The organism is Stenotrophomonas sp. SPM, from assembly GCF_003105135.1.
GTDB lineage: Bacteria > Pseudomonadota > Gammaproteobacteria > Xanthomonadales > Xanthomonadaceae > Stenotrophomonas.
The window spans coordinates 55,707-113,377 of the sequence record NZ_QETL01000001.1 but is presented as its reverse complement, the minus strand read 5'-3'; the positions used below and the strand labels follow the sequence as shown (position 1 = coordinate 113,377).

Sequence of the window (57,671 nt, the reverse complement as noted above, 5' to 3'; positions counted from 1 at the left end):
TCCTGCTGATCATCCAGGGTAGTAACAGTGACTACTCTCCTGACGTCCTCGGTGGCAACCTGCTGTCACGCTGGTGCCATTCAGGCAGCTGCAAAGCGTGGCGTTTGAGCATGGCCTGGACGGCCGCGTGCGCATGACCTCTCTCAGCGTGCTCGCATTGGTCCAGAATCTCCCCAGCCAGCAATTCAAACTGCGGCCAGAACTGCGCCGGATGCCGCACCTGTACCAACCAGTGCACCAGCATCTCGCCCAGCGCATCAAGCTGCACCTGGATTTCGGGGCGGACGTTCATCCCGTGGCCGCCCCTAGATCAAGCGCAACACGGTAGTGATGGCCGTCATCCCGAAGCACGACGGTAAGGTCCGGCTGCAGCATTCCATCTACATGCAGCGTAGGCTGGCCGTGCGCAGTGCGGGTCACCACGAATTCGTAGAAGCTGCGGCCGAAGCGGTAGCTCAGTTCGAATGATGGCCAGTGATCGGGGAGGCAGGGCGCGAGCGATAGGCGATTGCCCTCGCGACGTATGCCGAGCAGGGATTCGACCAACAGGCGATACATCCAGCCGGCCGAACCGGTGTACCACGTCCAGCCGCCGCGCCCGAGGTGTGGAGATACGGCGTATACGTCCGCCGCCAACACATAGGGCTCGACGCGGTAGATCTGCACCGCCTCCGGATCCAGCGCGTGATTGAGCGGGTTGATCATGCCGGCCAGCTCCCAGGCACGCACCGTGTCTCCCTGCTGTGCGAATGCCATGGCCGCCCACACGGCCGCGTGGGTGTACTGGCCGCCATTCTCGCGCACGCCGGGTACGTATCCACGAATGTAGCCGGGGTCTTCCGTGGTCTGGTCGAAGGGCGGATCGAGCAGCTGGATCAACTGGGCGTCCTTTCGCACCAGATGCGTGTAAAGCGACTCCAGCGCTTGCGTGGCACGCTCAGGTGCAGCAACGCCTGACAGCACCGACCAGCTCTGTGAAATCGAGTCGATGCGGCACTCCTGGTTCTGGGACGAGCCCAACGGGGCGCCGTTGTCGAACCAGGCGCGGCGATACCATTGCCCATCCCAGGCATGCTGTTCGAGATTCTGGCGCAGGCTTTCGGCCTGCTGTTGGCACCACTGCGCCCGGGAGGCATCGCCACGCGCGTTGGCCACCCCGATGAAGCGGTGGAGCGTGTCATGCAGGAAGAACCCGAGCCACACACTTTCACCACGCTGCTGGTCGCCGACGCGGTTCATGCCATCGTTCCAGTCACCGCTCCCCATCAACGGCAGACCGCGCTCGCCAAGCAGCCGGCAACCGCGTTCAAGCGCCAGCACGCAGTGCGCGTACAGGGTGTCGCGCTGCGTCGAAGGTGTAGGCGTGTCGTAGTAGCCTTCCTCTTCCGCGGTCACTGCACGCCCCTCGATGAAGCCGACCACGTCCTCCAGCACACTCGCGTCGCCGGTGATCTCCAGGTAACGGCACGCGCCATGGGGTAGCCACAGATAATCGTCGGAGCAGCGGGTGCGCACGCCCCGACCTTGCGGCGGATGCCACCAGTGCATCACGTCGCCTTCGGTGAACTGGTGTGCAGCGCACAGCAGCAGGTGTTCGCGGGTCAGCTCCGGGCGAGTGTGCACGAGGGCGAGCGCGTCCTGCAGTTGGTCGCGGAAGCCGAACGCTCCGCCTGACTGATAGTAGCCACTGCGCGCCAGGTAGCGGCACCCCAGTGTCTGGTAGATCAGCCAGCCATTGGCCAGTGCGTCCAACGCCGGGTCCGGCGTACGCACCTGCACCGTGGCCAGCACATTGCGCCAGTGGATGCGCACCGCGTCCAGCGCGTCGATGGCCTCCTGGGCGCCCTGGCGGCTTCGTGCCAGCGCCAGCGCTTCCTCGCGGTCGCGGCCGGCACCAAGGCGGAACGTGGTTTCACTGCGGTCGCCTGGCGGCAGCTCCAGTGGCACCTGGATCGCCGCGCAGGGATCCAGGCCTGCACCCGTCCGCCCATCCAGCCGTTCTCGCCCCAGCGCCGCCGGTGCATGCAGGCTACCGTTGCGGCCGATGAACTCCAGGCGATCACAGGTCCAGCCGCAGCCGTCGGCATCGGTGTCGAAGAAAGCCATCCGGCCGCCGAAGTCGGTGCTATAGGCATTTCGCGCCAGCAGCGCCCCGGTCTGTGGATCGCGCTCGGTGACCACGTGCATGCGCGACTTCGCGCGCAGGTCACCCATCACCCACTCGACGTAGCCGATGGCGGACAGCCGCCGTGTCCTGCCCGACAGGTTTTGCAAGCGCATGACCGAGAACTTCAATGGCGCGGCGACGTCGACAAACACCCACAGCTCACTGGCGATGCCGTCCTCGACATGCTCGTAGACCGTGTAGCCGAATCCATGGCGCGTACGGTATGCCCCGGTGCCCCTGCGCGGCAGCGGCATTGGCGACCAGACATGACCGGTTTCCTCATCGCGCAGGTAAAACGCCTCGCCGCCCGTGTCCGAGACCGGGTCATTGAGACAGGGCGTCAAGCGGAATTCGTGCGCATTCTCGAACCACGTGTAGCCCGGCGCACTTTCGCTGACGACCGTGCCCAGGCGGGCGTTGGCGATCACGTTGGCCCATGGCGCCGGCGTCGGCGCGCCTTCGCGCACCACCACGACGTACTCGCGGCCGTCCTCGCTGAAACTGCCGGTGCCGTTGTCGAACTGGCCGGCGCCACGGCAGGGAAGGAACGGCCACGGATCATCCATCTCCTCGTCGTGCTCGGCGCCCGGGGGCAAGCCGGCGTCGGGGCCCGCGTCAGTGACGATGGGGAGCCCCGGCGCCGCGTCCGGCAACACGGCCAGCTCCTGCTGTACCGCCTGCGGCACCAGGGGCGGGATCCGTCGCTGAGGCAGCGATTGGCGGCCGACCTGCGCAGCGAGGGTGCCGTCTTCGTCGCTGATCACCGCCCGTGCCACCGCCTGCAACAGGACTCGGTCCTCGTGAGTCATGTTCTGCACCGGCCGTACGAAGATGCCGCCGGGGCGGTCCAGCAGGCCCGTTTCCGAACTGGCGGCCACCATCCCCAGAATCTGGTCCTGCAGTTCCTGCCGATAGCCGGCCTTGCTGTCGTTCCAGATGACCAGATCGGTATTGAGCCCCTTCTGGCGCCAATAGGCGTGCGCCTGCACCAGCTGCCTGACCAGTTCCACGTTGTCCGCATCGGTGACCTTGAGCAGCACGATGGGCAGGTCACCCGAGATGGCATGGCTCCATAGCCCGGATTGTCCGCGCTGGTTCTGCAGCAGAACCCCGGCACCCGCGCGCAGCAGTGGCCCGGCGTACAGCACGTGGGCGGCCAAGCGCTCGTACAGCGCCGCCTCGGCCTGGCTGGCGTTGATCTGCCGGCGCACCACTTGGCTGTGTGTCCATGCCAGGTCAAAGACGCGGTCGGCCAGGCGGCGGTCACGGTATTTGTCTACCAGCACCTCGCAACCGGGGCGGTCGGCGCCAACGCCATACACCATGTCGAGCTGCACCGTCTGCTCTGGCTCAAGCACCACGCGGACGCGGATGGCCACGATTGGATCGAGCACTGAGCCGTCGGTGCCGGACAGATCGGTGTCGGTGGTCAACGCCTGCGGTGCCCGTGGCGTATTGCCACGGCCCAGGAAGCGCGCACGGTCGGTTTCGTAGGAAATCGAGACGACTGCTGCGTCATGCACCGCTACCAGATGGAACATCCATGGCGGCACCTCGTCGTGCGAACGAGGACGGCGGGTGCATAACACGGCCTGCTTGGCCGCCAGGATCTCGCTCTGCACGAAGAGATTGCTGAAGGCCGGATGCGCATCGTCGGCCGCAGCGGGTGCCAGTACCACTTCGGCATAGGTGGTGACCTCCACGGTGCGCGGGCGACGGCTGCGATTTGTCAGGCGCAGGCGCCTGAGCTCGATGTCGTCCTCGGCGGAGATGGCAACCTGCAGGTGGCTCTCGCAGCCGCGGCGCGTACCACGGAATTCCGCCTTGGCGTCCGAGAAGATCGCCTCGTAATGGTCTACCGCCACGCAGGTGGGTTGGTACGCGGCGGACCAGAACTCGCCGCTGTCCACATCACGCAGATAGCAGAACGACCCCCAGGCGTCGGTGGTGCCATCCTCACGCCAGCGGGTGAGCGACAGGTCGCCATGGCGGCTGTAGCCACCGCCGGCGTGGGTCAGCATGCCGTGATAGCGGCCGTTGGACAGCAGCTGTACTTCCGGGCGGGGGCCGCCCGGATCCTGCAGCACACGCAGCGACGTCTCGTCCTCGGCCATGGCCGAGTGCTCGCCCAGCGCCTCCACCTCGTGCGGGTGGAATACGCCGATGCGCGGGATGCGCTCCTGCAGCAACAGCAGGGTGGCCTGGAACTCGACGTCGGCAAGGAACCGGCGCTGCATTGGCTGATCGCGCAGCAGGTAGTCCAGCGACAGCAGACCCATGCCCTGGTGGTGGGCCATGAACGAACGCAACAGTACGTGATCCTGCCCGGGCGGCACTCGCGCGGGCGTGTAGTCGATGGCCTCGTACATGCCAAAGCGTCCGGTAAAGCCCAATGCCTCCAGCTCCTGCAGGTTCTGGCAGGCTGCTTCCGGCGCCACCATCAGTGCCATCATGCTCGCATAGGGTGCGATGACCCGATCCTGGCCGAGGCCACGCTTGAGCCCCAGTCCCGGCACACCAAACGCCCGGTACTGGTAGTTCAGGCGGGCATCGACGGCGTTGTAGCCGGACTCGGACACCCCCCATGGCAGGTTCAGGGTACGACCGTAGACGATCTGCGCCTCGACCGCCTGCCGCGTGGTCTGGTCCAGCAGCGTGTCCGGATAGCTGGGCATCACCAGCTGGGGCATGAGGTACTCGAACATCGAGCCACTCCATGACAACAGCGTCGGCGTACCGTTGACCTCGGTGAGCATCCGCCCAAGCGCGAACCAGCTTTCCTGCGCCAGCTGGCCCTGGGCGATGGCGACGAAGGCGCACAGCCGCGCTTCGGAGGCCAGCAGGTCGTAGAAGCTGTTGTCGAGGCGATGGTCGTCGACGTTGTAGCCGATCGAGAGCAGGTTGCGGGTGCGGTAGAACAGGAACCCGTATTCCATCAGCGAGAACTGCCCGGCGCGGTGCGCCAGGCCCTGCAGCTCCTCAATGCGCGCGCGCGCGTCCGCACCCGCTGTACCGGGCAGGGCGGCCAGCTGGCGGAGGCTTGGCACCGGGGACTCATCGTCCATCGTGGCATCGGCAGGGAGTTCAGCGAGTGCCGCCTGGGCGGCGTGGCATTCGGCAGCGAACAGGCCCGGCCAATGCAGTTCGCCTTCCCGGGGCGACGGCGGTGCGGGCCACTGCGCCAGCAATAGGTCGGCCAGGCCCGCCAACTCCTGCAAGCGGGCACGAGTCTCCGCCGTTCCGGCAGGGCGATCGATACACGCAGACGCCAGACGCTGGCGAAGGTGGTTGAGCCCCTCGACCAGTGGTGCATCGTTGGGGCGATAACGCTGCCGTTCCTCTTCCAGTACACCGAGGGTATCGGCCAGGCCGTCGAACGTGTGCGGCGCCAGTACCGGCGCATCCACCAGTGCGAGCAGGCCCTGGCGCAGCGTCAGCAGATGGCCGGCCAGGTTGCCGCTGTCCACGGTGGAGACATAGCGCGGCGGCAGCGGCGCAAGGGTTCCGGTGTCGTACCAGTTGAGGAAGTGACCGCGATGGCGCGGCAGCTTGTCCAGCGTATCGAAGGTGAGGGCCGTACGTTCAGCAACCGCGCCCATCTGCAGGTAGCCGAAATCCCACGCCGACAGATTGGCCAGAAGGGACAGGCCGATGTTGGTTGGCGAGGTGCGGCGCGCCACCACCAGCGACGGGTGCTCCTGGATGTTGTCCGGTGGCAACCAATGATCCTGCTCACGCACCCAGGCCTGGAAGAAAGACCAGGTGCGCCGCGCCAGCCGGCCCAGAAACGCCCGCTGCGTAACGGACAGCTCCGCCACGATGGCCGCAGGGGGACGGCCCAACCAAGCCATCAACGCCGGCGCAAAGGTCCATGCCAACAGCAAGGGCAGGGCGGGCGGCAATGCCTGCGGGCGTACGCTGGCCACTGCGGCCAACAGAGCCAGTGACAGCAGTGAAGCCGGCGCCATCACCCTCCATTCCGCACCGCGGTCACTACCGAGATGGCGCTCGACTTCGCTGGAGGGGTTCCACTGCAGCAGGTGACGGCGCGTGACGGCCATGCGCCAGAGCGTGCGCATCACCGCATCACTGGCCAGCAACGCTTCGAAGGGCAGACATGCGACCTGGGTCGACGCGCGCAGCAACGACTGCAGCGTACCGCGCCCGACCTTGATGTAATGCGCCTCCAGTGGTGTGTCGTCCGGAACGCTCAGTGCATCGCGCAGCATTCCTACCACCGGCGGGGCGAACCACAGGGCCAGCACCCACGCCGTCCAGGCAGCAGGGTTTCCGGCATACAACCAGCCCAGCACCAGCAAGGCCAGGGCAGCGATCGGCACCAGGCTGCGGCGCAGGTTGTCCAGCAACTTGCCGCGGGACAGCAGGCTGAGCCGGTTGCGCTCCCGGCCCGGGCCCGGGCGCGGTGTCCACGGCATCAACCAGGGCAACAGCTGCCAGTCACCGCGGATCCAGCGCGCCCGGCGCTTGGCGTCGGCAGCGTAACGTTCGGGGTAGTCCTCGTACAGGCGCACGTCACTCACCAGACCTGCGCGCGCATAGCAGCCTTCAAGCAAGTCGTGGCTGAGGATGCGGTTCTCGGGCAGGCGGCCCTCGAGCGCTTGTTCGAAGGCGTCGACGTCATAGATGCCCTTGCCCACGAACGAGCCTTCGTCGAACAGGTCCTGGTAGACGTCGGAGACCATGCGCGTGTATGGATCGATGCCAGGCTCGCTGCCGAACATCCGGGCAAAACGCGAGGTTCGGCGCCGGCCCAGGCTGGTGCCGACGCTGGGCTGCAGGATGCCGTACCCTTCCACCACGCGTTGCAGCGTCGGGTCGAAGCGCGGGCGGTTGAGTGGGTGCGCCAAGGTGGCGACAAACGCGCGTGCCGCATCGCGCGGAAGTTGCGTGTCCGAATCCAACGTGATGACGTAACGGACACCGATCAACGCAGCCGCATCGCCGACGATGCGCATGAACGCGGCGGCATCGCCCTGCCGGAGCAGGGCATTGAGCGCTGCCAGCTTGCCGCGCTTGCGCTCGTATCCCATCCACACACCTTCACCAGGATTCCATTGCCTGGGGCGGTGCAGCAGGTAGAAGCGATCACCGCGCTCAGGCGCGTAGCGGCTGTTCAGCGCTTCGATCCGCGCCACGGCGTGCGCAAGCAGGGCGTCGTCCATCGCCACCGTGGCTGCCGCTGCGTCGAGAAAGTCCGTCAGCAGTACGAAGCGCAGCTGCGGATCTCGGTTGGCCAGGAAGCGGACCTCCAGCGCTTCGACCAGCACGTCGATTCCGTCCATGCTGGACAGCATCGAGGGGACCGCGACCACGGTGGCGCAGGCGGCAGGAATGCCCTCGCTGAAATCCAGCTTGGGCAGCGGCCTGGGTGCAACCAGCACCGTCGCGGCCCAGTTCACCAGCACGATGCCCAGTTCACTGAACACCAGCAGCGCGAGCAGCGCGGCCAGCCAGATGTGCACAGAACCAGCGCCGGTTGCCAGCAGGGCAGCGGTGGCCAGAACTGCCAGCACGGCGATCGGCAGCAGGTACAGCGCAAGCGGCACGCGGTGTGCCAGTTGCCGCGCCCTGCGGTGGCGCGGTGCTGCCTCCGCTACCGCTTCAACGGTGGCGCTGCGGCCTTCGCCAACCAGCCAGTAGCCCACGTGCGTCCGCGGCCCATCAGGCGGCGTAGCCGCCCGTGCCAGGTCCAGTGCGATGCGGGCAACGCGCTCCTCTGCCATTCTGCTACCGCGGGCGATCTTCTCCACCACGTGGCGATAGCTGTCGCGGGTGGCGAAATCCATCTGCGCGTACACGGCCATCGGGTCTTCCCGCAGGCGCTGCTCCACCACACTCATCTCTTCAACAAACGTGCGCCAATCCATGGTGGACAGAAAGCGCAGGCTGCCGATGCTGTTGCCGATGGATACCTGATCGGCCGCCTGCTGCTGCCCCTCGGCGGCGACCAGCTCGTCCACGCGCTGCCCGGCCGCTGCAGCCCACTGTTCCAACCATGCGACAGGCATGGCCCACGCACCGCCGCGCCCCTGCAGCGAGCGCGTCAGCTCGGCGATGAATGCGCCGGTCAACGGCGGCGCGGACCGTGCCAGGTCGGCAACCACGAGGACCACTTCGGTGGGGGTCTCGGAGGCAGCTTGATTCAGGTTGTCAGCCCATGTCGAAGCCAGGCGGCGGTCGGTTCCGTCGCGCATCACCCGCGCTGCCATGCGCCGCAGATTTTCCAGCAGAGCCAGGCGCAGCATGATGGGAACTGCCCACAGTTCGCCCAAGCTCAGTGGCGCGAGAGACTGGTATGAGGCAATGAACCGGCCCAGCGTGTCTGCGTCAATGCGCCCATCACCATGCGCAATGGCCTGCATCGACAGTTCATATACCCGCGGCAATCCAGCCGAGGGGCCGGAGGCAAGTGAAGGCAGCTGCCGGCTGTAGCCGCGCGGCAGATGCCGGCGCGCGGTCTGGATCTGTTCCTCGATCAGGTAGTAGTTGTCGAGCAGCCATTCCCCCGCCGGGGTCACCGGCCGCTGTTCGCGCACCACGCTGCTGAGTAGCGTGTTGGCGTCTACCAGCACGCGCTCATTGGCTTGCAGGCGACCGAGCAAGCGCTCCGGGCCGGGGTGCATCCGTACGCGATGCTGGCGTGCAAGCGCCCGGCCGTACACTTCCATCTGTTCAACGCTGTACAGCGCGGCGCGCAGTGGGCCCTCGGCGGGCTCGACGGCCGGCGCCGAGGCCTGGTGCTCACGCCATCGCCAACGCAAGCGACGACGCAGGCGCAGCCAGCTGCCAAATAGACGACGAAGGTGGGGCATGGGCTACCAGGGGAGGGGCGCGTCCTGCATAGTTGCATCGGATGTGCATCGCTGGCTGTGAAGGCCAGTCGCGTGCTGGAATCACCTGTGCTGTTCACGGTTACGAGCCTGCTCTCCTTTAAATGCGCGCAGATATCAGACGGGCCAGGAAGCTGATTAACTTCTCTAAATCAGTTGATATCCCAGGAAGGACGGATGGGGGCAGCCGGCCTACTTGAGGTGGGAGCCACCAGGCCTCGACACAGTGACGATTCGCTTGGGCGGCTAGACCCAAGTGTCCGCTTCTGGCCGCAAGCGGACATCGGGCGGAGACGGCGATGAGGAATACTTATCCAGGTCGCTTCAAAAATGGTCGACAGTACCCCGTCAAGACATTGGCTACTGCGGCATCTCCACCACCACTTTGCCCTTGGTCCGCCCGCTCTCCACATGGGCCAGCGCACCCCGGGTATCCTGGAAAGTGAAAATCCGGTCGATGACCGGGCGGATGGCACCGGACTCCACCAGCGAGGTGATCTCGCTGAGCTGACTCCCGTTGGCACGCATGAACAGGAACGTGTACGTTACGCGCTGCCGTTTGGCGCTGCTGCGGATGCCACGGCTGAGCAGGCGCAGCACCTGCTTCAGCGGCCAAGCAAGCCCGCGCGCCACGGCAAACGCGGGTGTGGGTGGTCCGGAGATGGAGATCAGATGTCCGCCCGGCTTGAGGATCTGCAGCGATCGGGTCAGCTCATGCTTGCCCAGGCTGTTGAGCACTACATCGTAGTCACGCAGTTCAGTCGCGAAATCCTGCTGTCTGTAATCGATGACGACATCAGCGCCCAATGCTTTTACCCACTCGACATTGGCCGTACTGGTGGTGGTGGCAACGAAGGCACCCAGATGTTTGGCCAGCTGGATCGCTACGGTACCGACGCCGCCGGAGCCGGCTTGGATGAAAGCCTTCTGACCCGGTTTGAGCTGGGCCGTTTCGACCAACGCCTGCCATGCGGTGAGCGCTACCAGTGGCAGTGAGGCCGCCTCCACCATGTTGAGGTTGCTGGGCTTGAGGGCAACTGAGGCGGCTTTGACCGCGATGAACTCGGCGAACGTCCCGACGCGTTCATCATCGGGACGCGCATACACCTCATCGCCCGGTTTGAAGTGGTGCACCCCTGCACCCACACTAACCACCGTGCCGGCCATGTCATTGCCAAGGATCTGCGGCAGGCGATAGGGCAGGATCAGTTTGAACTCGCCGGTGCGGATCTTGGTGTCCAGCGCATTGACGCTGGCCGCAGATACGCGGATGAGAACATCGTCATCCCGCAGCGAAGGCTCTGGGGCCTCGCCGATGCGGCCGGTTTCCTTTTTGCCGTAGCGGTCGATGAGGAAGGCTTTCATGCGCGGTGTGTCTCTGATGAGGGATGCCGTCGGGCTGCAGGGCAGGGATTGCGGGGACCTGTGAGCCCAAGACTCACTGGGCGGGGCGATAGCGTTCCGCCGCCTGCGCCTGCCGGATGTCCGAGAGCAGGCCTTGGCGCGAGGCGTCCAGCGTGTCCCAGCGTGAGGCCACATGCAGTGGTGGAATGGTGACGGACTCGCGGCGATCGAAACCGACCAGGGCGGCATCGACCAGCTCGCCGACATCCATCACTTCCGGCAACGTGTTGATATCGATACCGGCACGCTCCCAGATCTCGGTGCGCGTGGCGGCAGGCAACACGGCCTGCACGTAGACGCCCTTTGGCGTCAGCTCCAGGCTCAGCCCCTGCGAGAGGAACAGTACGAAGGCTTTGGACGCACCGTACACGGACATGCCGAGCTCCGGCGCCAGCCCAACCACCGATCCAATGTTGATGATCGCGCCTTCGCCAGCGTTTGCCAGGCGCGGTGCAATAGCGGCAGCCAGGCGGGTCAGGGCGAGGGTGTTCAGCGTGACCAACTGTTCGATGCTGTCGGCCGATTGCTCGGTGAAGCTGCCGGATTGGGCGATGCCAGCGTTGTTGACCAGGATGCCGACGCGGGCATCGTCGCGCAGTCTGGCTTCAACGGTAGCCAGGTCGCTGCGCTGGGTCAGGTCGGCCGGAAGTACGTCGACGGCAACGCCGGTGTCGTGGCGCAGGCGCTCGGCCAGTGCGTCCAGCCGCCCCCTGTCGCGCGCGACCAGTACCAGATCGTGGCCGCGGCGAGCAAAACGTTCGGCATAAACGGTACCGATGCCGCTGGAAGCGCCGGTGATGAGGACAGTAGGCAGGCTCATGATGTGTCTCTTGAAATGTGATGGGCGAACGGGGACGCGGCCCGGCGCTGGCCGCACGGTTACTGCGGGAGAGTTCCAGTCAGGGCGGGGTAGTCGGTGTAGCCTTCCGCGCCACCGCCATACAGCGTGGCCGGGTTCAAGGCGTTCAAAGGCGCGCCGGTCTTCAATCGTTCGACCAGATCCGGATTGCTGATGAAGGCACGGCCGAACGCGAACAGGTCGGCCTTGCCAGCGGCGAGATGCGCGTCGGCCAGTTCCAGGTCATAGCCGTTGTTGGCCAGGTAGGTGCCGCTGAAACGGTGGCGCAAGCCGTCGAAATCGAACGGGGCGACGTCGCGCGGGCCCCCGGTCGCGCCTTCGACCACATGCAGGTAGACGATGCCAAGCGCGCTGAGCTGATCGACGATGTAATCATACTGCGGCTGCGGGTCGCTGATGGTTGCGATGGCGTTGGCCGGAGAGACCGGCGAGATGCGCACACCGGTACGATCGGCACCGATCTCAGCAGCCACCGATGCAGCCACCTCCAGCAGCAGGCGCGCACGGTTTTCTATAGAACCGCCGTAGGCGTCGGTGCGCTGGTTGGCGCCGTCCTTGATGAATTGTTCGAGCAGGTAGCCGTTTGCACCGTGGATCTCGACACCGTCGAACCCGGCGGCAATCGCATTGGCGGCAGCCTGGCGGAAATCGTTGACGATTTCGGGTAGCTCCTCAATCTCCAGGGCGCGCGGTTCGGACACATCAACAAAGCCGTTGTGGACGAAGGTCTTTGTCTGCGCGCGGATCGCCGATGCGGACACGGGCGCGGCGTTGCCCGGCTGCAGGTCCACATGCGAGATGCGGCCCACGTGCCACAGCTGCACGAAGATGCGTCCGCCGCGTGCATGCACGGCTTCAGTGACCGTGCGCCAGCCATCGATCTGATCCTGCGTATAAAGGCCTGGGGTGTCTTGGTAGCCTTGGGCCTGCGCCGAAATCTGGGTGGCCTCGGTGATGATCAGGCCGGCCGAGGCGCGCTGTGCGTAGTAGGTGGCGGCCAGCGGACTGGGCACCAGGCCGGCAGCGGCACGGTTGCGCGTTAGTGGCGCCATCACGATACGGTTGGCCAAGGTAAGCGGGCCAAGGGGATAAGGCTGGAAGAGGGGCGAAGTCATCATGGTGGATGCAGGGTCGATCGTTGTGGGGTGACAAGGACGGGCCGGCAGTGTCGCCGCCTGCATGGCGGTACAATGATGATGACCGTAATCTTAGATGTCAATGGTTTGATGATGACAATCATCTATCCGTGATAAACTCTGCTTACAGCAAGGCAGAGCATCAAGAGACAACCCGTCATGAAGGTCACCAAGGCGCAGGCCCAGGCTAACCGGGCACACATCGTCGACACCGCATCCACGCTCTTCAGGGAGCGCGGCTACGACGGCGTGGGCGTGGCGGACCTGATGGCGGCTGCCGGGTTCACGCACGGCGGCTTCTATAAGAATTTCGCCTCAAAGGCCGACTTGATGATCGAGGCCGCGAGTCACAGCTTTTCCAAATCGGCCGAAACTGTTGCCGAAATGGATTACCGGACCTTCGTGGCCAGCTATCTATCGCGCGAGCATCGGGATGCGCCGGGTCGAGGCTGTACGATGGCAGCCCTATGCAGCGATGCCGCTCGCCAGCCAGAATCTCTCAAGGAAGTGTTTGCCGCAGGTATTGAAGCCCGACTAGCAATGGACGTGGACTCAAAGGATCAAGCGGATGCCACGACCGTGTCGCGTCGGCGAGCCCAGCGCATTGCGCTCATCGCACAGGCAGTGGGGGCAGTGGTGCTGTCGCGATCATGCCCGGATGAGTCCTCACTTGCGGACGAGATCCTCAGCGTGTGTCGGGAAGAAATCCTGTCAAATCTGGAGTGACCATGCGAGGCGGCCTTGACCTCGCTGCCACCGTGCGTGGGTGTCCCGACGGTGGATTAGCCTGACGGCGACCAGCCGCTGTTCCGGGACACCGCGTTCGGACATGCGCTTCGCTGCCCGTTCCGACATGCGGTAGCGTTCCCACCGTCAGGGTCTTCCAACGCCGTCTGCCGAGCTGGTGCGATTGCCCGCTTACGGCAGCGCAGAGCCAAAGCGCCTTGGCGCTGCTTGCATGGGTGGCACGGCGATGCGACGTCTAAGCAACGGCTGGGAACAGCTGCGTAACGCCAAAGGCGAATGGCTGCGCTGCCGATATCAGCGATCCGGGTGCAGGGGCAGGGCCCCTACGGTCAACGCCTTACCCGCGCGCACGGGGCTTCGGCCCCGGCTTTGTTCCTACTGCCATGGGTGGCTCGGCGTCAGGACCAGCCATCACTCTGGACAACCTTAGCTGGGGTCGGGCCATCAGTGTGGCCACATCGACTGCCTTCAAATCGCTTGCGCTGCACTGGTTTCGTTCCGGTGATCCAGCAGGCTTGCCGCGGAGCTGCTCCATCATCCGCCGCCATTCCTGCGCTTGGCAGACGGTGAGCGAAAGCCGGGCCAGATCCTCGGGCAGCAGCTCGCGGCCTTCGGGCGTAATCAGCCGTTTGCCCAGGAAAGTAAAACCGGTCCAAGGGCCGGTTAGTTCAGTGCGGTTGTACGGGTCAAATTCCATCACGCTGCCAGTTCGTCCTTGTCGGGGGAACGATCCCGGATGTTTGTCGTTGAATAGGCCTCAGCGCATAACATGTTGATTTACAAGGAGTGGTCGGTCAACTCCAGGTCCACTTCTGCATTGGGCGTTGCAGACAATGCCGATGTAAGAATGATCATTTCGGAAAATACTGGTGCACTAGAGTTCATCGCAGAAAGTATTGACTCGCCGAAAATCATTGCAGAATAAATTGAAGTGCAACTGAGCATTGCAGAAAATTCTAGCTCCCCAGTGTCACCCCTAGGCACCCTTCATCTGGGAAAATTTCTGGAGATGCATCCTGGCGGACGTGATGGGCCCTCACTTTGCGCTCGGATCCGGGATCCAGAGAAGCTTCACATCACTGCGGTGAATCCTGCTTCGTGTCACTGCGATAGGGCGCAGGGGAGGGGGCGGCCTGTTGCAGGCGGAGTACTCGACCTCGCTGAGAACCTTAAATGCGGCCCGCGCATATGCCCTGAATAGTATGCGGCTAAAGGCTCGGTAGTAAGCCGCCAAACGAGAACTGTCTCCGGAATGCATGGAGATAGCGCCAGCTATCTCCCGCAAGGTGGCTTGAGCGGATCGAGAAAGCACCCTTCCGTCGAAGAACAGCCTTCCCTGAACGGCATACGCGACCAGGAGGATGACGGAGACCCTAGAGAATGGGCGCGGCGATTCATCAGCTGCTGGCATTCCTAGCAGACGCCTCTCACGTTCAGAGAAGTCACCCGGGGGAAATTTCGATGCTATCGAGAAGGTGACTGCTTCTAGGGCAGCCTCCATTTCCTGTGGCAACTCCAGGAAGAACTCCGCTGTGTCCGCAATGGCCGGCGCCAAGTTCGCCAGAGCGTCTGACGATAAGCACTGCTCAAGGGTAGGCGGGTGCTTTACCTTCGAAGAGCGAAAGAGCACTCCTGATGGCCCGTGCGTCTCCGCGTTCCAGGAAGCCCCCCGTGGAATGAACAATCTAGAGCTCGCTTCAATCAATCGCGGATCATCCTCACAGCCAAAAACGTCCCGACGCGACCGGCTTGCGTTAGCCCAGGCAAGGTATCGCCGCACTTGAGATTGTCGTGCTCCAGATCGCCCGTCAGGATCGGACAAGAGTAGGGACGAGTGAACATGGTCGCGCCCACAGGTACAAACGAAGGGCGCAGCTTCAGATTGAAACGATCTCCAGAGGGGGGCGCTACAAGAAGGGCATTGAGCCACGGTGCGAATCCGGTGCCAAGGACACTGGTTGACCCAAGGCAACTGGAACATCATTGAGTGATAGCTGCTCTTGAGGCATTCCAAGCAGGCTGTTAGATAGGGCCTCCACTGCGCAGCCTCACCACTGAGCGCGTGCCACTTTCTTGGGTTCCAAAAATAGGCCAATGTCTCAGCGGCAGGCGCGCTTTTCACAATCGCAGCTTGGGCACTCTGTGAGTGGCAAAGCTGTCGACACCAATCATCCGAATACTTTGGCCTAACACCGAGCAAACCAAAGCTGTCACGGCAGTCTACGCAATTTAGTCGAAGTGTCTGAGCTAAGAAGCCCAAGGGTGAGATGCCTGACAGCTGGTCCGGTGAATGGTGAAGTATCGCGCTGAACGAATGTCCGTCAGACATCCTCATCCTCCTGCACGCCCTCAGGATCAGCCGCATTTCCCCGATCGGGGGTGAATTTCAGCTCTGCACACGCGCTGTCGTACTCAACAAGGTCCGAGTACCCGATTGCCAGTCTGATGTCATCGTCTGTCATTTCGGTGAAGCCAGGCTTGGTGATGATCTGCCTAGCGATGTACCGGGCCATCACGCTCACTGCCTGCAGCGGCCATTCATCAAACTCTCCCCGCCCTGCCGCCACTCGCTGCTGCACGCCGCAATCCCACAGCTTATCGCTGAATTCTGCAATCCTGAACGGCCCATCGTAGAGGTGAGGCGCCAGACTTCTGGGCAACGTTTCGCCAGCGCCCGGCCTCATTTCTGCGTCATCTTCAAACTGCTGGAGGAAGTCCTTGAGATCCGATCTCGATCGAATTCCATGGAACTGATGAAACTGTGTAAAGAAGCGCCCCCTGATCTGCGGAGGAGCATAAAGCTTATTGATCTCCTCTTGCTTGTTGGAGGTGTGCCTATCCTGGAACAAGAAAACTACGAAGATCGACTTCCCACGCTTTTCCAGTTCGTTATCAAGTGTTGCGAAGTGCTGCAATGCAGCTGTTTCAAGCAGATGCGCATCATCGACAACCAAAAGCAGCCGATCCGTGTCGGCGTTTTTCAACATCATCTCGATGGCGTTGATGACGCGATCAAGCCTGTTCTGTGCCGATTGCCGCGCAATCGGTCGTTGCCCCAGATCAGTTATTATCCAGTTCATAAACATAGATTCCGCATATCCGAATGAGCGCGCAATGGCGCAAACGGCCACGTAGGTGTATGCGCACCAATCCAGGCTTTTGCAGATATACCAAGAAAGGAAAGTCTTACCAAAGCGGGATTGCGAGTGAAATCCGATGCCGCGGTATCCCTTCTCAATTGCCACGACAATCCTATTGAGGGCATCTTCCATCGACGAGGTCTCGATAATTGGCTCGCCCTTTCTTGTGAAAACCGTCTGAAACGCCCCAAGTGCTCGGGTGGATCTTTTTTTTCGCCCGGCGGTCATTTCGCATGCTTCCTTCTGCCGATCCTCACCCTCCCAGCAAGCGGAATGTCGAGTTCCGACAAGATGGAGGGATGCGGTGCGCTCTGACTGGGCCTACTGGCGACAGTTTTCGGGATCACCCCCGAAGTCTCGGCGGCGTCAAGGCTCTTCTTATGTTGGAGCTGACTAGAAGCTGCCTCTTTGCTTTCACAGAAGCGCGCCCGTAACAAGGTCTTGTATGCAAGGACTGCGTCCTCGACACCCAATAGGTCGATATCACCTCGAACGGCCCTCTTGTGGATTAGCTTGCGCAAGGCCAGGCTATGGGCTGTTCTCCCCCAAGGACGCAGTGCCCGAAGCACCACGAAGAGATTTCCCTCCTTGGTGTACAGGTGCATTGTTCGGCCATCAGCGATGTCCACCTCAGCAGAGTAGTCAGTACCAACTAGATCCCATCTATTCTTCAACGCGATCGACCGATATCGTGCGTGTGCGAACTGGACATAGGGCTGCCGGCGATGTTTTTTACTTCCCTTGATCCGGGCACTAATGATCATCTTCGACATCGCAACTGCTCGCTCCTCAGCGTTGCGAGTCGCGAAGAGCCAGCCCCCAGATGCTGCGTAGCTCCGGAGAACGTCGTAAGGGTCGCGCCCTTGGTGGGATCCGTGGCTTTCGATGTTTGACTTGGCGATAACCACATCCATGAGATCTTCAAGTGCATCTCGCTGAAGTGGATAGTTGTCCGGATTGCCTCCATTGACATGCGTCTTCTGTGACTCCTCACCCTGGGGTCTAAATCCGCCAGGCAACCTGCGAATGGCCGTTTCTTCCCTCCGCCTGTTCCATGCCTCAAGAAGCCCTCGGGTTTCAGGGACCCCGCTTGCTCCGAAATGGATGACACCTCTTAACTCAGTCACCATGCGCTTGCGATTGATCTCCAGCCTGTGTGCCATGGCGTTGTCTAGACTTGTGATAGCCCCGGTAGCAACGAACCCAAGTACAGGCCAAGTCCCGATCCCGCTTCCCGCGAAATACTTCATGCTCGGGCTGACGAGCTCTCGAGGCTCCCAATGCCGAAGGCTGTTGGCGCAGGCTGTATTGAAGTCGGTGCCGTTGTAGTTCGATGCAAACGACAGTGACCAGCTGCAGCAGATCCGAAGCAATGCAAAGTACCCGACGATGAGCCAGACGCACCCGATCTTCTGGAGGAACGGGTTGCCATCGCCATCTTGGCCCTCTACGGAGAAAGGAGCGTCTAGCTTGTGGCCATCGTATTGAACCCAGTCGCCTTGCTGGAGGGCGAACACCTCCTGCAACTGACCAGCGGTAACAGCATCCTCCACCTCGAAGCCTTCGTCGACGAATGGTCCCCCGCGGCGCGAATCCTTGATAAATTCAACAATGCTGCGTCGTGCATAAGTCGGATCGTTCGCGGGATAACGATCGTGCGGAACCCTATCGCGAATAAGCGCCCTGACTTTTTCGAAGAAGTTGTCGAAGGCACTGCTAGGAAAATTCCTCTTCGGCAGCTGCCCTGAGTAACCCGTGAGCCGCTCTTCAAGCTCGGGAAGCAGCTTCAGCAGCTTCAGCAGTTTCTTGAATGCCCCTGGGCCAGCCAATTGGGGAAAATCGTCGGGAGATGCCGCGATGTGATTTCGGACCTTGTGTGGCAGGCAAGCGCGCCACCCCCAAGGATTTCCATCAGGCGCCAACATCTGTGCGTTTCTGATCGTTGATCCCAACGTCCCTGGATTCACGCCGTGGCGCGCTGCCGCGTCTGCGATGGAAACGCCTGCGGCGACGGCTTGAAGGGCTGCACAGCGGGCCATGTAGCTGCGATAGGCTTCCGGCGCAAGTTGGGATGGGGCAATTCGATCCCATGATGAGATCTGCTTCAGAGTTAGCATGCTCATGAGCCTGCAACCTCCAAGCGCACCTGCGTTCCTGCAGTAAGCCGTTCGCTAAACTTGATGCTCAGAACGCCCTGATGGATGAGCAGGCAGGTCGCACACCGGATGTCTCGCCAGTCGAACGTACCGCTCAGGCTAGACTCAATGCCGTGGAAGGAGCTCAGCGGATGGGCATTCATGTGGAGCAGCACAGCCTCAACAAACACATCCTCAGCATTTAGGTCGGCTGCTGATTGGACATAGGGAAGGAGTTCAAGCCGCGTCGCATTCGCGACCCGTGCGGTGACCAATGACTGCGGCTTCCGTATGGTTAAGACGATTCCAGCAGCCCGAGCTGCTTCCATCAACTTTGCGCACAGCGCCTCTTCGGTCCGGAGCGCATTGACGGTGGGCTTGGTCTGCCGTCGGAACGCGATGAAGCTCTCCGCGCCATCCCTCCTGACCAGCCAGAAGCAAAGTTCGATCTGACAACCGTCGATAGTGAGAGTGCGAGGTCGCTCCACGTAGCTTATGACCGACAGGTCAAACTCTAGCTCCAGGGCCAGGGCCAATCGGCACGGCTCGATAACAGTGACGGTTCGGCCACCGTTCTTCGGGGAGATGAAATGGTACGCGTCTAGCCTGATCTGCTCCCGATGCGTGAGGTCTCTGGCTGAATAGGGGGCGCGATAGTGCGCCTTCGCGCTGTCCGAGATTGCGCTAGCCATGATGCCCCCGATCTAGCCGGCAGCCAGGTCCTGCGAGCTCACGTGCATCCTCTTGAAATGTTTCCGATTTGGTAGACATTTTGCTACTCCAATCAGCTCTTTCCCGCACCCGAACTTTCAGAAAGAAAGGGGTGGACGAATAGGCGAAATGGGAGTAGTTTCGGAGGTGGGATTGAACCCCTAGAGCTACTCCACGCCCGGTTGCCGCCGGGCGTTTTCATTTCTGGCTTCTGCCGCTACATCTGCTCTTGGGGCGCCCGTAGTAGGCCGGCGCAATCACCTGATTTGACCGTGGTCGCGGCGGGCCATGGGTCACAGACAAGGGTTCAATTGGTGTTAGATGGGTAGTGCCTGGTCTGGGGCCAAGAACTGAGAGGCCAACCAGTGGGCCACATCTCGGGACAATGCGAACTTCCCGCGACGCCTCTCCAGGCTGAATACGCGAACTGGAACCGTTCCGCGGGCCTGCGCCTGTCGCAGGCCGTCCAAGGACATGTATCCCAAGGCGCGCCAGAGTTCGTCCTGACCAAGTAACGGGCCATAGCGATACAACAAGTCTCGGGCCAGAATCTCTTCAAGATCCTCTTTAGAGAACGACCGGCTAGCTGCTGGCGCGCCACTCACAACCCACCTCAACCTAGGTTCGTCAAGACAACAGTAGCTCAGGCTTGGTAGGAGGGGTTAGAGTAGAGGTGCAAGCCAACTTTACTCTAGTGCAACTGGGCCACTCATTGGAGACGCCCTGATGTCTGATGAGGGCTACGACACATACGACCTCAAGCGAAGGGCCACGCTTCTTGCCCGCGCTGAAGGCGATGATTCCGTCAAGTTCTTGGACCGACAAATCGCGGTTCTGCGGACAGGAGCGTGGTTTGAAGCACTTCGGCTGAAGGCCCGGAACAACGGGAACAGCTCGTCAGCATACGCAGTGGGGAAACACTGGGATCCCACTGCCTACATCCCTGGCAAGGCTGGCTATACGAGGAACATGTGGGCCAAGCGAGCTGCTGGTACTCATGTGCCATCGCGCCGTACATGCACCCAGATTGATGAGATAGCACCCGGCACAAGAGATTGGATTGAAGCTCCTTGCTGGAGGCTGCTCAACTGCAATCGAGCGTTGCATGCTGATGCCCTTGCGCTAAGAGAACTGCCGCCACCCATCTTCGACGCGATTTTTGGGTCGGAGCCTAGCGATCGCAAGCTCCTTAGGACTAAGGACTTGCAGGACATCTGCTTGGATGAGCTGGCTGCCTGCGTCAACGGCATTCAGGCACTCTGTGCAGCAGTCTGGGTGCTGCGTGACGCTCGCGAGAATGGCGACCAGTGCACGTGTCTGGAGGTGGGCGCTCACCTCCACAGAATCCTACTCATGACGGTGTCGTTTGGCGTTCCGTTTCTACTGAGATCCTCGCTCATCACCTTCTTTCATAGGCACATATTCCCTCTTGCTGGCTCATGTGATGTGGTCATCAACCCATCATTGATGGAATTGCAGGTCTCGGCGGATGATTTCTTGGTGCATCTGACACGCCTGGAAGACGAAGGGGTCGTTGGAGATCACCAGCCAGGGGATACCTCACAGTGGCGGATGATGTTGGACGGATCGCTGGGCGATGATCTGTGCCATGGACTCTCGCCCGGGTACGAGCTGAGAGCAGGCTCTACATCGGCTGACGCGGCAGAGTTCGTTTTCAGCCGCACAGCGCTGAAGGCATGGGGCAAGGAGACCCTTGATGGCGGTAGTCGCCAACCTGTTGTCCCCATATCAGTGAGGCGCCAGATTCAAAGCTCTGACCTCATTGATGCGATGACGCCTGCAGTCTCATAGCCCTACGGCGCTACGACAACCTACGTCAACATTGCGCTGCCGATTTTAGTCAGGGTAACCACAACCACTGCGCGCGCTCAGGGACGGGCTTGGATCGCGCGGGGGCTGAAGGGTAGGCATGTCCTGGTTGGAAATTTCATCGATCGAGGGGTTTAGCATTCCTCGACTTGTCTCCAGCAATGGCCAAGAAGTTAGTGCAAGTAGCATCAGGCCGAAACCAATTCCTATTCCCGTCACGATCCCGCCTGAGTCGGATCCGATGATGCGTCCCAACACGGCAAGCACCACGGAGGCCAACGCTAGTTTCCCAATGTACTTCCACCTGAGGCGAACCCCCTCCAAATCCATGGCTGATGCGTGTACTTTCTCACGGCCGCGCTCTCTGAGAAGACGACGTCTCTCCAATGGAAGTAGGTCGACGCAGTCAAAGGGTCCTTGCCATTCAGGATCCACATCTCGATAGAGATCTTTCGCCACTGAAGAAGCCTCCGGCCAGTTCGCGGGCCAACGAGAGGGCAGAGCAACGCCGTACTCTCTTAGCAGCCGTTCGCCAAGCTCACCCAGTAGAATGGGCTGGACCCATCGACGGTCTAGGACAGCCCATAGTTCGATGCGTCCTACGACGTGGACTCTGAAAAGTTCTATGCGCTCGGGACCAGGATACGCGTAGAGCGTCAGATGGGCTGGCACGTGCGTGTTTCCGCAGTCTCGCAGGAATTGAACACGATTCTTGCCCTCATGTGCCCAGTAGATGCCTAAAGCAGGCAAGCCCACATAGCTAGCCGCCTCCTCTTGCATTAGGTCACTGCGATTTGGATGGCTAAGCCACTCTCGCAGGCGATCGACGTCGTCGCGCCTAACGCTTTCTGTAGTCCAGCGCCAACTATTGCCCAAGAGCCGGCTTAGTGGCACCAATGCGGCCGCACTGGATTGGACTCGAGTTGCCTCATGCATCACGAACGGAACAACCGCACGAATCAAGGTTTCGCCGCAGATCGAGCCGGTGAGGTCAATGATCTGCAGGGGTACGGGCCCGCCTGGAGCGTCGTGCCGGCGGGCAAGATCAAGCCGCACTTGCCAGCTAACTACCGCAGCGGCGGCGGCGCGAAGGCCCTCACTGGCTGGCTCTGGCGCAAGAGGAAGGAGCGCCAGTGTCTGGCCCATTGCACAGTGAAGCGGGTCTCCGGAAGAAGGGCCTCGGCTAGGCTTGCTACTTGACATATTCGCTCATGGAATGAGGCATGGGATGAGGCTAATGGCTAAGCCCACGCGACACCATCAGGAAGAATCTGACAACACGAGGCAAGCAGGGAGTTAGAGTAAGCGTCAATTTGGCTCGAGCCGCTGGTGCTTGCGGCGATTACCTACCCATTGCTTCGCTCCTGAGACGCTCTCTTCGCGCCACCCGCGTCAAATCACGCGGACCTACTACTCGGATCGGACTGGGCAGAGGACAAGACACAGGCAAGACTGGAGAGACCGCGCATTAGTGGGTGAATCGAACGCTTACCGATGCGAGGTGAGCCTTCACTCCACGCCGAGTTGTGTGGCGGTTATGCCAACCATGCGAACAAGTGCAAAAGTATGATCGGAGGCAAGGCCGCCCCCGATCAATCACCCACCTTAACCAGCGAGGAGCGCCTGCCTGGTGATCTTTTTGCTGCTTAATTTATTCATTCGCTCACGTATCGCCGCAGCCCATGCCGCCAGCTGATCAAGATCGGCCTGCAGCTCATTCGGATTAGGGACGGGAAGCCGGCCCACAGCTGACGCCGCGTCGTGTTCAAACTTCGACGCTTTGCTCATTCCCGCTTCAATCTTTGCGTAGTCCTCGTCAGTCACTGTTACGTTCTTGAGCGCCTGCGTGTGTACGCCCTCACCGAACCGGACAACTGCGCCATTCAGTAGAACCTCTTCGATGCATCGCTCCCAAGCCAATCGAAGTTGGTGGTAGAAGCGAGAGGTCAATGCACGGTGCCCGTCTTCGTCTCCGTTCTTGAGAGTCCTCTCAACGGCCACTAGAAGCTCCCGAAGACGGCCTACGCGAGCATTTGTGCCGAGCACATCAAATGGCAGATCTTGCGAGGATGAGCCGTAGCCATCCTTGGTGCGCCTAATGTAGGTCTTGCTTAGAGCCGCACCGGCCTCTTTTGCCTTCTGCTCCAAGATCAGCAGGAAGTAGATGTCGTGGGTGAAGATCACCACTTGCCGAGTCAGCGACTCATGGGCCAACCGATGTGCCACCTCCCAGCGCCGACGATGATCCAATGACGACACTGGATCATCCAAGACCACCGCGCCACTCGATTTTCCAAGCTGAACCTCGGCCAAGAATGAAGCCAAAGCTATTGCGCGCTGCTCGCCTTCGCTCAGAATCGTGGACGGCGTTCCGCCACCCGGCAGCTGAAGAGCTAGCTTGAACTGAGTTTTACCGCCCGGTGACTCGGGCTTCATGACTACCTGCAGGGTCTGGACATTGAGACGCTCAAGCTCCCGGTTAAGTGCAGTGGCCAGCTCTTCGCTGGCTACCGTTCGGGAAAGCTCGGTAGACTTCCGAGAGATTGATCCAGCGGCCATGCTGTCGGCACAGCGCTGCAACTTCTCCCCGAGTGCATGCCTCGTCAACGCATCAAGGACTGCGGCCTTCACATCGACCAGTCGACGCACTGCATCGAGCTCGGCACGCTCACTCGTCATCGCGAGCTTCAGTGCCTCATCTGCAGTCGCTTCCAGTGCGGCTGCCTCTGCGTGGAGTGCCTCTACCTGAGCCGCAAGGTCGTGCGTAACGTCTGCCGGCAGTACTGGAACGTCCTCCCACGCAGTCCTTCCGGCGGCAGCGCTCATAACGGCAGATCGCCTGGCGGTGAGGGTCGCCTCAAGCTGAGTGCAAGCCTCGCCGATTCCCGCACTGGCAGCAGTCAACTCTTCGGCGAGCGGCTGGGTGTAGTGCAGATCAAGGTTGGCCTCCTGGAACTGCCTGTAGAGCACAGTAGCCGCGGCACGAGCATTGACCGCTGCCTTCTCCGCTGCGGCTTGAATGAAGCTGTCAAAACGCAGAAGTCGAGCTGATCCCTCCTGTCCTAGCTTGTTCTGGCAGAGCGGGCAAGCGTCCTCTGGGCGAAGGTTCGCCATATCAAGCGTCGCATCACCGTCCCGGACGAATGCTCGCGCTGCCTCGAAGAGAGCTTTCCACTGGTCATTTCCGGTACCAGGAAGCTGGTCCGGCACTGCGACGAACTGAGTCGCAGCCAGCTCAGCAGCAGCTTTGGCGGCATTGGATCGGGCCACCGCTTGTTCAAGTGCCACAACCTTCTCTGCACTTAGCTCCGCCATGATCGCGCGGATGCGCCGATGCAGCACATCAAATCGACCCGCCCGTTGACGGAGAGTGGTAGCCGTCTGCCTCGGGTCCGCTTCCGCCAAGGTTCTACTAAGCAATGCTAGCCGCTCAATCGCGGCTGCGTCGAAGTGGGCTAGATCTTCTACGTCCTTGGCCGTCGTGGTTCTTGGAATCCCGCGCAAGGCCTGAGCAACACGCGTTGCTCCAATGGACAGCGCGGCGTAGGCAGCGTCGCTTGGAGCATAGGCCGCCTTCTCCTGTAGTGCTCGCGACTTAAGTTGACCGCATGCCCCTACAAGTCCTTCCAAGATGTCCAGCCCGTAAGGGGCATAGGCAAAGTCACCTTGATTGTCAATGTACGCGCGAGCGCAATAAGAATCGAAGATCGACACATCGGCAAGTTCAGGGGGCGGCGCAATACCATCCTGCCATACCAATTCGGCGCCCTGACCGTCGATGGTGACATTGAACATTGCGGTAGCGGGGCCACTCTGGCCAGCAGGAACGTTCGCATTAGGTAGAATCGCCTCGCGACGGTCACGTGCTCGGCAGGCCTTCTTGAACACCCGAGAGAATCCAGATTTACCCGCGCCGTTCTCACCATAGATGACCGTAATACCCGTCTCCGAGATGGGCAGCTCTGCGCCCGGCTTAAGTGCATTGACGTTGTTCACGCTATGCAGGCCAGTGAGCACGATGCTGCGGGCAATGTTCGCTGGCGGAGCTAGGACTGCGTCATCGAGAACGTTGGGCACGCGCCCCTGCGGGTCAGGGATGCCGACTTCAGCTTTGGCTAGCGCATACAGATCATCCAGATCCGCAGCGCTTAGCGTGCGGTTGGCGTAGAGCCGTGCGATTGCATCCTGTTGCCAAGCAGGTAGTTGCTTGGACCAGGCATGGATTTGCTGCAAAATCGTCATTGGCGTCCCCCTGATTGAGCCAGTTGGCCGACCAAGGGTGGCAAAGTCGATTCATGGCCACCCCTTGGCCGTATTGAGTCCTTTTGAGAGCAGCGACGCGTGCGTGTGACAGGTACCCGAGGGCCCCCAAGGCCACGTTTTCACAACTGCGTCACACTTTCAAGAGGGGAAGGGCAGGGGAGTCCGCACCCAGTTGCCGCGCAAGCTCTGCTGATCGGGGTAGTTGCTACGTGCGACCCTCCGCGCTAAGACCGCGCTTACCCTTGCAATTCACTATGTGCCAATGATCGCCTCCGCAGCCGATATCTGCGTTGGCTCCTGCAGCTGTCTGACCAACTGCTCGCTTGAAGTGTCAGTAAGGTCCTTACGCCGAAGTCGCAGGCTTTCGATCAGCGCCCTATTGGCAAGCTCATGACCGTCGAGCAGCGTGTACCAGTTGAGGACATAACGTTTGGACTTCCCATCGTTGTGGTACAGCCCCGGCTCACCTGTGGCCCCCTTGTCGCGCAGCCGGTCAGCAATCTCAGTGTCGGCGTCAGAGATCTTTCGACCGACCAGGATCAGCTCAAACTTGATGTGATCACTGCTGAAGGCCGCGTGCTTCCTGAGAATCGCCGCATAGTCGTCTAGCTGACGCATATGCTTGATGTTCAACGAAACGCTTGGTCGCTTGATCTCGATTACAACGCAACGGTACATCGCCTTGCCGAAGCTATCGAAGTACGGCACCTTTCGGGCCAGGAACAGGTCGGGCTGTCGTGATGCACCGGCGAAAGTAGCATCGCCTTCGAGGTCGTCAGAATCAATGCCATCGATACCCGGAACCATGTCGCGGTGCTTCCGTACAATTTCAGTGAAAGTCGTCTCCTCAGCCCCCAGGATCTCGTACTGGGGGCCGAAGAGCCAAGTGTGATTCTCTATGATCTTCTGCAGATCGGGAGTCTCCCTAACCTTGGCATAGTGCTCCTGCATGAGCACCCTCAGCTCCTGGATGGCATTGATCCTTCGTTGCAGGACCTCAATTGTATTGACGATGTTTTCGAGTGTTGTTCGCTGCAGCTGAGCAGCAAGTGCACTGGATGCTTGCTGATCCAGGTCCAATACCCCGTTCAGGATTTCCCAGAGAGAATCGTTCTCATTGGACACTGCCAAGCGATCAAGGAGCCGGATGAGAACCTTGATCTGCTTCTTGTTGAGTGAGAACAGCGCTGGATCGGCAACATAGATGTTCTTAACGAGCTCTTTGGTGTTCTCAAGGCGCCAAGACGCCTCAGGAGGCTCCAGTCCCGCATAAGTGGGGAAATGACCATCCGCCTCAAACTGCGCAACCTTCTTCTCTGCCTCACTGCGCAGGAATTGCTCATAGATCGCCCGCGTAATTGCGGATACGTTCCTCTGCAGCTCCACCCAGATGCGCGAGGCCTGCGTATTGGCCTTGGGATTTAGAAGGTCGGCGGTATCGGCGTAGGAGTCTGCCCATGGTGAGGTCACATATACACTAAGATGGAAGTTCTTCTTGTTGTTCAGGCTGCTCAGCTGGCGATGAACTGTGCAGTCGGCGCTGTCGATTAGATAGACATACGACTTTTCATCGTTGGGCCTGTCGATCCAGCGAATGACGTCAACCTTAAAGGGAGCTCCTTCAAGCTCGAGCAGATGACTGTTCAACTCGTGCGCGGGGATGGGTACTACTTCGCCGTCAATGCGCAGCTGATTCCTAGTATGCAACGCCAGGTACCAACCAAAGGTCTGACTAAACGCCGCTAGCAGCTCTTCCCGAGCAGGTAGCTGGCTGTGCAGATGGCTAAGAACCACTGTGGTGCCGGAGACGCCGGTGACGTACTGCCCAACATCCTCTTCTGTGATCGAAAACTTTCGAATGTCGCTATCGTCAATGGAAATCAACGCATCCTTGCCGCGATGCCGGGTATGCCACTGAGCTCGGTGTGATAGACGGTGAAACGCGAGCCTGCCACGGCCATGCGACCCATGCTGGGCCACGTCGAGCTTCTTCGCCGAATCGTTGAAGAGGCCGAAATTGCCCTCCGGTGCGTCGAAGCGGATGCCTTCACCGTCGTCTTGCACCAATATCTCTGTGACACCGCCCAGCTCATTTCGAAGCTGGCGCACGGCGACCTCCGACGCACCTGCATCGAGTCCGTTCCACACCAGCTCGTAGACAGCCTGGATTGGGTCAGTAGACCTGAAATGCTTCTTGATGCCTTCGCCCGTGATTCGGGTTTCGCCAGTTATAGTGCCAATCGCCACGCTCGATCCTTGATGCCTGGAGGGGAGGTCGGTCCGCATGCAGAGCTCGCTGTCCATTGGACGCAGGGTGCGCGCTGGAGGTCTCAGAGACTGAGAATTTACCGCAGCCAAGCCTGCCTGTGAATGCGACTCAAGGCTGGAGGGTCCGAGCATCCCATCGCAGTCTCGCGACTTTAAAATGCCCCGGTCATGTAGGCCAATCTAGGTCGCTGTCTCCGCGTTGATGCTGGTACGTGGCACTGTCGCGGCGACGAAATACTGCGCCCTAGAGTCACTCCTTACCGCGGTCCGGGTCTTGGTGGACTTCTTCCCCATCAAGCATGCGGGCAGCGGGATTGCTCCCAACTGATCCTGCTTGGAAGTATCCGACAACACTAGCCACCGACCGGTGATCGGTCATAGCCATCAGCGCTGGCAGGGAGATGCCACGCCGGGCCCCCTCGGTGACGAAGCCTGAGCGAAGGCTATGGCCGCCAAAGTCCCCCTCCAAGCCGGCCATTCTGGCTCGCTTCTTCACGATCTTTGCCACGGTGGTTCCGGACAAGGGACCGCCGAGCTTGTTCGGCCAGACGCGGCGAAAGATCGCCCCGTCTCGAATTCCGGCTGACGCCAGCCAATCCTGCAGAGCGAAGGCGGCTTCACCCAGGATAGGCTTATCTGGACTCCCCCCGGCCACCGGCCCCGACTGCAGTGTCTTGCCCTTGTCCAGGTGATAGGCGAAGCCCCCCTCCGGGAGATGTCGCAGGTTCGCGATCGTTGCAGTGGCAACCTCACTGCGCCGGCGCCCACCACTGGCGAATGCGAAGTAGAGAAGGGCGCGATCACGCTTTCCGATCAACGAGGCATCGCAGGTGGCAGCCATGGCCCTGACGTCTGCCGCCAGCAGGGCGGTCTTCTTTGTCGGGCGCTCCCCGCGCTTGTGGGACGCACGCCGCCCCTTGGACAGCAAGGCCCTGACCGCTCGATCCTCACAGGGGTTGTCTTGGCGGGCCTGCTTGTGCGCGGCCGACAGGACCGCCACACGATGAACCAGGCTGGAGAAAGCCAGGGGCCCTGGCTTCTTTTTCAGGCCGGCCATTACCAGTGCCCGGTCTAGCTCAGGCGGAAGATCCCAGCGAAGGCCTGTGTCACCAGATCGCCCCATGTGGTCGACCACGAACTGAACCACGGCGGCGGGCGGGACGGGCAGGGTGATCGGCTGCCCATAACGGCCTTCGAACCATCCGGCCCAGTACCGCAGGGCGCTGGCATAGCTGCGGGTTGTGTTGGGGGCTTCCGCTTCCTGAAAAATGTCCCGCACGGCTTCTGCTGCCGACGCCGCAAGACGCTCAGGAACGAGATTCGGGACAATCCCATTGGGCACGATAGTGATATTATTCATATGTACTACGTAGTGCACACTATGATTGACAAGGCAAACGTTTGATAAATATGCCTTATCAGGCGTGACGTGCCAAACCCGACCTTCTACACAAGGACTTCCCAATGGCCAAGGGCATCAGCGAACTCGACGTGCACCAAGCTGCCGACGACATCATCGCAACTGGCGAACGTCCTACCGTCGAAAAAATCCGTGCCCACTTAGGTACGGGGTCTCCCAACACTGTCACGCGCTGGCTTGAGACTTGGTGGCAAACGGTAGGCCTCCGACTGCGCCAGCGCGCCGTTGAGGCCGCCGCACCTGGTGTACCGGAGCGGGTGGCAAACCTAAGTCAGCGGCTGTGGCAGGCAGCCCTGCAGGACGCTGGCGAACTGGCAGTGGCCCAGACCGACTCCGCGCGGCAGGCCTTGGATGAACGTGAGCGAGCCCTGGAGAGCGAGCGAGTAACAATGGTCCTGCAGATTGAGGCGAGCCACAGGCGTGAACTGGAAGCCCAAGCTCAGGCGCGGGCAGCGGGAGCTGCCGAGGAGCTTCTGACCGCTCAGGTGTCGCAGCTATCCACACAAGTTCAAGACCTGCTGCGACAGCGGGACGGTGCTTATCGGCGCAATGAGCGGCTGGAGCAGGAGCTTGACGCTACGCGCCGAAGCTTAGGCGAGTCTGCTACTGCTCACGACGAAGAGAGGAGGGCGCTCCAGACACACGTAAGGGCGGTGGAGGATCGTGCACACGCGGAGGTCGACCGACATCGGCTGTCGTTGCGCTCCGCCGAGCAAGGGTGGGAGCGGGAGCGCGTTGCGCTGAGCACTGCTCTGCGCGAGAGCGAGCAGCAGGCCGTCGCCGCGACCAGTCGGGAGCAACAGGCCGTCCGCCACGCGCAAGAAGCGATCGCGCGGGCTGATGGCCTCGAAGCACAGCTGACTTCGTTAAAGGAAACCACAAACCGCCTTACTGAAGCGCTCCGTCACACCACCCCCTCTACACCCGTGCTGGACCAAGAGGGCAAACAACGGCGAACATCCAAAAAACGACGCCACAACGCCTCACCTCCACCCCTTTCGGACAAAGCAGGCCGCTAAGCTCGCGACGAGGCCACTTCCGCACCTAAGCGACGATCAACGTCGTGCATGGGGTCGGGCGGCCGAAGACATCGTGCGTACGGGCTCACCCATGTCTATCTCATATTTGGCAGGTGAGGGGGGGGGGGGGCTGGTGCTGGCGCGCTGCTTCGTGCTTGATCTGCTCCCGCTTGGACGCCTGCTGGCGGACCTGTGCCGCGTAGGCCGCACCGATGGCCTCACCGGCCTGCTTAACCGCAGAGCGACACTGGCTGATGGCACCGACCAGCCGCGACAGGCGCGCCGCTGGGCACCGGTCCAGTGGCGGTCACCGCCAGCACCAGCCTGGCCATGGATGACGGGCATAGCGATCTGGCCGGGCTGATCGCCTGCGCCGATGCCGCACTGTACCGAGCAAAGGCCGAAGGCCGCGACCGGCGGGTGGCGGCTGCCCAAACGGCCTAGCGCGATTGCCCATCGCCGCCAGCGCCTGCTGGCGATGCGGCGTGCGTGGCTGGGTCGCCGCAACGCGCAGCGTCCTTGGAGTTGGCGATCAAGGTGGCAAACGGCGCTAGCAACGATTGCCATTCGGCCGGGGTGCGCTATCCTCCGTCCCTGCTGAATCCATAGCCGAGGCGGTTTGCGTTGGACATTCTGGATGCTGAAGAATTGTTTCATGTCTCCCTGAGTGCCATGCGCCAGGGGCGGGACGGTGAAGCGCTGGAAGCGCTGAAGCGATTGCTGGCTGTCGAGCCAGACCACGCAGATGCGCGCCATCTGCTGGCTGCGCTCTACGCCCAGTTGGGCATGATGGCGCGCGCCGAGGCATGCTGGTCCGCCCTGCTGGATCTGGCCCCGAGCCATGAGGCCGCACGCTTTCAGTTTGGCAAACTGCTGACGCTCAAGGGGGATGCCGATGCTGTGCAGCAGGTATTGCAACCCTTGATCACGCGTACTGACGATATCGGCTGCTACGCCCAAGCGATGGTCGCCGGCAGTACGGGCGATGACCTGCAGATGGAGCGATTGCTGGCTGAAGGCCTGTCGCGAGCCCAATCCAACCCCGCCCTGGCGGGTGATATGTCGCAGTGGCTGGAACATCTGCGACGATCGCGCGACGGCGGTCCGGTTGCTGCGCCGGCCCCCTCTCTGCCCGAAGTGGCTGAACCAGTCTCCGTGCGCCTGAGCCGCTACGGTCAGCACTGACGCCGATGAGCTTGGGACCGGTTGGATCCGCATCGGCGCTGATGTCCCTGCTCAGAGCGGAGCTGGGTGCCGGTGCACGAACAAGGAAGGGTGTTGACGCGGCCCCTGCAGGAGCAGAGGCAGCGCCGGCAGGCGCTGTGCACCCCTCCTTGCGGCAACAGCTGGTGGAGGCGATGCGTGCGGTCGACATCGACGACCCCAAGGCCGTGAGGTCTGCACGCAGACGCGTCATCAGGATGGTGCTGATCGCGCACTTTGGTGCTGATCTTCGCGAGCACAGTCACTGGGAGGCCATGCTCGACTCCATCGAAGCCACCCTGGAACAGGACGACCGCCACCTCGCCCAATTCAAGGCACTCCTGGCGCAACTGCAGCGCCAGTCCTGACCACTTCTGCCGGCTGATACGCCGGCCCTAAACTTTTCCGCTCACGCCGGGATTGCTTCCTGTGATGGCCCGAATTCCTTCCGGGCCCACATTGGAACGGCAGGGAAACGGTCATGGTCGCAGTGTTCACAGGGAATGGTCTGGGCTTGTTCAACGCAGGCCTGTCCGGCACAGGGACAGGATCGGCCCGCAATGGGCAGGGCACCGACCGCCAGTACGTGAACGTTGCCAACGGCAACCTTGTCTTCCAGTCCCAGGATGAGCAGTTGCTGTTCCGGGGAATCAGCATCGGCAATGTCCGGACCTACAACAGCATGGGTACGGTGGCCCAGTTCGGAGCGGACGGCTGGGTCACCGGCTTTGAGCGACGTGTTGAACTGCTGCAGGGTCAGGCGGGGCAGGTCGGCAGCATCATGCGCCGGCATACCGGTGATGGTGGTTACCAGGATTTCGTATATGCGGCACCAAATGTCTACCGTTCTACGGATGGCGACGGCGCGCACGACCAACTGAGCTGGGACGCCGGTACTTCCCGTTGGACCTACGTGGAGGGTTCCTCCAGAGCGACTGAAGTCTATGCCTCGCACAGCGACGCGCAGCAGCGCGGGCGCCTGCTCGGCTTCAGTGACGGCCATGCCAATGCCACCAGCTGGGTCGTTGACTACGATACGCAAGGCCGCATCACCGCGGTGCGCGATGCCGATTCGCTGGCCGCATTGCGCTTCAGCTACGATGCATCCGGCCGCCTGCAGAAGGCCGAAGTGCATGGCGAAGCAGCGGGCCAGGTAAGTGGTCGCGTGAGCTACGGTTACGACACGCTGGGCCGCCTGTCATGGTCTTTGGTGGATCTCACTCCCAGCAACGCAAGTGACCGCTCGCAATGGAACGAGGGCGGTGGCAACGATGGCCTGCTGTACCGCACGTCATACACTTACGATGGCAACAGTCTGCGCATCAAGCTGGTTCGCCAGAGTGACGGCACACTGTTGAGCTTCGGTTACGACGCGCAGGGGCGTGTCACCACGGCCACGGTGGGCGATGACAATGCCAATGACGCCGATGGGCGTGGCCAGACGGTTACCTATCGCTATGATGCGACGAACCGCCGAACAGATGTCAGTGACGCGACGGGATCTACCTGGAGTTACAGCTTTGACAGCGCGGGCCGACTGACACGGGCTGAGCTGCCTGCGCGGGCCGGCCAGCGCGATGCTACCCAATATACCTACGATGCCGATGGCAACGTCACCCGTGTGGCAACCAGCCGGGGCGGTGAAGCACTTGCGCAGACGGATTTCGCCTATGACAGCCAGGGCAATGTGCTCTGGCAATGGGAACGTGCGGGTGCCGACGGTAGCGCGCGTGCTGTGCAGCGGACCTACTCATCCAGCAACCAGATCACCAGTGAAACCCGTTACACCGGCCTGGATGCCGACGGCGCAGGGGCTAATGCCCAGCCTGCCGGGGGCGAGAGCACACTGTACGTCTATGACGCGCAGGACCGTCTCCGCTTCGTGGTCAGCCCCACAGGGGAAGTGAAAGAGTATCTCTACAACGCTGCCGGATCGGGGATAGGCCAACTGGCCAGTGAGCGCAGCTACGCCAATGCACGCTATGACGGCAGCATCACGCTTGCGGGCCTGACCGCATGGGCCACGGCCAACGCGGGTGCTGGCGGCAGCCGCGTTGACTACGCCTATGACCTATGGGGGCGCGCGTCGGGCAGAACCGAATTCGCCAGCTTGGATGCAGGTGGCAAGGGTGTGCTGGATGCCGCTGCGGTGGTGCGCAGCAGTACCTACGATGGACAGGGACGCCTGCTGAATACCCTGGCCGTTCGCGGGACGCAGAGTGCGCCGGTGCAGGAAACCACCACCTATACGTACGATGGTCTGGGGCGCCTGCTCTCCGAGGTCAGCCGAAGCGACAGCACGCTCCTGGCCAGCAGTGTCTGGAACTATCTGGACGCCGGCATGAGCGTGCGCGTAACCCAAGGCGGCGCCGGGAACGCCCAGCGGGTAACGACCGAAGTGCGCGATGCATATGGGCGCACCGTGAGCGTGAACAGCGCCAGCATCGACGGCAAGCTCAGTGTCACGCGGCGGAACTACTACGACAGCTACGGTCGTCTGCGCGCCAGCGAAGACGCATCAGGCGGCCGCCGCTATTACTTCTACGACAACCAGGGCCAATTGCAGGCCGAGGTGGGTCCGACCGGTGCTGCCGTGACCTACGAGCGGGACGCCTTTGGTCGCGTGGTTTCCACGACCGCTCACGCAAAGGCTCTGAATACAGGCAGTTGGGTGCAGGCAGGCGTGGTGCAGGTGACTGAGTGGTCGCAGTACCGCCCTGCTGTGGATAGCAATGACCGTACCGCGCGAGATGAATATGATGCTGCCGGATTGCGTGTGCGCAGCCTGGATGCTGCCGGCAACCAAGAAATATACCGCTATGATGGCGCCGGTCGCCTGTTGGAAGCCACCGGCACCAACGCTGCGGGGGATGCCGCCAGCACCCGATCCAAGCGCTATTTCTACGATGCCAGCGGTCGACAGATCGGCACCCTGGATGCGGGTGGGTACCTTTCCGAGCAGGTCTATGATGCCGCAGGCCGCATGGTGCGCAGCATTGCTTACGCTACTGCAGTGACGCCCGCGCTGCGCACGGCGGCGCAGTTGGCCGATCTGCGTCCGGCAGCACATGCTGATGATCAGGTGGCTCGCAACTTCTACGACGGCCTCAATCGTCTGGTGGGGGTGCTTGACGGAGAGGGCTATCTGACGGCGGTGGTCTATGACAGCGCCAACAATGCACGCGCAACCCGCACGTACCTGCAGCGTCTGACCGGGCTGACGGGCAACGAGACATTGCAGGCGCTGGTGACCAAGGCCTCGGCCGGAGGGATGCGCGAGAGCCGCACCAGTTTCGATGCGCTGGGCAGGGCCACCACTGAGGTCAATGCCGAAGGCACCGTTACGCGTCATGAGTACGACACGCTCGGCAATCTGGTCGCTACGCGCGTTGCTGCAGGTACCACCGAGATCCGCGAAGGCTATCTGCGCTATGACGCGCTGGGCAACCTGATTGGTGAACTGACCGGAAATGGTGCCACAAAGCCGCTGCCGGGCATGACCGAGGCACAGTTGGATGCAGTATTTGCCCAGTACGGCGTGCGACACACCTATGATGCGGTTGGTCGTCGCATTGAGAGCATCGACGCGCAGGGAAGCCGCACCTGGTACTTCTACGATGCGGCTGGGCGTGCGACCCACACCGTGCGCGGCGTCGCCGATGTGCAGGGTGTGGCCAACGCCGCAGGTGAGGTGACCGAGACACGCTACGATGCTTTCGGGCAGGTCATCGACACCATCGCGTATGCGGGACGGCTGACGATCCCCAATCCTGGCAATCGCAGCAGCGTTGCTGCTGCCATCAGCACGCTGCAGTATGTCGCTGCCACCGACGCTCGCGTGCAGATGAGCTATGACCAGCGAGGCCTGCTGACCGTACGGACAGATGGGCTGGGCAATCGCCGACGCTTTGAGTACAACGCTTTCGGCGAGCAGACCTATGATCGCCTTGAAATGGGCCCCGGCGTTGAGCAGGTCAGCTTCAGCAGCTACGACGCACGTGGTCTGCGCATATCGCAGGTCATTGGTGATGCGGCGCTGAAGACCCAACAGAGCTGGACCTACGATGCGTTCGGCCGGGTAATCAGCCGTACTGACGGTCGTGGGCAGGTGCAGCAGTGGTCGTATGACCGTCGCGGCCGGCAGGTTGCGACCTGGCAGACCGTGGATGGCGTGCAGCAGCGCCAGTCTGAAACCTACGATGCAGTTGATCGTGTTCTGTCCCGCACCAACGCCGAAGGTGCAGTGACAACCTGGACGTACGACGATGTCGCGCGGACAGTGGCAATGCGATCGCCGGAAGGCATCACCGTGCGCACCGCGTACAACCGTCATGGGCAGACGGTCAGTGTCACCGATGCTCTGGGTGCGATCACCCGCTATGAGTACGACGCCGATGGCCGACAGACGGCTGTGGTTGCCGCCGACGGCAGCCGCCAGACCCAGGCCTTTGATGTGCGCGGGCTGCTCACACGTACGCAGGATGCCAGCGGCCGCATAGTCGAGTACCGTTACGATGCCGTGGGTCGCCTGCTGCAGCGCACGGTGGATCCGCAGGGCCAGGCACTGACAACCCGTTACAGCTACGACGCCGCCGGTCGCCAGCTCAGCGTCGTGGACAACCGTGGCGTGGAGACCCGCAGCAGCTATGACGCAGCGGGCAACCTGGTCGAGACCCTCGTGGATCCCGCCGGACTTGCGCTGAAGACCACGTATGCCTGGGATGCAGCGGGGAACCAGCTTACTGTCACCAGTGCAGCCGGTACGGCCGCGGCCACCACCACTGACTATTCCTATGACACGCTGGGGCGCCGCATCAGCCAGACGGTCGACCCGGGTACCGGACGGCTGAATCTCAAGACCCAATATCGCTACGACAGCAACGGAAACGTAGTAGCCAGCATCGATCCGGCCGGCCGTACCACGCGAATGGTCTACGACGCCGACAACCGCGTGCAGTTCAGCGTGGACGCCGCCGGCGGCGTTACCCGTCGCTGGTACGATCGCGAAGGACGCGTTGTTGCAGAACGGCGCTATGCAACCGCCATTGCCCTTACCGGCTTGGGGGAGGCCGTAACTGCGGCGCAGATACAGGCAAAGCTGGCAGCTGATGACGCCCGCGACATCCAGCAGTACTTGGTCTATAACAAGGACGGCCAGCTACGGCTGAGCCTGGATGCTGCCGGTGCTGTGACCGGCATTGACCGAGACGCGGCTGGCCGGAGCGTCCGCCAGGTCCGCTACGCCAATGCCCTGGACTTGAGCTCCCGTCGTGCCGGACTGCTGGCGGGCAGCCTGGCGCCAGCAGATATCCTGGCAGGCCTGACGATCGACATAACCCGCGATGCCGTCAGTTGGCAGGTACGCGACAGCGTTGGTCAGGTACGCTATGAGGTGGCTGCCGATGGTAGCGTCAGCGAGCGCCGCTACGATGCGTCCGGTCAGCAGGTGGGCGTGATCTCGTACGCCACCCGTATTGATCTGACCGCGCAGCGGCGCGTCGATCTGGCTGCGGGCAAGCTGACCGTTGCCACGATGGCAGGCTTGCTGGCCAACACTGCGCAGAACCAGAACAGCTATGTAGTGCTTGATGCCGCAGGCCGCGTGCGCTTTGAAGTCCGTCGCGATGCAGAGGGTCGCGGCCGGGTGACCGAGTACGGTTACGAAGGCTCGATTCGAACGCTTACCACGGTCTATGGCAGCAGTGTGATCTTCGACGCCCAGCAGAGCTTGGAGTCGCTGGATGGACTGCTGGCCCCGCTGCGCAGTGCCGGCCAGTTCCGCAGCGAGCGTATCGTGGTGGACGCCGCCGGTCGGCAGCGTTTCAGCATCGATGCCAGCGGTGCGGTACGTGAAATACGTTACGACGCGCTGGGCCAAGCAGTGGCCACGGTCAGCTTCCTGCTCAAGCCGGACACCAGCAGTGTGCAGACCTTGGACACGCTGACGACTTGGGCGAACGCCCGGACAACCGCCCAGCGGCGCCTGGACAGCCGCGCTTACGATGCCGCTGGCCGCGTGAGCACGCACACCAACGCACTGGGACAGATAGAGCGTTTCACCTACAATGGCGCCGGTCAACTGACCCGGTTCACCAACACCGCGAGCCAGGTCTGGAACTACACCTACGACGCGGTCGGCAACCGGTTGAGCGAATCCTCACCGCAGGTGAGCGTATCCACCGTTGCCACCAACGGCCAGATCAGCACGGCCACCCGTGCAATCATCACGCGGTGGGTCTATGACGCGCTGGGTAATGTCGTCCGCCGCAGCGAGGATGCAGATGGCGGTGCCGCCCGCGTCACTGAGTACCAGTACGACAATCGCGGCAACCAGATCCGCACGACGCTGCCGGATGCCTGGGGCATCGATGAAGCAAGTGGCCTGTTGGTGGCCAGCGGTCAGCGCAACACGATTGAGGTCCGTTACGACACGTTGAACCGGGCCGTCGTGCAGAAGGACGTGCGCGGAAACTACACCTACAAGGTGTACGACGTACTGGGTCAGTTGGCCTACGATGTTGACCCGGAAGGCTACGTCACCAGCTACAGTTACGATGCATTCGGCAGCCAGACCAGTCTTCGCCGCTTTGCAACGGCACTGCAGTCCGGCGCGCTTGCCGGGTGGAGTGCCGGCACCGCACTGACCCAGGCGCAGTTGCGTGACGGTGGTGGACTGGTCGCGAATGCGGCCGACCGCCAATTGCTGACCAGCTACGACAGCCTGGGTCGCAAGACAGAAACCGTGTCTTCGCAGCGCGAGTACTACGGCCCGGATGGCGTTGCGCGCCAGGGAACGCCGACGGTCCGTTACCAGTATGACGGCTACGGCAACCTGCAGCGTCTTTCCGAGCTCATGTCGGGACAGGCCAACCAGGCCGACGCGCAATGGGCGCACACTTGGAGCTACTACGACGTCCTTGGCCGGACGGTCATGGTGGTCGATGCCGAGGGCTATGCCACCAGCACCGAATACACGGTGACCGGTGAAGTGGCGTCGCGCACCGAACACGCCCGAGGCATACCGCTGCAGAGCCTGAGCGAGCAGCAACCGCCGAAGCCCACCACCGGTGACGCCGTCACCGGCTTCGATCGTCGCACCCGCTTCACCTACGATGCATTGGGGCGGAAGCTCACTGAGACTGCCAGCCGCCAGTTCCAGCGTGCCGATGGCAGTGCTGGCCAGCGCGACATTCAGACCACCATCACCTACGATGCACTGGGCCGGGTAGCCAAGTCCGCGGACGAGAACGGTACGATCACCACCGCCTACGATGCGTTGGGGCGCGTGGTCTCCGTACGAGAGCCCGAACGCAAGGCGCTGCGCACCGACGCGGAGGCGCAGTTGCAGGCAAACGCTGCGTTGGATCTTTCCAGCGAAGCGCTGTATGCGCTGGTTTCGCCGTATACCACCTCGCTCTACGACGCCTTCGGCAACGCCGTGCAGACCCGTCGCTACGCCAATGGCTGGGTGAATGGGCAGGCGTCAGCCGTGGCCGATGATGGCCGAGACCAGGTCCAGACCCTGCAGTACGACCGTCAGGGCCGTCTGGTTCGATCAACGGATGCACTTGGCAACCAGCAGATCAACCGCTACGACGCGGCAGACAGAATCGTACGCACGCGGCAGACGCTCAGCGGAACCAGCGCTGAGCGCAACGCGGTGGTGGTGATGGAGTACACCTACGACCGCAGTGGGCGCCAGCTCTCCAGCACCGCACGAAGAACAGTGGCTGGCGTTGAAACGGTGGATTCGGGCGAAACGGTCCGCTACAACGGCTTCGGCGAAATTGTGGCCAAGTCCCATGCAGGTTTGGCGGGCGAGCTGCAGTACGCTTACAACGCAAGTGGCAACCTCATCCAGTCTAATGAGGGCGGGGCAGACCTGCGCCTGGGCTACAACCTGGCCGGATACCAGGTGCGGCAGACCCGCAGCAGTTGGAATGGAAGTGCCAACGCGACGGCCGTGACAGTCATCCAAACCGATCTCCTGGGTCGGGCACTGCGCACAGACCTGCCCAGCTTCAATGGCAACGCCTCTACTGCCTCATCACTGATGCGGCAGTTTGATCGCTGGGGTAATGTCATCCAGATCATCGATGGCCGCGGCTATCAGACGAACTACCAATACAACGGCTTTAACCAGATCACCCGCGATGAGCGTCCCCTGGTCGAGGTGGTGGCCGAGACGGGCGCCCGCAGCTGGGTTCGACCGGTCAATGAATGGTATTACGACGTCTTTGGGCGGCTGGTTGCTACGCGCGATGCAAATGGCAGCATGCGCACCAGCGATTACGACGCCGGTGGCCAGCTGGTGCGCTCGCGCGATGCGGTAGGTGCCAATACGCTGCTGGCTTACGACGCGTTGGGCAACCAGCGGCTGCAACAGAACGCGCTGGGCTACGTTACCTTCAAGAACTACGATCGCTTGGGCCAAGTGGCATCCATCGGTGACTACCTGCTGAACGATGCAGGTACTGCTCGTTATGCCACCACGCTGCAGCAGTATCGGCTGAACGAGAACGGCGACCGCCTAGCGGTGACCGACGCGCTGGGCTATACGGCGCTGTACGACTACGATACGCGTCATCTGGTGGTACGCAGCCAGACTGCCATGGGTGTCACGCAGCAGTTCGGCTATGACGCACTGGGCCGCAAAACTCGTGAAACAAACGCGCTGAGCGTGGCGGCCGGAACTGACCGCGATGGTCAGCAGGTGCAGCGCAATGCGTTGAGCTGGAGCTATGACGTCTTCGGTCGAAGCAGCGATCACAACGACCTGTCCACCCGCGACTTCAATTACGAATACGGCAGCAGTGGTCAGCTGCAGCGCGAGACTGGCAACGGGGGGGGCGTGGGCGATACGACCCGCAGTTACCAGTACTACGCCAACGGCCAGTTGAAGCGCGTCGAGGAAAGCACGGGCAGCTACGCCTACTACGAATACGACGCGTCCGGAAACCGCACCCTGGAGGAGTCCTACAGCCGCGATGGTGCGGGGGTGCTGGTGCACACCTTCACCCGCACCTGGTACGACAGCCACAATCGCGTGCAGCGCGTTGTACAGGACGATGCATCGGCTGGCGGCAATGCCCGCCGCCTGTTCGACATTCGCTATGACTACGACGCAGTGGGCAACCGCCGCCGAGTTCTGGTGCAGTCCAGCTACGGTGCCAACGCTGCCGCCATGCCGGTTACCAACACCGCGCCGACGGTGGCTAAAGCGGTCGCTGATCGCACGGTGCGCAAGGGCATCGTGTCCGAGTTCAACATTCTCTTCAGTGATGTCTTCCGCGATGCGGAGCAGGACGCGCTGACGCTGGACATCACCCAAGCCAACGGACAGCCCCTGCCGTCCTGGCTGGGTGCACGCTATGACGCGGCTACCGGCGAGATCATCTTCAGTGCTACCCCCGCTGCCGGCAGCGCCGATACCGATATTTCGGTAAAGCTGATTGCACGCGAGACCGCAAATGCCGCCAATTCGGTGGCGACGGTGTTCACCGTGCGCAGCCGCACCAATACCACGCCTCGCCTGCTGGACAACGGAGTGGGCCAGCTCAATGCCAAGACGGGCCGTGCCTGGGCCGCCGAGTTGCCGGCCACAATGTACTTCATTGATGACGATGTGGGCGATGTGCTCTCGCTGAGCGTGGACAGCGCATCCTCGTTGCCGTCCTGGCTGAAGGTGGACCTGAGCAACCCGTACGTGCTGCGCCTGAGCGGTACCCCCACCAAGGATGAGAGCATCACGATCAGCATCCGCGCCAAGGACCAGAACGGCGCGGCGGTGGTGAAGAAGGTGCAGTTGCGCACGGCGGCCAATGCCGGGCCGACCGTTGTTGGCACCCCGACCTTGCGTGAGGCTATCCTCGGCCGTGGCTACGCCTGGAGCCAGTCGCTCGGCAGCCTGTTCGTGGATCCCAATGGTGACCCGTTGCAAGTCAAGGTCTCCGGACTGCCGAACTGGCTGAACTTCACGTTCATCGACCAGGCCAATCCCGTGCTGCGCCTGGATGGTAACGTGCCCTCCACCGTGGCTGATGGCACCACCTATCAGATCACGCTCACAGCTACTGATCCTGACGGCCAGAGCAGCACGATGACGCTGCAGTTGGTGGCGAAGGCAAATCGCGCACCGGTGGTGCTCACGCCAGCCGGCTATCAGCTGCCAGGCATTCGCGTGAATGACAGCATGGACGTCACTGTGGCGATCAGCAGTCTGTTTACTGATCTGGAGGGTGATTCGATCATCGCTGAAGCCCTCGACATGCCGACCTGGATGAAGGCGAGCATCGATGCCGCGGCAGGTACCATCCGCTTCATCGGCAAGCCGAACAACGCCAATCAGGCCGGCTCCTTCTCCTTCCGTGTAACAGGGCGTGACATCGCAGGCCTGACCAGCACAGCGAAGCTGGCCATCCAGATCGGCAAGGACATGCCGCCGGAGAAGACACCTGGCGTCAAGCTGAATGACCTGACGCTGAGCATTGGGCGCAACTTCAGCTATTCGCTGCCTGCGAATCTGTTCACAGATACCGAAGGTGACGGGATCTTCTACTCCATGTCGATGGTCACCGAATCATCCGAAACGATCGACACGGTGCCGCCCACGACCCAGTACACGATCAAGCACGCAGCGCTGCCATCCTGGATGACGTTCGATAGTGCGACTAACACCCTCCGAGGAACTGTGCCGGCAGAAGAGAGCCAGCGCTCGTTCACCCTGCGCTTGGGCGTTCGTGATGGTCGTGGCACATCTGCCAGTGTCGCCTCGCGCGTCGGCAAGGCCGGTAATCCGGACGATCTGGACATCGTGGTTTCGCTTCGCCCCTTCGTGAACACTGCACCTGTCTACAGTGCGGGCAGCATGCCTGCACGAACGATCAACCACGGCACACCGGTTAATTTCGTGCTCCCGGCAGGTGCGTTCGTAGAGCCTGATGGCGATGCACTCACCTATTCGGGTTGGTTGCAGTTGCCTGACACCTGGGAGTACGTTCGTGACCCCCGCAACCCTACCGAGTTCCTGCCCGACCCCGTCCTGCGTGCTGGAGCGCTGGTGGAGCTGGGCAAAATTGGTCTGAGCATCAACGCCAGTACCGGCACCATCACGGGAACTCCCAGTAACCTCGAATACCTGAACTACCGCATTCAAGTTAGCGCCCGCGATCCCCAGGGGGGAGTGGGTACAGGGAAGTTTGATCTCAACGTGCTCAACGCAGCGCCGCGGGCACCTACGTTGGTCAATCAGACGGCCACCGCGGGCGCTGCGTGGAGCTACGGCATTCCAGCGTTCCCGGATGCCAACAACGAAACGCTGACCTACACGGTCAGCAACATGCCCGCGTGGATGCGCTTCGATGCGGCGACGCGCCGTCTGACTGGCACCCCCAGTGCTGTAGGCAGCTGGACGTTGACCATCAAGGCCACGGATGCCGCGGGGGCAAGTGCGTCCACGACGCTGACCATCACCACCCCGAATTCAGGCCCGGTGCTGACCAGCCCGTTGCCCTCGCATGAGACCTGGCGCAACACCGCGTGGGGTTACCAGATCCCCGCCAACACCTTCGTCGATGCCAACGGCGACACGCTTACCTGGAGCATCAGTGGCCTGCCGGCGGGTATCAATTTCGATCCGGCTACCCGCTATCTTTCCGGTTATGCCACCACGTTGGGAGCCTACAGCGTTACCGTCAGCGTCAACGACGGGCGCGGCGGCACCAACAGCACCAGCTTCGTCATCAACGTCACCAATGCCGCGCCGGTGTACAACGGCGGCCTGGTGAACCGCAGCGCGCAGCTCAATGAGCAGGTCAACTGGACACTGCCGCCGGGCACCTTCAGCGACGCCAACAGCGACAAGCTCACCTACTCCATCATGGTGGAGCACCCCGGGTATGAAGAGTACTTCTGGGATGAGCGCGATGCCGCGTGGTCGATGCGCTACGTCGAGCCGCAGTGGATAGCCTCCTATTCGCTGGCCATTGACCCCAACACCGGGACCGTGACCGGCACCATGCCGGCCTACACCCGCCCGCGTCACCCGCAGACCGGTGGCGGAGGTGGATTCATTCCCTCGTTCCGCATCAAAATCATCGCAAGCGACGGAAAGGCCACAGCCGAGGGCATTTTTGGCGGCTACGTGAACTTCGCGCCTGTGGGCGGCCAGAACAACCGGATCATCAAGTCCAACGTTGCCACCAGCATCCAGATCAATGCCTTCAGTGATGCCAACAATGATCCGTTGACCTACTCGGTCAGCGGCCTGCCTTCGGGCATGTGGTTCGATGCCGCAAGCCGCACCATCAATGGTGCAGCCGCCGCCGGCACCTACGCCATCACCATCTATGCCAACGATGGACGCGGTGGCGTGGGCACGGCCACGTTCACCCTCACCGTACAGGCCAACAACAATCCCACTGCACCCAGCATCGGCACCCTGCAGATGCAGGTAGGTACCGGTGTGGGCGTGGTGCTGCCCGAGTTCCCCGACCCGGACTACGATCCGGTGACCTACAGCATCTCCACGCTGCCGCCGGGCCTGTGGTTTGACGCGAACAGCCGCACCATCGGCGGGACGCCCTCGCAGCCAGGCACCTACTGGGTGCAGTTGGACGGCCGCGACAACCGAGGCGGTGTGGGCTCGGCCGTGTTCGTCATCAACGTTGCCGCAGCCCCCATTCCCAACCGCGCCCCGTATGTGGCCGTACAGCCGCCATCCCCGGCCGGCCACTTCCAGGCCACCAATCAGTACTACGTGCAGCCGAGCGGGTTCACGTTGTCCCCGAACACCTTCATGGACCCGGACAACAATCCGCTTACGTACACCATCCTCACCAAGCCGGCGTGGCTGAGTTACGAGTACAACGCCAACGGCCACAGCTTCTGGGGCAAGAGCAACGACACCCGTTCCTGGGCGAGCTGGACCATCACCATCCGCGCAACCGACCCCAGCGGGTTGTACGCGGACGTGAGTTTTACCGTGACCTCCGAGTACTGGGGCACCAATCCGGGTGGCGGCGGCGGTACCGTGCCGCGCCGCGTGGCCGCGTCCGCGGATGCATCGGCTTCAGCGATGAGCGCATCTTCCAGCGGCCTCGGACCGCCGAGCACCGGCCCGCAGCCGGGCGGCCCGATCGATCACATCGACTTCGAGGACATTCCGGAAGATCCGCCGGCACAGACCGAGCCACCGGTGCAGACTGCGCCGCCGGTAGAGAGCACCCCCGAGTCGGTACCGACCCCGGCGCAGTTGCTTGCTGCGCCGACGGTCACTGCCTGGGCAGGCCCGGTGCAGATTGCAGGTGGTTCGGCACCGTCTGGACTGGGCAACGTGTCTCGCGCCAGCGGCACGGGTGCCGTGCCGGTGGAGACCAAGGACTACTGGTACACCTACGACGCTGAGAACCGGATCCTGGTGAACAACGGTTCACTTCAGAACGGCCAAGTGGTGCTCACCCTCTACGGTGAGGATTCCTACAGTCTGGCCTATGACGCCGTTGGCAACGTCGTCTCGCGAACCACCAACCGAAGCACCGGTGGCGCTAGCTTCTACTGGATCGACCGCACCGCTTATGATCAGCGCGGCAACCGCCTGTACGAGTACTACACCGACTCTATTCGCAATGGCGTGTTTGAGTCAGGCAACGGTGTGCGCAAGAAGCTGGTCTATGACGCAGCCAATCACCTCACCGCGTCGATGACTTACTACTCCAGCAACAGCGTCTGGAATGATGAGGTCAACCCCGGCAAGAGCAACTATGAGATCTATGGGATCTATTCGTATGGTGGCTGGCTTTCCGCGGCCGAAACATACAGCTATGACAAGGATGGTCGCGTCAGCGTCCAGCAGAACCTGATCCGCAACAGCAACTGGGACATGACGTGGTTACGTAAAGCGGACAATACCGGTGGCCGACAGTCCAATGATCTGGGCGTACTGAAGTACGACACCGGCACTGATTACAGTGGCGGGTACGACATTGCTGGCCGCCTGGTTGGCTACAAGTACGTTACGACCCAGTACACCCATACCTACACCACGGTCTACGAGGGACGCGAAACCTGGCTGCAGAAGTCCGTGACCGGCAGCAGCACCAACACGAACTACCGCACTACGACCAACACGCTCAGCTATGACGCCTTCGGCAGGCTGATGTCGCAGCGCGAGACCACGCCGTTGAAGTCGGGCAGCATTGACGATCGCATGCGTTACTACGCCAATGACGTTGACGGACGCGTAGTCAGCCGACGGGAAGGTACGTTGGCCAGCAACGGCACCTTCAAGCAGGAAGGCGTAGGTGGGCCCGCCAACTACCGCCTGGTGCAGGCCGCTGGCCAGCAGATCGCCGAATTGAGGGAGGGCTTCCAAGGGACGTTTGCTGGCCGCGCCTACACCACCACACAAATCCAAAGCGTGGCTGGGCGTGGCGTCTACGATGCCGGTGGTGGCCAGGTGGTTGCCCAGGCCGGTGACACGCTGCGCAGCATTGCCCAGCGCGTCTACGGTACCGACCAGATGTGGTACGTGCTTGCCGATGCCAATGGCTTTGGCGATGCCGATGCGGAGATCGGGGCGGGTACGCGCATCGTCACCCCAGAAGCATCGGTGAATCGCAACGACGCCCGTACGTTCAAGCCCTACGATCCGTCATCGGCCATCGGCAGCACCACTCCAAGCCTGCCGTACATCGCGCCGCCACCGAGCGGCGGCTGTGGCACGCTAGGCATGATCATCATGATTGTGGTGATCATCGTGGTCACAGTGTATACGGCGGGTGCGGCCACGCCGGCGGCGACCGGTGCCGCAAGCGGCGCCGCAGCGGGTACAACAGCCGCGGCGGGCGCTAGCACAGCGGCAGCTTCCACCGGCGCCGCTGCCGCTGCCGGTACAGCGGCGGGATCCTCAGCCGCAATCACGTCCGGTGTCGCGTCTGGCATGAGCGCGGCAATGACAACGGCAGCCACTACCGCTGCTGCAACCACTGCCACAAGCGCGGCTGCAGGTTCGCTTTGGGCCACCGGCCTCTCCTCGCTTGCGGGCGGAAACCTTGTAGCCGCAGGAATTGGCGGATTCGTTGGCAGCGCTGTTGGCCAGGCTGCTGGCAGCGCCATGGGTGTAGCCAGCTTTAGCTGGCGTAACGCCGCTGTAGCGGGTGCAACTAGCGCCGCCACTGCCGGCTTTGGCGGCTTGGTACAGAACGGTACCGGTGCCGTATCTAATTATCTGCAGAACACCAACTATGCCCGCGCCGCAGCAACATCCATGATTGGGGGGGTGTCCAGCTACGCCGCAGAACGTGCCATTGGTGTGAATGCCAGCTTTAGCTGGCGGAACATCGCGGCAAATGCCGTCTCAGCGGCGATCAGCACACGCGCAGGCGATGGATTGGGCTGGAACCCCACGCCAGACGCCGGTGGTAGCGGGGGCTTCTGGACTGACATGGGTAACGGTGTGCTCGACGGCGTGGTTAGCCTGCACACGCGTCGCGCGATGGGCTTTGGCGACCGGGTCGACTATCGCAGCATCGGCGCGGATGCGTTCGGCAACGCGCTCGGTAATAAACTGGTGAGGGATTTTTCTGCAGGTAAGGAACTGAAGCGTGAAGATGCCGCCACCGCGCAAGGTTCCAACCAAAGCCAGTCTGCCGAGGAGGAGGCGTTCTTTGCAAAGTACGGCGACGAGCTGGCCGCCCGTGCAATGGGCCAGTACAAGAATGCAACCTCGTTGTCTCCACAAGGTGTTGGATCAACTACGGATGAATTCATCGGAAAGTATGGGTACTACGTGCCCACCGAGGCTGAACTTAATCCCTTCTCCAATCCTGCATGGCAGCAGGTCGCCGAAAAACTGTACGAAAACACGGCTCTGTACGCGATGGCAAGGGGGCTGAGCGCGCCTCCATCCTGGGATGATTCGTACGCACTGTTGGACTACAACATAAAGCTGCAAGAGCAGCTGTACGCGGCACCTGCACAAGCCACCGTGACGCAAACAGTGTTTGGGGTTATCGGTGGTGCCGTCTTGGCGGCCACCGACTACGGTCGTGAGACTGTAGCAGGCGTCGTGACGCTCACACGTAACGCAGCCGCATCAGCGCTCTACAAGTCTGACCTCGCATTGATCATGGGAGTCGAGCCATCAGCTCACATCTATAGCAACGAGTTCAGCAGGAGTATCGATGAGCTGAAGGGGATGTTCTCTGTGGACACGCCCGGAAAGATCTGGGACAACTACGCGACCACTCTGTCCAATGCAAACGCCAACTGGGCCAAGGGAGATGTGGATGGCATCATCTCGGCATCCAGAAGCTACACGAAGACCGGAATAGAGGTAGTCAGCGTTGCAACTGGTGTATACGGTGTCGGTGCTGCAGGTATAAACATCGTTCGCGCAGGTGCGAAAATTGGACGCATCCTGCTGGAGGATGCCCTGACTAGCAGTCCCATGCGGGGCTCTATGATGGCGCAACGAGGGGCAATTGGAGATCTCGGAAACGCGCGGCGTGCCGGCGTTGTGTCAGTATCCTCGGGACCGAACGCGGCTGAGATGGTCATCGAAGTCCAAATGAGACGTTTGACCGCAGAGGGGCATGGCGTTCAGAGGCATGGGCCGCAAGTAACGAGAAATCAGCTCTACCAGCGTGTGGTGGAGGGCCTGGATCCTATGACAGGGACGCGAGTTGATGGCGTCCACGGCGGTCAGCATCGGTATGCCGAACACGCAACGAAGATGAACAGCGACGCCGCGTACGTGATGGCAGAGTCGCATGCTCGGAGCAGTCGTTCCTTCAGAGACTTGACGATGAATCCGCCGCCTTCGGGCCGAATTCAGGTTGAAATTCCTTTGTCCGACGTGTTTGGATCAGACTTCAGAGACCATGTGTTTGGGATTAGCCGTTACGGGACGAAGAACAACCCGTTAGGCGCGGGTCCTACGCAGTTCAGCAACGATGCGTACGCTATCGTTCGGTACAAGCAGGACCCCGCAGGAGCATGGCTATTTGATACGATGTTCCCGCAACCATAACCAATGCCGGTGAGTTTTCTTCCAATGAATCGTCTGCCCGATCTGCTTCGAATGATTTTGAGGGATTTTTGCTTTGTTGAGTGGTACGAGGTGAATGAGTTGTCAGCCTTGGTAAAGACGGGGCAGGCGAAGTTTGATGTTGAGCAGTTGAAGCGGCAGTTGACTGAGGCTATTGATCTTCATGAATTTCCCCTGGATGAAGTAAATCAACTTACGGGGGAAGAGTTCGAGTGTAGCGATGATGCCCGGTCATGGATGAAAGAGGTTCGCACGCAGGTATTTGGTCTCTAGTCCCTGTCAAGTTGAAGTGGCTCCTCATGCCCGCAGGCTGATGAGCCAAGTTGAGCCAGCTAAGTTCCCGGGGTTCGCGCCCGCAACCCTAAGATTTCCCGCTGGCTAGGCCATGGAATTATCTTCAGAGGCGAGGCTGTCGGCGGAGCACGGGCGTGCTCGATTCGTAATAAGGGGCTAGGGGCGAGCCGACAGCATTCCTCCCGGATTTCGGCGTGGATTAGGAGGTCAAAAGGAGGCAGTACCACACCGCTGCGCAGCGGCAGCTTTGTACCGGGAACGAAAACCCCGTCCCAGCTCTCGCGAGAGTTCCTTGGGCAACTATTCCGTCGCTCGAGGTCTGTGCACTGCATTGAAGTTGATGTCTCGGATCTGGCGGCAATCAAGGGTCGAGAAGGCGTGTCCGTTGTTTCGGACGACCTTCCGCTTGATCTGAATGGTCAACTGATTGGTAACGGTGAAGTGCCATTGAGATGAAGTACCTTAAGGTTAACTGGATCCACTAATCGTCAGCTCATCGTGTTTCCTCTATTGGCTGAAAGTTTCGAAGGGCTGTGGAGTGACGTTTTCGGGCGTCTAGCGAAGTAGTAGAATGCATGGCCGCGCTGACGGCCTCTGCGATAGCTTTTTTCTTGCATGCCGTACGTGCAGCTTCAGGAAATCTGATGCTGCACCTGCCGTGACGGGATGCCGGTGCCCAGGTCAATTGCGCTGTCTAGGGTTGCCATTTTCTGAGGCCGAAATAGCTGACTGACCGTTATCAATTTGCTGGGATTGGTTGCTGTCCTATATGGAATGGCGTTTGGTCACATCGAGTGCGTGCTGTGCTACGTGAACATCACCATCGCGGGCCGGATGCCGAAGAAGCATTAGGACCGGACATTGCTAACATCCGCGTTTTCCGCTGTGCTTTTTGATGATCGGAAGCGGACAAACGTTGACGACGAATTCGCCTGTAAGGAAGCACTCCAGGTGGATGAGGTCGACTTCCTCGGCAGCGTAGCGGCCCGGGCAGGGAAGGGTTCTCTCAAGTGATGCGGGTTGATACAAGACTGTCCGGTGCCCGGCTCCTGCCTGGCGTGATGCCGGTCCTCGTCAGGGCGTCTCTACGCCCCTCAAAGTCTTAACGAAACAGCGCTTGCATTCACGTAATTTTCACGACATGATCCGCACTGAGCTGACCCAGACAGGGAATGTTCAGGGGGAGCGCCAGCGCGGAAGCTGCGGCGCTGCATGGAAGTCGACAAGGGTTGTACTCGATCATGTTCCGCAGGGATTCGCGTGCCGCGCGTTTGCGCGTGTTTTTGGCTTCAGATCCATCCAATGAAGAGCTGGCCCTGGCGCTGGCAGACGAGTTGGCCGTTGATGGCCAGCCGTTGGATGCGATCAGCGTCCTTCAGGCACACCCCGCAGCTCAGACCCCATCTTTCAAGCATCTCAGCGCGCAGCTTGCGCTGAGCGCAGGCGACTACACGCTTGCGCTGCAATGGCTTGATGATCTGCGGCTTTCCGCTGGCCGTGCGCCGGCAATCGACCACGACCGTGCGTTTGCTCTGCTCTGCCTTGGTCGCCTGGATGCCGCGCGGCAGGAAATCGACGCCGCCGTGGAGGCACACGGGCCATTGCCGGCCCTGCTGCTGCTGCGCGCGCGACTGTCGATGCTGGAAGGTTCGCCAGAGCAGGCTGTGGACGCGTTGAAGGCGCTGGAGCGTGAACAGCCCTTGGATGCACAAGCGGCGGGCGTCCTCGCGCTTGCTCTGTTCGATCAGGGCAACGATGCAGAGGCCGCTGCGCGTGCCACACAGGCACTAGACCTTCAGGCCTTCCAGCACGAGGCATTGCTGGTGCTTTCCGCCCAAGCGCTTTCGCAGCGGCTTCCGGAGGAGGCCATCGCAGGCTACCAACGTGCGCTGCAGACTCATCCAGGTTCCGGCCGAGCGCTGTCTGGCCTGGGCCAGGCACAGATGATGCTGGGTGATCTGGTTGCCGGCGAAGCCACGCTGCAACTGGCCACGCGCGCCATGCCCGAACATATCGGTACCTGGCACGCACTGGCGTGGTCGCAGTTGTTGCAGGGACGAAGGGACGATGCGCGCTCCAGCTTTGAACAGGCCTACGCCATTGACCGTACCTTCGGTGATACGCACGCTGGCCTCGCGTTGGTTCACGCCCTGAAGGGCGAAACCGCGCAGGCCGAGGATGCGCTGAAGCGTGCTAAGCGACTCTCGCCGGAGTCGATGACCGCCCGTTACGTCCAAGAAGTGCTGCTCGGTGGGCAAGGACGCGCCTCGTCCGCTGAGCAGAGCCTGATGGAGCTGCTGCAGACGACCGGCATCGAAGCGGGTATTCCGATGCCTGTGTTCGCCGATGCCTTGGCGAGCCTGCTTTCCGGGCGGCCGACGTCCCGGCAATGACCGCAGATTTTGCTATCCGCCTGCTGATCGAGACGTTGCTTGCAGCCGTCAAGATGAGCGCCCCGATCCTGCTGGCGACGCTGGTGGTGGGGCTGCTTATTTCGGTCGTACAGGTCGTCACCCAGATTCAGGAAATGACGCTGACGTTCGTGCCCAAGATCATCGTGGTGGTGATCGTCTGCGTGATGCTGGGGGCGTGGATGCTTGGCGTGGCGGTTGAGCTGGCCAAGCGCATGTTTGAAACCGCCGCCGGACTCTGAACATGTCTGCCGTCCACGACTTCCTCGCGACCTACGTGCTGGCCATGCTGCGGTTCCTGCCGACGGTACTGCTGGTGCCGCTCTCGCCCTTGCGCTGGGCTCCGGGCTTGGTGCGCATCGCGCTGCTGATGCTGCTCGCCTGGCTGGGTACCACTTTGATGCCCGCGCCGGTCAGCCTGCAGGGAGCGGCGGCATGGGTATCCGCAATCTGTGGCGAACTGTTGATCGGTACGGCCTTCGGGCTGGCCATCATGCTGCCCAACGCGGCGCTGCACACCGCCGGCTGGGTGTTGGACGTACAGGCCGGCAGCAGCGCGGGGGTGCTGTTCAACCCGGGTACCCAGAACGATACCCAGGCAGTGTTCGGTACGGCACTGATGCTGGTGGCCACCGCGCTGTTCTTCCTGCTCGACCTGCATCTGCAGCTGTACCGGATGCTGGCGGTGAGCCTGCAACTGGTGCCGCTGGGCCGCGGAGGCGTGCAGCTGCAGTGGGATGGACTGGCCGGCATGCTCGGCCAGAGCTTCCTGCTTGGCTTCAGCGTGGTGCTGCCGGTGATCCTCGGCTTGCTGCTGGTGGATGTGGGAGTGGCCTATGCCACCCGCTCCATGCCACAGGCAAATGTGTACTTCCTGGTGTTGCCGCTGAAACTGCTGGCGGCCGTGGGCCTGCTGATGGCCACGCTGCCGTTCGTGCCGACGCTGTTCGCACGCCTGTTCCGCGACGCGTACACCCGCGTGCCTTCGTTGCTGGGGGGCTGATCGTGGCGGAAGGCGACCAGGACAAAACCGAGCAGCCGACGGCGTATCGCCTGGAGGAGGCACGCAAGAAGGGGGAAGTGCCCCGCAGCCAGGACGTCACCGGTGCGCTGGTACTGGTGGTGTTTGCCAGCGTGCTGGCGCTGACCGCTGCCGACGTCGCCCATGCCATTGCCCGCGCCAGCCAAGCACTGTTCCAAGTGGCCGCAGGCGCACCTGCTCCAGGCATGGCGCTGATGCGTGCCGTGGCTGCACTGAGCACGCCGGTCGGGCACGCGTTGGCGCCGCTGGTGCTGGCCCTGCTGGTCGTGGCCGTACTCGGCAATGTGCTGCAGACCGGGTTGATGTTCACCACGCATCCGCTCACCCCGGATCCGAAGCGAATGAATCCAGCCAATGCGATCAAACGTCTGTTTGCCCTGCGCAGTCTGTGGGAGCTGGGCAAGATGGCGGTCAAGTTCTCGCTGCTGGCAGTGCTCTGCTGGATGGCGTTGCGCCATGCGCCGGCACTGGTGGAAATGGTTGTCCGCAGCGCACCGGGTGAGGTGGCCAGTCTTCTGCTGAACGGCTTCATCCGCGTCTCCGTGTATGTCTTGATGATCCTTGCCGGTGTGGCGCTGGTGGATCTGTTGTTCAGCCGGCGCGACTTCATGCGCAAGATGCGCATGAGCCGTCGTGAGTTGAAGGACGAAGTGAAGCGCCGAGACGGCGACCCAGGGATCCGCAGCCGCCGTCGCGAAAAGCTGCGCGAGCTGCTGAAGAAGACCCAGGCATTGAGCCAGGTGGCGCAGGCCGACCTGGTGCTGACCAATCCGACCCAAGTGGCGGTGGCGCTGCGCTACCGACCAGGCCAGACCCTGGGTCCCGTTGTCGTGGCCAAGGGCGCGGGGCTGATGGCCGCGCACATCCGCCGACTGGCCGGGAAGCACCGCGTGCCCGTGTGGCCATCCATGGCGCTGGCGCGTGCGCTGTATCGAGAGTGCGACATCGACCAGATGGTGCCGGAAGCGCAGTACGGTGCGCTGGCTCCGCTGTACCGCCGGCTGTGGGCGCAGCGCGGGGCCGCAGCATGAGGGCGCTGTTCGCACAGCTGTGGCAAGGCAAGCGTGACCTGGCAATGGTCGCGCTGGTGCTGGGCGTTCTCATCGTGCTGTTCGTGCCGGTGCCGCCGATGCTGCTGGACCTGCTGCTGGTGCTGAACATCAGCATGGCGCTGCTGATCCTGCTGGTGACGTTCTTCACTGATTCGCCGCTGAAGTTCTCGACATTTCCGACGATCCTGCTGCTGTCCACGCTGTTCCGGCTGGCACTGAACGTCTCGGCCACGCGGCTGATCCTGGAGGGGGCCGACGCTGGCCGGGTGATCAATGCCATCGGCGAGTTCGTGGTGGGCGGCAACTACGTTGTCGGTATCGTGGTGTTCATCATCCTGGTGGTTGTGCAGTACGTGGTGGTCACGAGCGGTGCGCAGCGTGTGGCCGAAGTGGCCGCGCGGTTTACTTTGGATTCGATGCCCGGTAAGCAGATGAGCATCGATGCCGACATGAACATGGGGCTCATTGACGAGAAGGAAGCCCGCCGTCGCCGCAGCCTGATCGAGCGCGAGGCCAACTTCTACGGGGCGATGGACGGTGCCACCAAATTCGTAAAGGGCGACGCCATTGCGGGCATCGTCATCATCCTCACCAACATTGTCGCGGGCCTCGCTGTGGGCATCGCCCAGCTGGGTCTGCCGTGGGGCGAAGCAGTGCAGCGCTTCACCTTGTTGACCATCGGCGACGGCATCGTCACCCAGATTCCCTCGCTGGTGATCGCGGTGGCCACAGGCATCATCATCACCCGCGCGGCAGCGGACGCGCAGCTTGGTTCGGAGATTCCCAAGCAGATTCTGGCCAATCCAAAGGCGCTCGTCATCGTAGCCGCTGTGCTGCTGCTGGTACTGGTGCTCCCGGGGTTCCCGGTGGCTCCAGTGCTGGTGGTGCTGTGCCTGCTGGGCGGCTTGGCCTGGCTCGCCACGCGGGCGGGAACGGCCGAGGTGGAGCCTGCTGCTGAGGCCAGCGATGAAGCGCGCGGACCTGAACATGCCGCTGCCGCGCCGCAGGACATCAACCAGATCCTGCGTGTTGAAGCCATCGAAGTCCGTCTTGGTACCACCTTGTGCGATGCCTTCGCTGGGCAGGACAGCGACCTGATGGACCGCATTGACCACCTGCGCCGCCAGTTCGCGCAGGACCTGGGTTTTGTAATGCCTCGCGTGCAGCAACAACTGCGCACCGAGCTGGCACCGGATCAGTACGAAATCCACTTCCATGGTTGTCGCGTGGGGCAGGGCAGCCTGATGACCGACCGCGTGCTGGCCATCAACCCCGGCGGTCAGCGGGCGCGCCTGGAAGGGCCGGATACCCGCGACCCGGCCTATGGCCTGCCCGCGCAGTGGATCGACCGCAGTGCCCGGCAGTCCGCACGCACGGCAGGCTACACGCTGGTCGAACCCGATACCGTGCTGATCACTCACCTTAGTGAGCTGGTGAAGCGGCAGTCGGCCGATCTGCTGACCCGCCAGGATACCGAGCGCATGCTCAATCGCGTGCGCGAGCACAATGCCTCGCTGGTGGAAGAGCTGGTTCCGGCGATCCTGAGCTTCTCCGAAGTGCAGAAGGTGCTGCAGCTGCTGCTGCGCGAGCAGGTGAGCGTGCGCCACCTCGAAGCCATCCTGGAAGTGCTGGTGGATGCAGGGCGTACGGTCAAGAACGCCGAAGACCTGGCCGAGCGTGTGCGCGAGCGGCTGGGCGGCACCATCTGCCAGGCGCTGCGCGACGCCAACGGCGACCTGCACGTCATGACCCTGGCTCCCGAGCTGGAACATGAACTGCTTTCCAGCGCCCGTAGCAGCGAGGGGCGCGGCAGCCTGTTTGGTGAGATCGCCCAGCTTGACGGGTTCATGAAGAGTCTGGCTACCCAGAGCGAATCGATGATGGGCCGCAACCTGGTGCCGGTGCTGCTGTGCCCGGGTCCGGTGCGCCGATCGTTGCGCCAGCTGCTATCGCGCTCGATGCCGTACCTGGCGGTGATCAGCCTGAACGAAATTCCCGCCACGCTGCCCGTGCGTTCCTTTGCCGCGATACGGAGCCAATAGCCGATGACCGAGACCTTGCAGGCGCTGGGCCGACAACTGGGCGCGGACGTGGACACACTGTCGTCCATCAGTCGCAACGTGGCCAATATCCAGACGCCGGGCTACCGCGCCGAGCGGATGACCGCTGACTTCGCCACCCAGGCCGGGCTCATGCCCGCGCTGGACCAGCGGGACGGCAGCCTGGCGCAGACCGGCCGGGGGCTCGACCTTGCCCTGCGTGGTCCGGGCTTTTTCGTGGTCGAGCGACAAGGCCAAGCGTTGTTGGTCCGTTCGGGCAGTTTCCAGATCGACGCGGACGGCAATCTGGTCACCCGCCATGGCGACCGCGTGCTTGGCCAGTCCGGGGCGCTAACCCTCGACCCGGCTTTGATCACAGCCGACGCACCCATGCGGGTGGAAGCCGACGGGCAACTGTGGGCCGGGTCGCAGCCGCTGGGCCAGCTGCAGATCGTGGCGGTGGAACAGCCGCTTCAGCTACGCGCGATGGGCAACGGCGCGTACCGCTACGACGGCGCCCCGGCCCAGTGGCAGGGCAGCGTGGTCCAAGGGGCCGTCGAGGGGGCCAACGTGGACCCGGCTGACGAAATGCTTCGGCTGATGGAACTGACCCGCCATGTGGACGCCGTGCGCCGGGCGATGAGCACCTACGACCAGATGCTGGATGCCGGCATCAACCGAATTGGCGAGAACTGAGAGGGCACCTCATGATTGATGCATTGCATATCGCTGCCAGCGGCCTGCGCAGCGGCCAGCAGCAGCTGGATACCATTTCCAACAACGTGGCCAACCTCCAGACCCCGGGCTTCAAGCGGGGGCGGGTGAACTTTGCCGACATTGCCACGCCGCTGCCGGCGCTCGGCGCGGACCCGCAGACGGTGATCGCCGAGCAGCGTCCGGGGGGCGTGCGGATCATCTCGACCAGCACCTCGTTCGAGCCCGGGGAGATGCGCCAGACCGGCAACGCACTGGATGTCGCGATCGATGGTGCGGGCTTTTACGAATTCGAAGCAGCCGATGGTGGATTGGTCTATTCTCGCAGCGGCCAGTTCCGCGTGGACGAAGACGGCTTCCTGCGCAACTACCAGGGCCTGCGTCTGTCCGGCGATGTACAGATTCCGCGCGAAGGTCGCGACATGAAGATCTCGGCGGAAGGCGAGGTCAGCGTGCAGATGCCCGATGAGGTGGATCGTACCGTGGTCGGCACCATTGAAGTGGTGCGCTTCGCCGCCGCCGAGTCGATGCGTTCAATCGGTGACAACCTCTACGCGGTCACACCGCAGGCCGGCAGCGCGGTGTACGGCCGCGCGGGCAGCGACGGCGCAGGTCGGCTGCGCCAAGGCCAGATGGAGATGGCCAACGTGGAGATCATCGAAGAGATGTCCGGCCTGGTGCTGGCCCAGCGCGCCTACCAGCTCAATGCTCGAGTGCTGCAGGCGGCCGACCAGGTCATGGACACCATCAACAACCTGAGGCGTTGAGGCATGGCCTGGCTGACATCGCTGCTGGTACTGGCTGTGGCCGCAGGTGGCGTTCCCAGCGCCGAATCGATCGCCGACCAGGTACGGACCGAGCTTCAGGCCCGGCTCCAGGCCCAAGGCAGCACCGCTGATGTTTCGGTAGCGGCCGTGAGGCTGCAGTCGCTGCCAGCTGGCGAAGTGCGCTTCGAAGTGGGTGACGTTGCCGGTCGCTGGCCGCGCGCGCGCGCCTCGGTGCCGCTCAGGGTCCACGTAAACGATCGCCTGCTGCGCACGCTCAGCGTACCGGTGACGGCACGCGATATGCGCCCGGCGCTGGTTTTCGAGGCCGACTACGTGGCCCGAACCAATGTCGATGCCATCGCCCTGCAGCATTCCGAGGTCGATATGGCCTGTCGCACCGGCAGGGTCATTCTGGAGCGTCCGGTGCACAGCTACCGCTTGCGCCAGGACGTACGCGCGGGCACGCCACTGACCGACGCGCTGATGGAGCCCACACCCGAAGTACAGGGCATGCAGAACGTTGAGTTGCAGGTACACCATCGCGGCATCGCGCTCTCCGCACCCGCGGTCGCACTGCAGGATGGCCGCCTGGGTGAGCGTATTCCGGTGCGTCCAAGTTACGCGAGTGAAGCGGTCGTGGCCACGGTGACCGCTCCAGGCAAGGTGCAGATCCATGACTGATCGAACTTGCTACCTTGCCTTTGGCCTGCTGTTGGCCATTGCAGCGCCCGGAGCCAAGGCGGCGCCGGCCCGGCAGACGTTGGTGGATGTGGAGAACTACCGACCGTTGATGGCCGATCATCGCGCCTTCCGCACCGGCGATGTCCTGACCGTGTATGTGGCGGAGGCGACCCGGGCCAAATCGCAGGCCGGCACCGATGCCTCCAGCCAGCTGGCGCTCGGTGCCTCCCTGTCTTCGCCGACGGCCGACTACGCAGCCAAGGCGGGCTTGAGCGGCAGTACCGCCGGTGGCGCGCAGACCACGCGAAGCGGCGAGCTGCGCACGCAGATCTCGGTGCAGGTAGTGGAGGCTCGCTCGGACGGTAGCCTCGCCATCGAGGGTGCCCAGACGTTGCTGGTCAACCGCGAACGCCAGCATATCCGTCTTCGCGGAGTGGTCCGCCCGCAGGACATTGCGGCGGACAACACGGT

The 57,671-nt window shown here is 62.1% G+C and carries 28 protein-coding genes (1 of these 28 only partly in view); 16 read left to right on the top strand and 12 right to left on the bottom strand.

Features of this window, described 5'->3' with window-relative positions; genetic code table 11:
- Positions 1-31: 31 nt before the first annotated feature.
- The 5 genes from DCO49_RS00460 to DCO49_RS00440 all read right to left on the bottom strand — a co-directional run bounded on the left by DCO49_RS00460 (position 32) and on the right by DCO49_RS00440 (position 12,399).
- Complete coding sequence (locus DCO49_RS00460) at positions 32-292, bottom strand: hypothetical protein (RefSeq protein ID WP_116862292.1); 261 nt, start codon at positions 290-292, stop codon at positions 32-34.
- Positions 289-9,000, bottom strand: coding sequence for a glycoside hydrolase family 94 protein (locus tag DCO49_RS00455; protein ID WP_116862291.1), 8,712 nt, complete (start codon positions 8,998-9,000; stop codon positions 289-291). Before DCO49_RS00455 ends, DCO49_RS00460 begins: the two co-directional genes overlap by 4 nt.
- Before the next feature lie 378 nt (positions 9,001-9,378).
- Positions 9,379-10,383 (bottom strand): NADP-dependent oxidoreductase, encoded by a 1,005-nt coding sequence (locus tag DCO49_RS00450; protein ID WP_116862290.1) that lies wholly within the window; start codon positions 10,381-10,383, stop codon positions 9,379-9,381.
- A gap of 73 nt (positions 10,384-10,456) precedes the next feature.
- Complete coding sequence (locus DCO49_RS00445; RefSeq protein ID WP_116862462.1) at positions 10,457-11,245, bottom strand: SDR family oxidoreductase; 789 nt, start codon at positions 11,243-11,245, stop codon at positions 10,457-10,459.
- 56 nt (positions 11,246-11,301) lie between these two features.
- The gene (locus DCO49_RS00440) at positions 11,302-12,399 is read right to left on the bottom strand and encodes an alkene reductase (protein WP_116862289.1); all 1,098 of its coding nucleotides are present in this window, start codon (positions 12,397-12,399) and stop codon (positions 11,302-11,304) included.
- 177 nt (positions 12,400-12,576) lie between these two features.
- On the opposite strand from DCO49_RS00440, the gene DCO49_RS00435 reads away from it, so the two are divergent.
- The gene (locus DCO49_RS00435) at positions 12,577-13,143 is read left to right on the top strand and encodes a TetR family transcriptional regulator (protein ID WP_116862288.1); all 567 of its coding nucleotides are present in this window, start codon (positions 12,577-12,579) and stop codon (positions 13,141-13,143) included.
- A 358-nt stretch (positions 13,144-13,501) separates the two neighbouring features.
- Here the strand turns inward: DCO49_RS00435 and DCO49_RS00425 are convergent, their stop codons facing one another.
- The 4 genes from DCO49_RS00425 to DCO49_RS00410 all read right to left on the bottom strand — a co-directional run bounded on the left by DCO49_RS00425 (position 13,502) and on the right by DCO49_RS00410 (position 18,975).
- Positions 13,502-13,861 carry a DUF3653 domain-containing protein gene (locus DCO49_RS00425; protein WP_116862286.1) on the bottom strand — a complete coding sequence of 120 codons (360 nt, stop codon included), beginning with the start codon at positions 13,859-13,861 and terminating at the stop codon, positions 13,502-13,504.
- 1,624 nt (positions 13,862-15,485) lie between these two features.
- Positions 15,486-16,532, bottom strand: a complete 1,047-nt coding sequence (locus tag DCO49_RS00420; RefSeq protein ID WP_116862285.1) for an AAA family ATPase — start codon at positions 16,530-16,532, stop codon at positions 15,486-15,488.
- A complete protein-coding gene (locus DCO49_RS00415) occupies positions 16,529-18,421 on the bottom strand; it encodes a hypothetical protein (protein ID WP_133249370.1) in 1,893 nt (630 codons plus the stop codon). Before DCO49_RS00415 ends, DCO49_RS00420 begins: the two co-directional genes overlap by 4 nt.
- A 2-nt stretch (positions 18,422-18,423) precedes the next feature.
- Positions 18,424-18,975: a hypothetical protein gene (locus DCO49_RS00410; protein ID WP_133249369.1), complete on the bottom strand. Its 552-nt coding sequence runs from the start codon at positions 18,973-18,975 to the stop codon at positions 18,424-18,426.
- Between the two features lie 901 nt (positions 18,976-19,876).
- Here DCO49_RS00410 and DCO49_RS00400 point away from each other — a divergent pair.
- A complete protein-coding gene (locus DCO49_RS00400; RefSeq protein WP_133249368.1) occupies positions 19,877-20,962 on the top strand; it encodes a hypothetical protein in 1,086 nt (361 codons plus the stop codon).
- Positions 20,963-22,585: 1,623 nt separating this feature from the next.
- Here DCO49_RS00400 and DCO49_RS00390 read toward each other — a convergent pair.
- The 3 genes from DCO49_RS00390 to DCO49_RS00380 all read right to left on the bottom strand — a co-directional run bounded on the left by DCO49_RS00390 (position 22,586) and on the right by DCO49_RS00380 (position 28,871).
- Positions 22,586-25,222: an AAA family ATPase gene (locus tag DCO49_RS00390; RefSeq protein ID WP_116862281.1), complete on the bottom strand. Its 2,637-nt coding sequence runs from the start codon at positions 25,220-25,222 to the stop codon at positions 22,586-22,588.
- A 273-nt stretch (positions 25,223-25,495) separates the two neighbouring features.
- Positions 25,496-27,490: an ATP-binding protein gene (locus DCO49_RS00385; protein WP_243402593.1), complete on the bottom strand. Its 1,995-nt coding sequence runs from the start codon at positions 27,488-27,490 to the stop codon at positions 25,496-25,498.
- 271 nt (positions 27,491-27,761) lie between these two features.
- On the bottom strand, positions 27,762-28,871 hold the full coding sequence (locus DCO49_RS00380) for a site-specific integrase (RefSeq protein WP_116862280.1): 1,110 nt from the start codon (positions 28,869-28,871) through the stop codon (positions 27,762-27,764).
- A 104-nt stretch (positions 28,872-28,975) separates the two neighbouring features.
- Here DCO49_RS00380 and DCO49_RS00375 point away from each other — a divergent pair, with 104 nt between their 5' ends.
- The 14 genes from DCO49_RS00375 to DCO49_RS00305 all read left to right on the top strand — a co-directional run.
- Positions 28,976-29,950, top strand: coding sequence for a DNA-binding protein (locus DCO49_RS00375; RefSeq protein WP_116862279.1), 975 nt, complete (start codon positions 28,976-28,978; stop codon positions 29,948-29,950).
- Between the two features lie 624 nt (positions 29,951-30,574).
- Positions 30,575-31,135, top strand: a complete 561-nt coding sequence (locus DCO49_RS00370) for a tetratricopeptide repeat protein (protein ID WP_133249367.1) — start codon at positions 30,575-30,577, stop codon at positions 31,133-31,135.
- Between the two features lie 173 nt (positions 31,136-31,308).
- A complete protein-coding gene (locus DCO49_RS00365; RefSeq protein WP_133249366.1) occupies positions 31,309-31,521 on the top strand; it encodes a hypothetical protein in 213 nt (70 codons plus the stop codon).
- A gap of 113 nt (positions 31,522-31,634) precedes the next feature.
- A complete protein-coding gene (locus DCO49_RS00360) occupies positions 31,635-48,182 on the top strand; it encodes a putative Ig domain-containing protein (protein ID WP_116862276.1) in 16,548 nt (5,515 codons plus the stop codon).
- A 24-nt stretch (positions 48,183-48,206) separates the two neighbouring features.
- Positions 48,207-48,473, top strand: a complete 267-nt coding sequence (locus tag DCO49_RS00355) for a hypothetical protein (protein ID WP_133249365.1) — start codon at positions 48,207-48,209, stop codon at positions 48,471-48,473.
- A 1,250-nt stretch (positions 48,474-49,723) separates the two neighbouring features.
- Positions 49,724-50,887 carry a tetratricopeptide repeat protein gene (locus DCO49_RS00345; protein WP_165835649.1) on the top strand — a complete coding sequence of 388 codons (1,164 nt, stop codon included), beginning with the start codon at positions 49,724-49,726 and terminating at the stop codon, positions 50,885-50,887.
- Positions 50,884-51,147: a flagellar biosynthetic protein FliQ gene (locus DCO49_RS00340; protein ID WP_116862272.1), complete on the top strand. Its 264-nt coding sequence runs from the start codon at positions 50,884-50,886 to the stop codon at positions 51,145-51,147. Before DCO49_RS00345 ends, DCO49_RS00340 begins: the two co-directional genes overlap by 4 nt.
- Positions 51,148-51,149: 2 nt before the next feature.
- Positions 51,150-51,908 (top strand): flagellar biosynthetic protein FliR, encoded by a 759-nt coding sequence (locus DCO49_RS00335; RefSeq protein WP_116862271.1) that lies wholly within the window; start codon positions 51,150-51,152, stop codon positions 51,906-51,908.
- A gap of 2 nt (positions 51,909-51,910) precedes the next feature.
- Positions 51,911-52,978 (top strand): EscU/YscU/HrcU family type III secretion system export apparatus switch protein, encoded by a 1,068-nt coding sequence (locus DCO49_RS00330; RefSeq protein ID WP_116862270.1) that lies wholly within the window; start codon positions 51,911-51,913, stop codon positions 52,976-52,978.
- Positions 52,975-55,041: a flagellar biosynthesis protein FlhA gene (flhA, locus tag DCO49_RS00325; protein ID WP_116862459.1), complete on the top strand. Its 2,067-nt coding sequence runs from the start codon at positions 52,975-52,977 to the stop codon at positions 55,039-55,041. The genes DCO49_RS00330 and flhA overlap by 4 nt, the downstream gene beginning before the upstream one ends.
- A gap of 3 nt (positions 55,042-55,044) precedes the next feature.
- Entirely contained in the window at positions 55,045-55,734 is a 690-nt protein-coding gene (locus DCO49_RS00320; RefSeq protein WP_116862269.1) for a flagellar hook basal-body protein, read from the top strand.
- An 11-nt stretch (positions 55,735-55,745) separates the two neighbouring features.
- A complete protein-coding gene (locus DCO49_RS00315) occupies positions 55,746-56,519 on the top strand; it encodes a flagellar hook-basal body protein (RefSeq protein ID WP_116862268.1) in 774 nt (257 codons plus the stop codon).
- Between the two features lie 3 nt (positions 56,520-56,522).
- A complete protein-coding gene (gene flgA, locus DCO49_RS00310) occupies positions 56,523-57,200 on the top strand; it encodes a flagellar basal body P-ring formation chaperone FlgA (RefSeq protein WP_116862267.1) in 678 nt (225 codons plus the stop codon).
- Positions 57,193-57,671: the 5' portion of a flagellar basal body L-ring protein FlgH gene (locus DCO49_RS00305; RefSeq protein ID WP_116862266.1), read on the top strand. It continues 115 nt past the right edge of the window; the window shows 479 of its 594 coding nt (coding positions 1-479); it begins with the start codon at positions 57,193-57,195; its stop codon lies off the right edge, out of view. Before flgA ends, DCO49_RS00305 begins: the two co-directional genes overlap by 8 nt.

Excerpts from the sequence above, each read along its gene's own strand:
- DCO49_RS00355 (WP_133249365.1), top strand. The coding sequence starts at position 48,207 with ATGAATCGTCTGCCCGATCTGCTTCGAATGATTTTGAGGGATTTTTGC.
- flhA (WP_116862459.1), top strand. The coding sequence starts at position 52,975 with ATGAGGGCGCTGTTCGCACAGCTGTGGCAAGGCAAGCGTGACCTGGCA.
- DCO49_RS00375 (WP_116862279.1), top strand. The coding sequence starts at position 28,976 with ATGGCCAAGGGCATCAGCGAACTCGACGTGCACCAAGCTGCCGACGAC.
- DCO49_RS00365 (WP_133249366.1), top strand. The coding sequence starts at position 31,309 with ATGCGTGCGGTCGACATCGACGACCCCAAGGCCGTGAGGTCTGCACGC.
- DCO49_RS00315 (WP_116862268.1), top strand. The coding sequence starts at position 55,746 with ATGATTGATGCATTGCATATCGCTGCCAGCGGCCTGCGCAGCGGCCAG.
- DCO49_RS00440 (WP_116862289.1), bottom strand. The coding sequence starts at position 12,399 with ATGATGACTTCGCCCCTCTTCCAGCCTTATCCCCTTGGCCCGCTTACC.
- flgA (WP_116862267.1), top strand. The coding sequence starts at position 56,523 with ATGGCCTGGCTGACATCGCTGCTGGTACTGGCTGTGGCCGCAGGTGGC.
- DCO49_RS00335 (WP_116862271.1), top strand. The coding sequence starts at position 51,150 with ATGTCTGCCGTCCACGACTTCCTCGCGACCTACGTGCTGGCCATGCTG.
- DCO49_RS00460 (WP_116862292.1), bottom strand. The coding sequence starts at position 292 with ATGAACGTCCGCCCCGAAATCCAGGTGCAGCTTGATGCGCTGGGCGAG.
- DCO49_RS00390 (WP_116862281.1), bottom strand. The coding sequence starts at position 25,222 with ATGACGATTTTGCAGCAAATCCATGCCTGGTCCAAGCAACTACCTGCT.
- DCO49_RS00380 (WP_116862280.1), bottom strand. The coding sequence starts at position 28,871 with ATGAATAATATCACTATCGTGCCCAATGGGATTGTCCCGAATCTCGTT.
- DCO49_RS00400 (WP_133249368.1), top strand. The coding sequence starts at position 19,877 with ATGTCTGATGAGGGCTACGACACATACGACCTCAAGCGAAGGGCCACG.
- DCO49_RS00455 (WP_116862291.1), bottom strand. The coding sequence starts at position 9,000 with ATGCCCCACCTTCGTCGTCTATTTGGCAGCTGGCTGCGCCTGCGTCGT.
- DCO49_RS00360 (WP_116862276.1), top strand. The coding sequence starts at position 31,635 with ATGGTCGCAGTGTTCACAGGGAATGGTCTGGGCTTGTTCAACGCAGGC.
- DCO49_RS00320 (WP_116862269.1), top strand. The coding sequence starts at position 55,045 with ATGACCGAGACCTTGCAGGCGCTGGGCCGACAACTGGGCGCGGACGTG.
- DCO49_RS00435 (WP_116862288.1), top strand. The coding sequence starts at position 12,577 with ATGAAGGTCACCAAGGCGCAGGCCCAGGCTAACCGGGCACACATCGTC.
- DCO49_RS00340 (WP_116862272.1), top strand. The coding sequence starts at position 50,884 with ATGACCGCAGATTTTGCTATCCGCCTGCTGATCGAGACGTTGCTTGCA.
- DCO49_RS00415 (WP_133249370.1), bottom strand. The coding sequence starts at position 18,421 with ATGCTAACTCTGAAGCAGATCTCATCATGGGATCGAATTGCCCCATCC.
- DCO49_RS00450 (WP_116862290.1), bottom strand. The coding sequence starts at position 10,383 with ATGAAAGCCTTCCTCATCGACCGCTACGGCAAAAAGGAAACCGGCCGC.
- DCO49_RS00425 (WP_116862286.1), bottom strand. The coding sequence starts at position 13,861 with ATGGAATTTGACCCGTACAACCGCACTGAACTAACCGGCCCTTGGACC.
- DCO49_RS00420 (WP_116862285.1), bottom strand. The coding sequence starts at position 16,532 with ATGACCGCCGGGCGAAAAAAAAGATCCACCCGAGCACTTGGGGCGTTT.